Origin of the sequence: Affinundibacterium seohonense (assembly GCF_014284305.1) — a bacterium.
In the GTDB taxonomy this organism is placed as follows: Bacteria; Pseudomonadota; Gammaproteobacteria; order Burkholderiales; family Burkholderiaceae_D; genus Undibacterium; species Undibacterium seohonense.
The window spans coordinates 1-57671 of sequence record NZ_JACOFW010000010.1 but is presented as its reverse complement, the minus strand read 5'-3'; the positions used below and the strand labels follow the sequence as shown (position 1 = coordinate 57671).

The following is a 57671-nucleotide window of genomic DNA, read 5'->3' as shown; positions in this document are numbered from 1 at the left end:
GGCTCTGAAAAGTCATACAACTGCTCACGAACCGGGGTGCGGAAAATCATGTCGATCACGTCCGCTTGTTGATCATGCATGGCGCGTTGAGCCTCAGACCATTGTATGGCATTGAAGTCAACCTTAATTCCAGTCTTGCGCTCCCAAAGCCGCCACAAGTCAACAACGTAGCCCTCAGGGACACCGTTCGCACCGAGGACAACGTAAGGAGGGTAGTTATTGTCAGTGACAACACGTATTGAAGATGGCTCGGCACCGGCAGCAGCAGACAAGAGCAGCAAAAGCCATCGAAACCCATATTTCCAGATCGACTTCAACGCGCCGCTAGCCAAGTTTGCAGTCATTGCAATCTTCCCACGTAAATATAGATAACATCATCAGGTGAAATTCCGACAAAGTCTTGTGCCACTCCGATACAAACATCGAAGAATAGCTTATCACAGTAGCGAATAGCGAGGACGTAGCTGAGCGCTTCATGTGGACAACTGTGGTTGTAGCGGTACAGCTAATCCGCTGTTGTGTATTGAACTTAGTTCAAAGTGTCGAACCGGACTTCCCCTAACTCTTCAGATACTATTACATGTCTACTGAACTAGGAAAAATCCACTGCTGGAGAGAAGTCAAATAACACTCTTTCATACAGATGGTAGTCTTCCTCCAGCAATTAGAGTCAGGCTTCGTCTGTGAGTTACCTATAATGAGCTAGCACTTCCTGTAATGAAGCACTCTCACAAAATCGATCGACATGCATCGTACTCGGCACTTGATTGTGTGGGAAACATCGACGAAAAAACACCTAAGAAACTTGCCGTACTCATGAACTCAGAATTAAGTAAACAAAACGATGAGGAATTCTGAGTTGGCTAATTTTTTTGTTCAAATGTGGCTTGAGCGTTTTAATGTAAGTATTTGATTCGACTAAAATCAGAATTCAAAATCAAAAGAAGATCTACACTATCACTAGCATTCATGTTTTTCCTCAGTTGTGAAAAAAGAGTTGTCGGAAAACTAGGGTAGTTACAATCAAGATTCACGGCATGAGATTGTTTCGAACGAAAATAGTTACACGGATAACGACGCTGAGTCAGAATGGCTGACACTCGATTAACTCGCCCAACCTATAAAAAGCTCTGTGCTATTCAAGCCGAAAAACACCTTTATTTTATTCTCTATCAAAATCATGTCCCAACAAACTGGCTTTAGCAGCGTAGAACGATCCTTTATCCGAGGACAATCAGTCGACGTGACCGATCTCGAAAGCTTAAAAAACTGGTATCCAGTCCTCATCAGCAAGCATCCGGATGAGGTGTTTTGGCGTGATATGGGGCAACAACGCTTCACCGATTCATTTTTTCAGAACTCATTGGATGCACAAGATCGGAACCTCCGACGCGTCTGCAAGACTGGTAAAGCTTCCTTGGCTAGTATCGAGGAATACATCGCTCCCACCGCGTTCGTATTTCATATTTCGCGATGTGGCTCGACCCTACTAACGCAAATGCTGGCCTCATTAGAGCAGTGCATCGTACTCTCCGAACCGCCTGTCGTGGATCAGTTTTTTAGGAACTATTGCAAAGGCAAGGAGATAAACGAGGAGCAAATCACGATTTTTCGTCAATTGATTGCCGTACTGGGACAAAAGCGCTTCGATCGTGAATCCCATTTCATCATCAAATTTGATAGTTGGCACATCGACCGACTCGACTTCATCAGACAAGCCTATCCCGATGTGCCTGTATTGTTTTTGTACCGACAGCCGCAGGAAGTGTTGGCGTCACATCAAAAACAACGCGGCCCACAGATGATTCCGAACTTTATCGACCTAGGCAATATTCAAGTAGATCAACACGATGTCCAAATCAGTGACCTCGATGCTTATTGTTTGCGCGTGTTAGATCAATATCTATTAGCGGCTCTGCAGCATGCCGATAATCGACAATTACACTTGATTAATTATGCCGAATTACCGACTGTGGTTTGGGAGAAATGTTTGCCTGATTTACATATCAAATGCACAGAAGACGAATTACAAAGTCTGCGTCACCGTGCGTCGTTTCACTCAAAACATCCGCAACAAAATTTTGCAGAAAAGTTGGAGGTACGAGCACCGCATCCTTTTTTAGCGCACACGCAAGCTTTATACGCGCAACTGGAAGGCCTGCGTCTTCAACAATCCAGATAGACACCATTTCCCAAAGTCTCGCAAGCCCCACGCATCGCCGCCTTAGCAATTTTTACGGCGATGCGGCTGATGAAAATCGACACTAAACACGCTTTAAAACTGCGGTCAAAACGAAGGAGCTAAGCTATTCACTTTTTAATTCATCACTGACAAAATTAGAACGCGCCATGATCTCGGCCTCATGGGCATCGCGCACAGTTTTCGCCAATGTGAAAGAAGAACTGATCAAGAATAACCAACTCACCACCATATAGTTTTTTTCCCATACCGGAATATTCATACGCCACAAGCCCCAGGCAGTTAGTAATATCGCGGCAGCGAATCCCGTCCACACCGTCATCGTCCAAGATGCCGTATCGACTGCCCCATCGCGATTGTCGCGAATCATTTTAGCGACAGTGAAACAGGCAAATAAACTAAAAAATAAGCCGAGCGCAAGGAATGCGCGATCTAACTCTTGGCCAGGCAATTGAATCACACCAGCACCGCAAGCCGTCACCGCTAAACCAAAAGCAAGCCAAACCTGTAAGCGCCAACCACCACTATCACGCTGCATAATATATTGTGTCGCCATGTGTTTCTCTCCTCAATTAATAATCAGCAAAAGTTCAATCATTTTTACCATGTACAATATAACTCAATTACAGCGCAACTGGGCCTGTAATTACTGCTCTACTTACCTCACGCACTTGCTGTTGCCTGTGTCTATCGACATACTGCTCCGCCTTGTCTAGCTGCTGGCGCATGATCTGATTATTCTGTCCCATCACATCAATCGCCTTGCTACGAAAGTCATCCATCGCATCCATCGCTTTAAAAGTTTGATCGAACATATCCTTCAACTTATCAATTCCTAACATAGGGTTTTGGCTAAATTCGCCGACCTTCTCAGCATGGCTATTTAATTGACGCCCAGTTTCCCCGATCAAGGATTCAATCGTCGCATTGATTCCATTGAGCGCATCCATCACCTTGATCTGATTGCCAGTCGCCCGTGCCAGAGTCTGCGCCACGGCTAAAGCACTCATCCCTGTCGTAGCAACTCGACTGCAGCCGTTCATCATTTCACGCCCAGTTTTTTTCAAGACATCCAGCGTCAAATAACCATTGGTGCAGATCGCTTGCTGTGTCAACATGTCTTGTAAATTTTGCCGAACATAAAACAATACTTCTTGTTCCAGAGCCTTAGCGCGTTGTACATCACTCAGTTTCAGGTGATCAATACGCTGCTGTAAACCTTGGTCTAAGGTCTGCGCAAAATGCATAGCACTTTGGAGCTTCTGCATCGCATCCCATAATTTCACACGTGTAGCTTCGATATCCACGACGTCGCGCTGCATATCATCACGTGCTGCATAGAGCTGTTGCATACTCTTTTGCAGTTGGCTTGATGCGCCCTGATACTTACGAAAATAACTCTGCAACTTATTTCCATAAGGGATGATTCCCAAGAATTTTTGTGCTTGAAATAAATCGCCCTCTTTGCCCGGATTTAAGGTATCGAGATGCCCGCGCATGTCTTGTATTGCTTGAAAAGCGGGACTATTTTCCACGCCAATAAAATTGGCCTGCATCAAACGACCTTGCATCAAACTCGCGGCAATCGAAATTTCCTCACGACCCAAAACAAAGGCACTATCGAGGCGCGTTTTGAACGCTTCACTTTGTACGTCTTCCTGCAGCAAGCTCTGCATAAAACGCTCAACTTGTTCTTCAACTGCCACCTTCAATTCCTGACCTAAAGGCACCGCTGACTGCGCCACCGCTTCACTCACCGGCGTGATGACTTCTGGTGCATGTAGCTCAAAAACACGATTATTTTCCACTTCAATTTGCTCGTTCATCTAAGTCCTCTCCAATTTTTCACGCGATGACAATAAAATTAACACCACCATTGACTGCAGTTCGTTAACCTGAATTGACGAAGTCTTTCGAACTGCAGGCACAATGCCAAGCCTATGTGCAAAATTCCACCTTCACCACAATAGTCGAACAGATTGATAACAAAGGTCGCTCAATTTGATACCATCCGTCTTATCAATTAACGTCGTTCGAGGTCGATCACCAACAATGTAGAATGACCATTACCAACACTTACAAACCAACATGAAACCAGCCAATCAACTTAAACTCAGCTTTGTCATCCTTGGTTTTGTCGTCTTATTTTGGTATCTGGATCGTCCGTTTCCAAATTCCTCTGCGATTTACGAAAGCATCGCCATTCCAACATCAAGCGCCTCGGTTTCCAGTGCGCAATTTACGCTGCCACCGGCGCAAGGCCAAACAATATCTGCCACATCTCTACCCGACTATATTGCTGGTTTCACCGCGCTTCATCCGCAACAAACTGGCGCTTATATTTTAGAGAATGGTTTTGAAGCCCTGCTCGCCCGAGCCTGGTTAGCAGATCACGCGACTCGCAGTATCACTGTGCAATATTTCATCTGGAGTAATGACAACATCGGTATCCTCGCGTCAGAAGCCTTGATTCGTGCAGCTGATCGCGGCGTAAAAGTCCGCGTGATCGTGGATGACTTATTGATCGAAGCAGAAGATCAAACCTTAATCGCTTTAGCCAAACATCCCAACGTAGAAATTCGTATCTACAACCCTAAACACCGTGTCGGCACCAATGTCGGCAAACGCTTGTGGAATATGATTTCTGATTTCAAAGGCGTCAACCAGCGCATGCATGACAAGACTTTTGTGGTCGATGATGTCGTCGCGATTACCGGTGGTCGGAATATGGCGAGTGAGTATTTCAACTTCCATCACGAAGCGAATTTCCGCGACCGAGATGCTTTAATTTTAGGAAAGGCGGTTGCCGCGATCAGCGCCAATTTTGACAATTTTTGGCAACATCCCCTGAGTGTGCCAGTCGAAAACATATTCGCCGAACATCGCTTTTTGCGGTTGTCGCCAGAAATTAGTCTGCAACAAGTACAGCAAGTCTATGCGCAGTTACATGCCTACGCCAAACAGGATGAAAACTTCGACCCGCAACTAAGGCAGGCAATACGAAGCATCCCAGAATCGTTTGAACGACTCGCTAAAGAGATGGTATGGACAGAAGTTGACTTCATCCACGACATACCGGGAAAAAATCGCAGTGAAGGTTTACAAGGTGGCGGCGACAGCTCGCGTGCGCTCGCTAAATTGGTGAGCAATGCGCAGAAAGAAATTCTGATTCAATCCCCCTACCTAGTCTTATCTGACAAAGCCAAATCCTTACTTCAACAGACTTTGCGACGTGGCGTGAAGATCATCGTCAACACCAACTCAATGGCCTCGACCGATAATCTCCAAGCATTTAGCGGGTATAGAAATCAGCGTGAAGAATTACTAAAAATGGGCATACAAATTTTTGAATTTCGCCCCGATGCAGAGAGTCGCGGCAAACTATTAAATTCCCCCGTCATCGATAAATACAAGCCCGCTGTATTTGGCTTACATGCGAAATCCATGGTGGTGGACGGCAAAATTGCCTATATTGGGACTTTCAATTTTGATCCACGATCAGAAAATCTCAATACCGAAGTTGGCGTGATCATCCACAACCAACAATTATCCGAGCAATTGGCGCAGTCTATCCGTCGTGACTCAAGTCCAGGTAATAGCTGGAACGCCCAGCTTGATAATCCAGATCAACATGTTTCGTATTCAAAACGATTTCAGGTTTGGCTAATGCAATTACTCCCGTTGCGTCCCATCTTGTAATAGAAAGCTCAACTCATAAAGAGTGCGGACATTTGCTCGGCTTTCTCAGCCAAGTCCCTATCGCTAATCGTATACACGGGTGCGAAGCCACCACCCGGTGTGCGGAAATTCGTCGTCTGTCCCTGATACAAACGCGCTGCCGTCCACTGCACATGGGCATCATAGGTGTACTGGCGAATATCGAACTTCATCTGAGCTGGCGATTCGGGCGATCCGGAAATTCGCTCCCCAGGCGTTATGATGCTTTGCGCAATGTAATCCCCTGCCAGAATCTCTTCCCAGACGCGCTTGGTCAATTTATCGCCGCGATAAGTTGCACGACCGCCATAGCCTGCTTTGGGCTTAAAGAATAAATGCCGACGGTTGGCCCACAATCGCTCAGCTTGATCGGGTTTCACAATCTCGGAGCGCGGAATATTTTCTAGTAAACATGTTTGCACCTGTGCACTAACACCGAGGGCTTGTAACTGTTCGGGATCTGTCCAGATCGCCAAGTTAGCTTTATCGGCAAACAAAGCATGTACCTGTGGATGCGGTGTTAATACGATGGCGTCGGCCAAATAAGCCTGCCTTAAAGCGTTCGCGTTCGGCTGCTCCAGATAAAAATCAGTGAGTCGGTTGTACACCAAATCGATCATACGATCGCCGTGCCATAAGCCGCCATCACGCCATATCAATTCTTGCGGTGGGGCGATCACTGCCTGAATACCAAAGCGCGCAAACAACTGTTGGAACAATAAAAATTCTGGATACAGGTATTGCTCTGTCGGCGCGTCATCGACAATCGCAATGGTCGCAAGCTCACGCGACAACTTTGTAGGATGCGCACCTTGCGCCAACGTCCACTCATGGCGAAACATCTTAATGATGTCTTGTTCGAATGCCTGCACCGTCGATCTATCATGCACGATGTCATCCATCACTGCACAACAGGCGCGCTGAGAGCGCGCTAACACCGCATTTAGCATGGCGCCACCAGCGTTGGTATTGACCTCAATCAAACCAATCCTTTCGTCGTGCACATGAAAATCATAACCAAAGAAGACCCCCTTTGCTGCCTGATTTCCATGCTGTGCAATTATCGGCGCACTTCGCAGAATCATGTCCCGAAACGCTGGCATCGCCACTACAAACTCTATCGCACTTATCACAGCTGCCATTGCTTGTTGCTGACTCTCGGAGACAAACACCGGCTGGGCGGAAAACACATGCGGGCAACGTTGTTCAATCAATTCAAAAATCTCAGGTGCCGCGAGCTCAACTTTGAGCGCTTGCTTTAAAGCGCCATCTGGCAGACTCAGACAAAAGCATTGGCTATTGAGTTTTTGGATGGTCTTCGCTGCACCGCCTTTCACATCACATACGTGACAGACGTCCGCCGCTAGCTTTTCTGTTGAGCTCATTGAGATGAATTTTAGCTTGTTAGTGAACGCTGATAGGCCATCTTCACATAATGCATAAGGTGCTTGCTTTCAATTTCAGCGATTGTCTCTAATTTAATATGCCGACGAAACTTACCCTTACCTTCCAATACGCCAAATCGATCAGGCAAACTTGCCCCTTCACCAAACTCTAGTGATACGTGATTCGCATACGCAAAGACGCCACAAAACGCCTGCTCCACTGCGAACAAAATGCCACCGTATTTAATTTCTTCCTGAACGGATTCATCGCTCGATTGACTTAAGCCAAGGATTTGCTTGCGTAATGCTTGTACCAATGCATGGGTGGCAGCATTAGTCAGGCTTAAATCCTGTAAATACAGTTCGACACGGGTTTTAGTTTCGCTCATATTCTTGCTCATGATAACTCACTCCAGACTTGACGTAGACCGATTGCATGGACCGCTGCCAGCATCAAACAAATCGCTGAGCTTGTCCACCAAAAAACATCACTGTTCCCAACGAAGAATGGCTTCAACCAAGGAAATGCCAATCCTCGCACCACCAACACAGCAATCAAACCCAGCAGAACTACACGCCGCAAAGGTAAGACCAGAATTAAACCCGCTGCCGATAAGGCATACGCAGAACAAAGCAATAACGCGGTGCCGACAATCGCTGCCATCAATAAAGGTTGGGTATGTCCACGATTAAGCATCGCGACCACGGCGTCACCTGCCCCAAGTAAACGAAATAAAGGCGCGCCCCAAATAATGCAGGCGTAGTGCAGTAAAGCTGCAACGAAGGTAGTAAACGCTGCGGCTACCAGATATTGATTTACAAACTCTCTCATCACTCTTTTCCTAAATTTGATTGAAGGAAATCCTCAGACAGCTCCATTTCACAAACCACTTTGTAGTGCGCGAACATAATCTGCTTTTTGTGAAATCGTGTTGTGTCCTGTTCCTTTTATGACTACCAATTGTGTTTGCCCCTGACGAAAATTTTCCAGCAAAGCACGCGTGCTCGACATCGGGATGATTTCATCGTGCTCCGCAGCAATCAGCAACGTTGGAGCCGACACTTGCTGTGCATATTTCCATGACTCGAACTTATCCCGCAATAACCAGCTAATTGGAAACATCGGGAATTTCTGCTGTGCCAATTCCAAAATGCTATTGTAAGGGGTCACCAACACCAGACGTGACACTGGCCTGACGCTGGCTAGATACGTAGCAACACCACTGCCGAGACTACGACCAACCAGGCTGATGCTGTCATGTTCTTGGCGCAGCTTATCAAAGACCACTTTGGCATCCATCTGCAGAGCCAATTCAGACGGCGAGCCAGAACTGCCGCCATATCCCCGATAATGCACGAGATAAATGGCATGCTCTGGAAATGCCGACACTAAGGTCGGCAGGCTACGATTGACATCTTCGGCATTGCCGCCAAAATAAATGATCGCCTTGGCACCACGTCGTTCTCGCTGTGTGATAACGAGTTCCGCCTGCTCGGTCACCAGACGCATAGTCGTAGTACCAGATGCAGATGAGGCTTTTTGTGGAAAGTAAATGAAGGAGCTTTGAAAAAAATACAGAAGCGCGCACAAGCCTAGACAAACAATGGCGATGGCGACTAAGAATTTACTGAATTTATTGATCATTGCGGTTAGAGTGATTTAACAAGGTTCACTCATTCTACCGAATCAAAAATAATAGGAAAGCAATTTTCTATGTTGAGATTTACGCATGTAGCGACGAAACCTGTAATTCAAGTGCTTGCACTGCTTCTCGACTTTGGTGAATACTTAGCTAGCCTGACTCACCGTCTCACCAGCAACTAGGACCGGTTGCCACAACACTTGCAACTCAGATGGCTGCGTACCATTTTGCAGAGCTAGCAACATCTCTACCATTTTCTTTCCAGCGAGATCAGGATTTGGTTGCTCTATGGTGGTGACATTGTAACCAGCTAGGGAATCCTCCATCTTGCCCCAAACGATAATGGACATCTGCTTACCAATCGTAACGCCAGCGTCAAGTAAGGCACGCATCGCACCAACACCTGCCATGTGATTATCAACAATCACCGCGCTTGGTGGAGTCGGGCTGGCTAGTAACTGTTGCATCGCACTGTAACCACCCCGTCGGTCGTTCGAATTATTTTTGAGGTAATCAGGGTTGGGATTGAGACCAGCACTTTGCATCATATTCAAAAAACTGTCGTAGCGTTGACAGGCAAAATTCATGTCCGTTGGTGCACTCATTAAGGCAATTTTTTGATGACCGTGAACCAGTAAATGTTCCACTGCGAGTTGCATACCGCGTTCATTATCGTAATCAAACCAGGCGTGTGGCTCATTAACGCGAGTCCGACCATGGGCAACGAACGCTAAGCCATGCTTGGCAAGATAGGCGACACGTTCATCATACAATTTGGTGCGGCCAACGATGAGACCGTCGACGCGACGTTCTTTGACCATATGCTCATAGGCTCGCAATTCATTTTCCGGTGATACAGGCGCCATGATCAAATCCATCTGACGACCTTCTAATGCTTCTACCATCCCGCCAACTATCTGCATGAACATAGGATCGGCTAAATCATTGGCGACCAAAGCATGAATAATCCCAATCACATTTGTGCGACCTGATGCCAAACTACGCGCCATGGGATTAGGACGATAACCAAATTGCTCAGCCGCCTCCAGCACGCGCTGACGGGTGCGGGCGCTGACTTCGGGATAGCCATTCAAAGCACGGCTCACCGTGGTTTCGGAAATACCGAGATTTTGTGCGAGGCTTTTGAGGTTCATGGTGCCAATTCTTTGTAATTGCTAAAGGTCGCTATCAAAAAGAAACGAAGTGTAAAGGCATGCAGCGCGTAGGACAAGAATTTTTAGCTATCCAAACCAACATGCGACACTCTGCCGAATTAGTGGCTTGCCATCACCATTTCACACGAATTAAATTTGATGATTTGGAATTTTCACGCAGTTGCGTTGTCAATATTCTGTTAGTCGAATTCCAATCAAACACCAGCGCTTCCGCGTCTTGCATCACCTGCTTAGGAGCGCTCGGCAAATTATGTAGATGCAGAGTGATGTGCTTTGGCGATGCTGATATCTGCTTAGCTTGTTGCCGTTCAATCCGAATTTGCAAATGCGTATTAGGACTCAGATCCTCTTGATAGTCGCTGCTAAATTGATAGAGACGGTACTTACCTTGTAAAAATGCGTTTGCAGTGAGCCCATCGTCTTCATACATCTTACCCTTGCTCTGACGAATACTCGCATCGTGATAGTAATGCAGATCTAATTCTTTCTCGTTATAAAACTGTGTGCTTTGCATAGGCTTCGCCATCGGTACAAATGCACCAGCTCGGACGAATACGGGAATGTGTTCTTCACTCACTTTTACCGTATGACTAGTGCCACCTACATAAACCTGCCCAGTATAAAAATCGATCCAATTTCCTTTGGGAAACAAGACATCCGCTTGCTGCTGTCCTGCTTGCATAATCGGTTGCACTAAGAAATCCTTGCCCCATAAATACGAAGCAGAATGCGCGCGCAATTTTTCATTATCAGGCTCAACGAAAAACAGAGGACGCATCAATGGCAAACCCTGCTGCTGATTTTCAAATGCCAGCGTGTAATTGTATGGCAGTAAACGGTAGCGTAATTCGATTGCTGCTTTGGCTAACTGTTTGGCTTTTGCTGCGCGAAAGATCGGTTCAGAAGCGACATCTTCTTGTGCGTGTGGGCGGAAGACGGGTTGGAATACACCGTACTGCAACCAGCGCGCATACAATTCATCATCCAAATTCGCACCGGCAAACCCGCCTAAATCCGAATGCATATACGCCAAACCTTGCATCCCCATTTGCAGTGCAATCTCAGGCTGCGAACGTAAGCCACCCCATGTGCGATTCACATCGCCAGACCAGGGAATCAAACCAAAGCGTTGCGAACCAGAATAACCTGCACGCATCAAAATGAATGGCCGTTGTGTAGGAAAGTCTTTCTGATAGCCTTGTGCGACGAGCTTCGCCCATTCATGTCCATAGATATTGTGCACTTGATCTGCACCAAGTTGGCCGTTCGCATGACGTAGTTCGCTAGGATGCACTTCTGGTTCGCCAAGATCGCCCCACACGCCAGCAACACCTTGCTGCGCCAGATCTTTATAAATATTCCAAAACCAGTCACGAGCTTTCGGTTGGAACAGGTCAATCAATCCCGTATTACCAAAATAGAAGTCATAGGTGAATGGCTTACCAGCCTGATCGGTTGCCAGAATTTTTTCCTGTACTGCTTCTTGCCAGCGATTCGAGGTCGTCAAAATAAAAGGCTCAGTGATGAGTACGGTTTTGACACCCTGCTGATTAAAATCCGAGATCATGCCTTTCGGATTTTTAAAATTATCTTGATCAAAGGCGAGATTGCCCATCGTGCCTTTCACTTCTTTACCAAACCAATACAGATCAAAAATAATTGCATCGACAGGAATTTGATCTGCACGATATTTCGCAATCACCTGACGTGCTTCGGCCTCTGAGTGATAACCGAAACGGCTGGCAAAATTACCAAACGCCCAGCGCGGTGGCAGCGGCTGGCGCCCCGTTAGCTGGGTGTAGTTGGCGATCACATTCGCCCAAGATTTGCCAGCAATAACTTGATAAGTTTTACGCCCACCGATGGTTTCGTAGCTGAGTGAATTGTCCTTAGTGCTGTCGAGATCGAGCGTACCGATTGCTGCATTGTCAAAATGGATGCCATACATCTTGGATGAATACACCAGCGGTATCGCATAGTTCATTTGACTCGATTGTTCTTCGTAGCCGTAATGTGCTTTATTGTAGAGAGGTAGGCGATGACCACGACGATTCATCCCTAGTGCACGCGCACCTGCGCCGTACAGAGCTTCCTGCGCATCTAAATTAAAGCTGATGCGCTCTTTATTTTTTTCGACCGTATCAATTTTCTCGTAGCCGAGTTTTTCAGAGGTCAGCAATTTACCTTGATAAAAGTAGCTGATCTGGAACGGTGCTTTTTGTATGCGCACCGAGATCCCAGAGCTCACATAATCGATCTGTTGTGCAGTCTCCTGAAACTGCATTTTGACTTTTTGCGGTTTCACCACCACCGCATGCGATTGCTGATCAAATGGCGTAAGCACTTCACCTTTAGGAATAAAGCGGGTTTCAAAAACTTCCGATGAGTACGGCGTAATCTGATATTGCCCATCATTGGTCGTGATGCTTACATGCGATGGGCTATGCTTTACTTGCAATAGCTGACGTTGCGGATTTTGCGCGTAAGCAGATACGCTGAAAGCGAGGGTCAAAGCCGCGCTGATTAAGCTAGCAGATCGAGAATAGCGAGGAAATTGTTTCATGGTTTACCCAAAAGAATAATCGCGTGTTTACCTGGAAGTTCGACTTTGCCGGATTGAACAATCACGCTTTGACCAGAGTAATAATCCTTTACACGCTCACCATCCTGAAATACTGGCGCAACAGTAATCGTATGCGTTTTTGCCAAAGGTAAATCAAGCGCAACGACGACTTGATCACGCACACCATCTTTTTGATAGCTGCGTTTGAAGATATAAGGAGAGGCTGAAAGTTGTTGATGTACACCCATGCCGACAGAGACATGTGCGGCACGGAATTGGCCTAGCTTTTGCCAATGTGTGAGCAAATCGCGATAAGTTGGCGAGTCTTTATATGTGTGCGGCACTTGCTTGGTTTGCAAAGCGAGTGGTCTATCTTTTTGTAGTACAGACCAGTCCATCATCGATCTTAACTTCGCATCACCTTGCGCCTCCGCGATATTTAACAAACGCGCGGTCTCATCACCATAATAAATCTGTACAGAGCCTGGCGTTAACATCAACTTGGTCGCCGATTCAAATGGGCGTTGGCGTGCTGGATCGAAGGGGCTACCATCATCATGCGAGCTGATGTAATTCAATACCGAATAGCCTTTGAGATCGTTCTGCAAGTAATTGGCATAGCGGCTGAACAAAGTTTCGTATTCTAGGTGCGCATCCGATCTAAAGCTGAAATTAATCATACTATCGAAGCCGTTCGCATAGTAATTGATGCGGCTACCGCCATCCATTCTGAACTGTAAACCATCACTGATTGGATAATTGTAAGCTTCTGCGGTCATAAAGAAGGGATCATCACCGAGCTTCTTCTTCGGATTGGCTTTTTTCCATTCTTCAAAAGCCGCACTTGCTTCTTGCTTCAATTCTTTCCAAACCGATGCTTCCACATGCTTAACCGTATCAACACGAAAGCCATCGATGCCATATTTGCGTATCCAGTCAGTGTGCCATTTCATCAAATAATAGCGGGGTGCACGCGGGAAGCCGGTGCGCCAAAAATAGGCATCCAGCTCTTTCACTTCGCGTTCATAGCGCCCTTCTTGTTTCCACTTCTGTACCAATTGCGGTGGTAAGTCGACTGGCTTATCGCTCTCGGTTAAGATGTCCGGCAAATTTTTTACCAGAGTACATTTGATCGCACCATCAGCCGTCTTGTAATCACAAGTCGGTTCCGTGCGAACCCATTCTGCAGGCCAAACCGTGTCGCTTGCAGTCACCGGTCCAATGTGATTCATAACGACATCGAGCAAGATGCGTATGCCATGCTGATGTGCGACTTCGACTAGCTTTTTAAAATCTTTTTCGCTGCCGAGGTTGGCATCAACTTTAGTAAAGTCCTTGGTCCAATAGCCGTGAAAACCATAGGATTTGCCAGTGCCTTCATCCGTTCCCTCATGGATTTGTTCGACCGGTGGGGTGATCCATATCGCATTCACACCCAAGCGACTAAAGTAACCGTCGTGAATTTTAGCAATCACCCCTTGCAAATCGCCCCCCATAAAACCACGCAAAGGCGCAGCATCGGCTTGTCGCCCATACGCCAAATCGTTTTTCTTATCAGCATTATGAAAACGATCCGTAAGCAAGAAATAAACGGTCGCGTTCTCCCATAAAAATGGCTTCTTATTCGCTTTAGCGATCTCTGTCGCAGTAGCGTTTTGAGCTAAGCTCAAACCCAAGAGCGACAAGCAGATCACAGCCTTATTTAAGGTCTTACTTTGCATGAGACGACTTCCTATCAATGAACTAGTACTAGGAGTAATAGGACTTACGCAAAATTGCGCTGGCTAGGCGGGAAGCCGAAGACAGTACGATTGTACGAAAGTACGACAGGGCGAACCAACTACGCTAGCGTCTGTTTTTCGTAAGTCCTAAGTAAATTAGTTTGCTACGACCTTCTCCGCTTCATCTTGTACAAACAGCGTCAAGAGACCGGCTAGTACCATACATGCGCCGCCGAGCATCAAGACCTTGACAGATTGATTGGCAAAAACGTGTTTCAGAATTGCACCCAGCACGACGCCTGCGACAATCTGCGGGATCACCACAAAGAAATTAAACAAGCCCATGTAGTAGCCCATTTTGTTTGCTGGCAAAGCGCCCGCTAAAATCGCGTATGGCATCGTCAACACACTTGCCCACGCAATGCCCACACCGACCATAGGCAGCAATAACATTTCTTTCGTCGTGATCGCAAAAATACTGATCAAGCTCAATCCGCCTATTACCAAACAGAGCAAATGCACAAACTTGCGACTGGTGACTTTCGCCAACATCGGCAATAAGAATGCGGCAATCGCAGAGACGCCACCATACATCGCAAACATAATGCCAACCCAGTTGCCTGCTTCTTGGTAGGCACTTGACTGGGCATCGGTCGAATGAAATACGCCAGACGCGATCGATGGTGTGGTGTAAACCCACATTGAAAACAAGGCAACCCAAGTGAAAAATTGCACGATCGCAAGCTGTATCATGGTCTTAGGCATTTTGAAAAAGCCGCCCAAGATCTCTTTAACTGCATTCATCAAACCTTTATTCGCTGCACGTTCAGCCAAAAATGCATTCATATCAGCAGGCGCATCTTCTTTACTCAACAAAACTGTCCACATCACCGCGAGAAAATACACGCTACCACCGACATAAAACGAATAACGGACTGTATCGGGGATCGCACCATTCACTGGTACGTTGCTCACACCCAGATAATCAGTGAATATCGTCGGCAATAAAGAAGCAATCACACCACCACAACCGATAAAGAATGTTTGCATCGCGAAGCCACCAGTTTGCTGACTGGCATCTAACTTATCACCAACGAAAGCGCGGAAAGGTTCCATCGACACATTAATCGAAGCATCCATCAACCACAACACAAACACTGCCATCCACAAAGCACTGGAATTGGGCATCAAAAACATCGCAATCGACGCCAACACAGAGCCAACAAAAAAGAATGGACGACGACGTCCCCAAGTTGGATGCCAAGTGTTATCACTCAAATAGCCGATTACCGGTTGCACCAACAAACCGGTAATCGGCGCGGCTAGCCATAAAATCGACAAACTATCGATTTCTGCTCCGAGCGTAGAAAAAATACGACTGGTATTGGTATTCTGCAGCGCGAAGCCAAATTGAATACCAAAGAAGCCGAAGCTCATGTGCCAGATCTGCCAGAACGACAGTTTAGGTTTTGCTAGTTGATGCATAGGTGTCCCCTTTTGAATTCGGTAGTTTGTCTATTTTTTAAAAAACCGTGGTGCGATCAAAATTGTTTCGAAACGGCGGCAAATCAGATTAAGAACTGCGTCCTATCAATTCTCGCAATCGCATTAATTTCGGCTGTACCACTGGGACAGTCAACATCGTGCTGGCAACTGCCATCAATAGTAAGGCGGTAAATGTGGCATTACTGATCACGGCTTTATCTAGCAAAATATTGGCAAAGATAATCATGATTAAAGCCTTGGTTTGCAATAACCAAGCGATGACACTAGCCTCGCCTTTTTGCCACTTCAGTACACGTCCCGCAATTTGTATGCCGATTAATTTGCCTGAAACAGATGCCACCAACAGCGCAAACGCGACAATGAAGACACTGGCGCCGCCAAGTGTCCAATTGGTTTTTAAACCTGTACTCAAGAAAAACACCGGCATCATGACCAACAAAACATGATGACGTAAGGCATCCATTTTTTCCTGATTAAACCAAACCGCATCCATCACCGCACCAGCTAAAAATGCGCCCACCATGAAATGCAAGCCCGCCCAATCAGCGGAGAAAGCACAGATCGCCAACCAGATTAGCGCAACATACCAACGATCTTGTTCTGGCAATTTCTTCATGAGCTTTCTAAACAAATACGCCGCGATACTAAACAACAATAGAAATACGACTTGCCGACCAACTCGTGTCCAATCCAGCAAGATCAGCGCTAACACGCCCCAAATCGCGATATCGTCAACGCTGGCATAACGCAAAATTCTTTGCCCTAATGGCTCACGCAAAATCTGCATTTTCTCCATCAGCAAAATCAAAATCGGTAAAGCGGTAACGGCGCACGACATGCCGATGCCAAGTACAAATTGCCAAGGTAAGGCTTTGTCGCCGATCCAACCCGTCATCGTCAACATAACTAGCGCCACCAAACCACCGGCGATCAAAGGAAAGCCCAATGCCATTCCTGCGGTGATACCGGTTTCACGCTTGTGCTCCCAGGCTTGTTTCAAATCAAGCTCTACACCAGCAATCATCACAAAAATCATGACGGCCCAAAGTGCGACTCCGTTTAGGTGTTGAACCACGATGGGATTGAATACAAACTGAAACACCTCGGGGAAAGCATTACCCAACACACCAGGACCAAGCAAAATGCCAGTAATAATTTGCACCACGACCAAGGGTGCAAAATATTCAGTTCTTCCAACACGCCAGATTAAATACGGCACGCTAAAGATCACCAACATCGCAATTAGAAAAATCTCTGTATTCGTCATCATTGCGCTTCCTTTTCAAGAGACATTAATGACGTGGTGCCGCACAATGTTTTGCAATATAAGCCGCGTGGTCCGGCATGACTTTGACACATTTAGCAATCACATCACGCACGCTTTCTAAGTATTCCAAGGTGTCCGCTTCAGTCTGCAAGTTCGCCAAAGAATGGTAGCTTTCCACTGGCATATTCTGTCCTTCAAGAACTTGCAACCAGCCCACTTCGGCAAACAATTCATCATCAACACGCAGCAGACGACCACTAGCGCGATACATTTCCATCTTATGCGTCAAGGAATCCGGTACTGCCATTTCTGCGCAGTTCTTCCAAAATGCAGAGTCTTCACGTTGATTGAGTTTGTAATGCAAGATCACGAAGTCACGGATGCGCTCATACTCAAATTTGCTTTGACGGTTGTACTCGTTGATGTCGACTTGATTCAACACTTTACCTGGGAAGAAGTTGATCAAACGCGCGATCGCTGTCTGTATCAAGTGAATGCTGGTTGATTCTAATGGCTCTAAAAATCCACTGGCCAATCCAATCGCCACCACATTTTTATTCCAGCATTGTTTACGCATGCCGGTCGTGAACTTCAACAAGCGTGGCTCTGCCAAAGGCTTGCCATCGAGATTTGCCAATAGCGTTGCTGCAGCTTCATCTTCACTAGTAAATTGGCTACAAAACACATGACCATTGCCAATCCGGTGCTGCAATGGAATGCGCCATTGCCAACCAGCTTTATGGGCAGTCGAGCGAGTGTAAGGTGTCAATACAGCTGCCGATTCGCAGGGCACCGCTAATGCGCGATCACAAGGTAAGAAATGCGTCCAATCTTCGTAGCCAGTCTTCAATGTTTGTTCGATCAATAAGCCACGGAAGCCTGAGCAATCGATGAATAATTCACCAGCGATCACCTCACCATTTTCCAATACAACCGACTCAATAAAACCATCCGCTTCGCGTTGTTTGACTTGGGTGATTTTTCCTTCGGTACGCACCACGCCTAATTTTTCCGCATACTTGCGCAAAAATTTCGCGTACAAACTTGCATCAAAATGATAGGCATGGGCGATTTGGTTTAATGGCGAATTCTCTACTTCATGATTCGCAGGCATGAATTTATTTGCCTTCGCTGCCATTCTCGTAATTGAATATTCTTCGAGCGGCGCGACCTTGCCTTGCTGATGGAATTTTTGCCAGTATTGATCGAAACGAACGGTATAAGTGTCTTGTCCTATGGTGCCGAAACCATGCATGTAGCGATCGCCGAGCTTGCCCCAATTGACAAATTCGATTCCCAATTTGAAGGTGCCTTGGGTCTCACGCAGAAACTCATTTTCATCGATGCCTAACACATGATTGAAGCGCTGTATCATTGGAATTGTCGCTTCGCCCACACCAACGATACCGATTTCATCGGACTCAATAACACGAATCTTAACTTGTCCTTGTAAGGTTCTAGCCAATGCGGCAGCGGTCATCCATCCTGAAGTACCACCACCAACAATCACCACATCTTGAATTAATGCATTATTCATCTTGAGCTCTCACGCTAAAAAGAATTGATGGAAAATCGCTTTCTTGCAATTTCATAAAAACCCCAGTGTACTGCAGAGTATTCCGCGAAATGCATTGATAAAGCACTTTTTCATCAAGTCTCTTATTCGATTCATGCTGATTATCAGACCAGCAAAACCGAAGGGTAAAAAAAAGACCCCTGCCATGCCGCGCAGGGGTCCTTATTCAGTTCAAATTAGAACTTGTAGTTTGCGCCGAACAAGTAAGTTCTACCGTAAGTCACTTTATTGGTGATCACGTTAGGATCTGTGTTGTACTCTTGGAACGGTGTGTTGTTCCAGTTGTTCGCTTGCACCAAAACAGACAATCCTTTCAACCAGCCAGATTGGAACTCATAGGATGCTTGCAAATCAACCAGCGTTTCACCCTTGACCATCGTCAACTGCATATTGTCTTGATAGTCGCTAACTTGACCTAAGAAATCAGAACGCTTACGTGCTGCCCAAGCAACTTGGAAGCCATTTTTCTCGTAGTACAAACGCAGGTTGCTGACTTTTTTCGACAAACCTGGCAATGGAATATTCAAAGATGTCACTGCAACATTACCGAAACCAAAACCTGGCAAAGTAATTTTGCTAGATGTATCAGAATGATTCAACATCGCGCCAAAACCATCCAAGTAGGAGCTAAACATATTGAACGGAACGTTCACTGCCATTTCAAAACCAGAGATGCTACCGCCTTCGCCATTACGCGGTGAAGTCAACAGACCAACAGTTGAACCTTTATAAGCACCTGTTAAAGGCAACGGTGTTTTCGCGCTGACAAATGGTGCGAAATCGAATGTTGTTGGTGAACGATAGATATAGGTATCTAAAGATTTGTAGAAACCAGCAAAGCTGAAGTAACCCTTGTTACCAAAATATTTTTCATAAGACAAATCCAGGGCTTTTGCCAAGAATGGCTTCAAGTTTGGATTACCACCACTACCAGTCAAAATCGGATTAGTGCCTTGTGTAGTCACGCCAAATGCCTGGCTAGCACGCATATCGTCCATATTGGCACGTGACATAATTTTGCCAGCACCCACGCGGAAGAACTGATCATTACCCAAATTGAACGAAACATTCAAACTTGGCAGAATATTGGAATAGGAGGTTCCACCACCAACAACACTTGATGGGCAAGTTGCGGCTGTAATACCAGTGCAGTTTGCTAAGTCAACTTGATTACCAGTGGAAGACTGATTGGTGTGTACAAATTGCACGCCAACATTACCGCGATAGTTCAAGCCCATCAACTCGCCATCTAAGTCACCCATTGCATAGGCTGTCGTGACCTTCTCGTGTACAGACCAATCTTTTGCCAACACGGAAGCATCAACCCAGCGTGCCAAATCATAAATTGGGCCTAAAGAGCCTTCAGGATCAAATGAAACGATAGGCAGACCAGTCGTACCGGCGATACCTATTTCTGAGCCTGGCACAGTTGCAGTTGCATAACCACTCGTGCCCTTTACGACCAAACGACCTTCTTGACCAGAGCGAATCTTTTCACGATCCGTGCCATTCACGCCAAAACGTGCAGTGACGATAGGGCCAAAATCCACCTCACGACTAGCTGTCAAACGGAAGCTAGTAACTTTATCATCGACTGTAGGCAAAGCAACATAACCAGCTTGCGGTGAATTAACACCACCACCCCAGCCATTCACGTCTGTCAATTTAGCGACATTACGATCACCAAAATTCAAACTTGTTGTGTACTTAACGTCATTAAAATTGCCACCGTTAAAACCCGTGTAGCTGATTGTGGACAAGCCAGTCGCATTGCCTGGTTGGCCTGCTGTAGTTTCGTAGCGTGACGCGTCTTTTTTCGCTTTGGAGTAAGCCAAATCTGCGTTCAAATTCCACTCATCGACTTTCAAATCACTGTTCCAACCGATGGAAGTAAATTTGTCTTTCGCGGATTCTTTGTGATTACGTACAACACCTTTGTAGTTACTGAATGTACCTGAAGTGGCCACGCCATTCGCAATGGTTGCGTTAGACAGGACGCCGTCTGGATCATAGCCGCCTGCAGAGCCAGAAATCGCACCTTCTAAACCGGTTTTCTTCAGACTATTACTACCTGCTGAATAGAATACATCCACAGTAGATTTGAAGTTTTTGTTTGGCTTAAATTGCAAAGTCACCGAAGCACCATCACGATCGCTCTTGCTGGTTTCTGTGTCCGCACCGAAACCACCGATGGTTTTTACTTTGGCACCGTTGTAGTCAACTTCAGGCGACCAACCACCCCAAGTATTGAAACGTTGTTGTGCGCCGCCGTCTTCTTTAAATTTCGTAAAACCTAAAGACAAACCGATAGTACGGTCTGCGAATTGATCCACGTAGGAGAAGGAAACACGGTCGCCGCTACCTTCCGACGATGTTTGCACACCAGTACGTTGCTTACGGTATGCAGCGGATATAACTTGCTTACCGAAGTCGAGTGGTTTTAGCGTATTCAAATCAATCGTCGCGGCTAAGCCTTGACCGATCAAGGATGCATCAGGTGTTTTGTAGATCAATACAGAACCCATCAATTCCGCTGGGAACAAATCGAACTCTGGGGCACGTGCATTGCCTGTTGATGCTTGCTCACGACCATTCAATAAGGAACCATTGAAAGAAGGTGACAAACCACGCACGCTGATATCGGCTGCTTTACCAGAAGAGCGACTACGCTGTGCAGTCACACCCGGCAGGCGGGAAATCGATTCCGCCACGCTGGAATCGGGCAACTTGCCAATATCTTCAGCAGAAATCGCTTCGACGATCGACGTGGAGTTTTTCTTCAATGAAATCGCCGCTTCAATACCACGACGAATACCGGTAACAACCACCGTTTCTGCCGCTTGTTGAGGCTCTGCTTTCGCCGCGTCTTTGGCTGGCTCAGCCTGCTGCGCATAAACAGCGCCTGAACTCAGCGCCAACATCACCGCACAACCAGCGGCGATTGGGGTTAATTTGACCATCGCACGGTTCAGGTTCGAACTCTGCTGGCGCTTACTTAAATTCAGTTCCATTTACATCTCCAAATGTTTTTATCACAGCAATCTAGGGGGGGAGGAAATTACCAATACTTCTTATTTTTCAGCATCGAATTCGAATCATCAAACTTTTGGTCTAAATTCAAATCTTGACGCAAGTTTGTACCAAAACTAAATTTAGTGTCAATCAGAAAAAGCGAAGCTTGAGGAAAGTTTTTATGCTCTCCTATGAGGATATTCACTAGGACGTGGCTTGAAAACCACAATCTCAACCAAAGACTTTATGTAGTCAAACTACATTTTATGAATTTCATTGCAAAGATTTTATCGAAAAATTCAAAGCGCTTTGTATTTTTTCAGTGATAATTTTCAAAGCGCTTTTATTCGCAGCAATTAACGAAAGACTCAATTTAATTAAAAGATAATTTACGTCGTAACCCTCAAAAATCACCAGCCTCACCCACTCACAGTCTAGAACTATTTTTTTTGCTTCGCCCATAAAAAAAACCGCGACAAATCATCGCGGTTTTTTGGATCAATAAAACTGATCCGAAACAGAACTGTACTGTTTTATCCCAACTTAGGACGTCCAGCCTTCAAAGGCGGCAATTCTTCTATCAAAGTTTTGAGCACACTGACTGGGGTCTTCTTTAACAAGACTAGACCAACACGCAACAACTGACTCTTCTTCACTTCAATACCAGCTGAGATACACGCCTTTTTCACTTCACCAAGCACCGCATACTCTGCTTCCGGCATCGTAAAACTATCGCGAACCAATTTTGGCTTTTTAACTTTTTCTTTCGCTGGAGCCGCTGCAGGCTTATTCGAAGCAGCAGGTTTCTTGGCAGAGGCCTTTGCAACGGTAGCGGATTTTGCAGCAAGCTTGACTGGCGCTTTAGCCAACACTTTAGATGCTGGTTTTGCTGGGGTTTTAGCTGGGGTTTTAGCTGCGGCCTTAGGTGCAGCTTTAGCAGCCGGCTTAGGTGCAGCTTTAGCTGCAGACTTAGTTGGGACTTTCGCCGCAGACTCAGTTATCGACTTAATTGCCTTCACTACCGCAACTGGCGCTTTCAAGTCTTCTACTGAACGGATAGCGACCGCTTTTGCCGCTGCATTTGCAATCGTCTTAGCGGGCACAACCGGGGCTTTCGCCTTAACTGGTGCTTTTTTCTTGGCTGTAGTTACCATCGTGAACTCCTTCTCAATTATTACTGACAATATCAATCAAACTAAAAACAACTATTCACTTCAAAATAAAATAAATAATATAAACAATTTACATTAATAATTGGAAGAAAGCAACCTATTCAAAATGGATGTCAGACGCGCGCGCGCACCACGAAGTCAACACCGATCTCACGCCAACATTCAATTTCTTTACGCAACCAAAACGCTACTGTCGGATGCAAGCTAACCCAATCGGGTTTCAATTCCAGCTCAATCTTACTTTTCATCTTGAGACTGAAATCCATGTAATCCAGCTCAACGCGTGAATGCATAAAGCTAACCGCCAGTCTCAACGCCAATACGGCTTTGGCAAAATCCAAATCAGCAAAAGCGTCTCCGACCTTGCGTAAATTCCCTTTCTGACTCAACACCAGCCGACTCATCAGTTTTTGTTCGCGCGTGGTAAAGCCTGGAATATCGGCATTTTCCACCAAGTAGCTCCCATGCTTGTGATAGCCCGTATGCGAAACCACCATACCGACTTCGTGCAACAACGCGCTCCAATACACATAATTACTTAGATCTTCGTTGAGCGGTTTCAGTTGCGTAAACAATGAGCGAGACATGTCTGCCACTAACTTTGCTCTGCCAAGATCGGCGCGAAACAAACTCAAAACATCATGCACAGCCTGCTCACGCCGGTCACGCTTAGTGGAACGCAAATACAAATCCCACATCACACCCATACGCAAACCTGCCTCGATAGGGTGCAATATTTTGATGTTTAACTCTTGAAATAGACCGATCAAAATCGCTAGGCCGCCAATAACCATCGCGACACGCTCAGGTTTAATCCCTTGCAAATTTAATTGATCGATCTGACCGCGCTGTATGCAGTAGCTACGTAAGGCCTGCAACTTTTCTAAAGTGACCTCAGCATCACCAAATCCGTTTTTATACAAGGCATCAGAAATAGCCCTAACCGTCCCCGAAGACCCATAGGCATTACGCCAAAATTCAGGTTGATAGGCTGGCGTCGCATCTTCCAACAAAGACCGCACAGTAAGCACCGCGGCATCAAATCCCTCTTCAGTGATGACGCCTTGCGGAAAGAAATTCGAACTGTGCTTGACCGTCCCCATCGGGAAGGATTCGACCTTCAAAATTTCATGACCACGACCTAAGATAATTTCGGTAGAGCCACCACCAATATCAATCACTAAGCGGCGCTCCGCAGGAATCGCCAACGAGTTCGATACACCTAAATAAATTAAGCGGCCCTCTTCTTCACCGGAAATCACTTCGATCGGCAATCCAATTGCAGCCTCTGCCGCTGGCAAAAAATCAGCTGCATTTTTTGCGATACGGATCGTATTGGTCGCCACCACGCGCACCGAATCAATCGCATAGTCAGCCAATATGTCTTTGAATCGCGCCAAGCAAGCAATTGCCCGCTGCATCGCTTCCGGCGTCAAATTACCATCCAGATCGAGCCCCGCAGCCAAGCGTATTGGATCACGCGCGCTACGGATGACGCGAATCGCCGTGCCCTCATAACTGCCTATATGTAAGCGAAAACTATTGGAGCCAAGATCAACCGCTGCAAACATGAGCATTTTCCTTAATACAGTGAATACGATGAAGTCAGTATTTAACTGACGACGAGATGAAGTCATCATATCTCAGAGCCAGATGCTATCCAGCATCTGGGCAATCGGATAAATGATATTAATGATTAATTGTGACGCGGATGTGACAGTTTCCGCGCTTGCAGTTTACTGACTAGCTCGCTGCCTCTGCTATAGGCAAGAAGAAACGTGGGCGCAAATTATCCAAGCCAGTGGAATTCAGAATCTCGGTCAGACGTTGCGCAGATTTGCTGTTACGACCACCTTTATATTCAGCAATGATCAACTCGTTTTTCATTGAGTGCTCCCAACCGACCAGTTCCGTCACGCGCACCTGATAGCCATGAGATTCTAATTGCAGACAACGCAGGACATTCGTAATTTGGCTGCCAAATTCACGCGTATGTATTGGATGACGCCACATTTCAGAGAGCGGATTGTTTTTGACTGCATCGCCTTTGGTCTTGCGCAACTCCGCCGCGACTTCCGCCTGACAACATGGCACTAAAACCATGAATTTCGCTTTCTTTTTTAAGGCAAAATCAATCGCATCGTCGGTCGCGGTATTGCAGGCATGTAGTGCGGTGACGATGTCAATTTGCTCCGGCAAAGCCGCAGATTTAGTCGATTCAGCGACGGACAAGTTCAAAAACTGCATTCCACCAAACCCAAGTCGCTGCGCCAATTCGGTCGATTTGGCGACCAATTCATCACGCGTCTCGATACCATAAATGCAGGAGGCATTGTCTTTACCCAGAGCCTTAAAAAACAAGTCATACAAGATAAATCCCAAATACGATTTACCCGCACCGTGATCGACCAAACTGACCTGTCCTTTTTGCTCCAAGACTTGCTGCATCAAGGGTTCAATAAATTGGTATAAGTGATAAACCTGCTTGAGCTTACGGCGACTATCCTGATTCATTTTGCCATCACGCGTCAAAATGTGTAATTCTTTCAGCAACTCCAATGATTGCCCCGGACGAATTTCGTGCTTGTCGTTGCTGTCGATGTTTTTTTTCGGGGATGTGGATTTCATGCTGGAACCTTATGCGGCGGAGACTGCGCTGATCTTGCGTAAGCCGCTATTTTACTTGATGCATGTGCCCAAAACAAAAAAGGCGATGAATTCACTTCATCGCCTCGATACATCACCACCAGCAAATTAATTGTCGTTAGCGTTCGATTTTTGCAATTTCACAAACCCAACACTAGCCGCAGCAAACAACAAAAGTATGCCAGCGAGACGGATCACATTCTCTGGATTACCGCCTAGCAGACTACGATAAAACAAAGGCAAGGTAAAAATCTGAATAATCATCGGAATCACAATAAACATATTGAAGATCCCCATATACACGCCAGTACGCTCTTTCGGAATACTGCCTGCCAACATGATGTAAGGATTCCCCATAATACTCGCCCATGCCAGACCAATGCCTAACATAGGCAACCACAGCCATTGTTTGTTCTGAATTTCGGGAATCAATAACATGCCTATACCAGCCAACACCAAGCAAACACTATGCACAATCTTTGGCCCCAGGCGTTTAGCGAATGGTACCAAAGCAAAGGCAGCAATAAAGGCAATGAAATTGTAAAAAGCGCCGAGTTGACCATTCAATAGTCCCGCATCACGAAATCCCTCAGAAGCCGGATCATTGGTGGCGAATATCGTCTTCGCTAGACACAACATAATGTACTGCCAGTAGCAAAACATCGCATACCATTGAAATAACTTCATCCAAGCCAACTGCTTCATGGTCGTCGGCATGTCTTTGATCGCTGAAAAAATCTCACCCAAAGTGTGTTGAAAGCCATGTGGCTGACTGCGAATTACGGCGACTTCCTCTTCCGTCATCGGTAACTCTGGCGTGGTTTTTAGCGTCCACAATACTGAGCCCAAAGAAAACACTGCGCCAATCAAAAAGGCGGCAATCACAATATGCGGAATGTTGCTGGAATTGACGGCATTTTTATTCATACCCGCGAACACCAGTATCGATGGCGTGAGATAAGCCAGTGTTTGCCCCAAACCGGTGAACGCGCTCTGCGTCAAAAATCCTATTGAATGCTGACTCTTATCCAAACGATCACTGACATAAGCACGGTAGGGTTCCATCGTCACATTGTTTGCCGCATCCAAAATCCACAACAAACTCGCCGCCATCCACAGCGTTGGACTAAACGGCATCGCTAACAATCCTAAACTACAAAGAATCGCGCCGATCAAGAAATACGGCGTGCGTCTGCCCCAACGGCTAGTGGTGCGGTCACTCATCGCACCGACAATCGGCTGCACCAGCAAACCCGTCACTGGACCAGCCAGCCACAAGTAAGGCAAGCTTGCTTCATCTGCACCGAGATAACTATAAATCGGGCTCATGCTGCTTTGCTGCAAGCCAAAACTAAATTGGATACCAAAAAATCCAAAATTCATATTCACGATCTGCCAGAAGGACAGATGTGGTTTTTTTATTTGCATTTCTTTGTCTCCAATGATTGTCATTCCGTCGCGCGCTAAATTTAGCTCGCAGAATGCGCCAGAATGTCTTTGTAAAAATCAAGATGCTCAGCAACGGCGCCGCGCACAGTACAAATCGCCGCAGCAAAATGATTTGCCATGGCTAAAGTTTTTTCTATTGGCCAATTACTTTGCCAACCATAGATGAACATCGCAGTAAAAGCATCACCAGCACCTACAGTGTCTACCACCGACACAACAGCTGGCGTTTGTTCAAGGCTATGCAAGCATTCGTCATTCGCATCCAGATAGAAATAGCCTTTCTCACCTAAAGTCACGATCACGGCTTGCATATAAAACTCCGCCATCAGCGCTTCGCATGCTTGTCGTAGACTGACTGGCTCGTGCTCAATTTTCATGTCTGAGACTGCGGGGCAACAATGTTGAATCACGAATTGCAGTTCATCTTCATTCAACTTCACCATATCGCAATAGTTCAGAGAAGAACTGATAGTCTCAACCGTTGCTTGCTCATCTCGCAAATTCAAATCCAAAAACTTACTCGCACCTTCCGTCAAATCTGATTCTAAGATCGTGATCAATGTCTGTTGCGAAACCGCTGTTCTTTGAATTAGAGAACCGTAATAAATCAAATCCGGCGGCGTCTCATTAAAAACCTTGCGCAATACATCTTCAACTAAAGAGGCATCGATATAGTCATAGGCTTGATCTGGCAAAATTTCAAAGCGATGCGAACTATTATTCCCTTGCTCATCCATATGCACGACAACGCGACCAGTTGGATGCTCCTCATCAAGCTGCAAACCATCTAAGAGTAATCCAGTGCGCGCAGCTTCGGCACGGATTAAATCCGCATTAGCATCTTGCCCAAGTCGACTCAACATTAATGGCCGAGCGCCTAACAAGGATAAGCTACGCGCAACATTAAACGGTGCGCCACCGATCACTTTTTTTTGGGGGAATTCGTCAATTAAAGCCTCGCCATAAATTAGCAAGTTGGGCTTTTTGTCTTTTACTGGCTGGTTCATTACCGTTGTCACTTTCATTGGATATGCATAAGTTAATTTGAAATTGGCAAACTAGCGCTTAAGCTGCATAGTCTGCAATCGCAACAGTCTGCCATTATCCCCCAATCACGCGCAACCAACGCTGCGAATACGCAGCCAGATTGATGTGTGATCCCATAACTTCTCCACTCAACACATCCACATATTGGACATCGTTGGATATCGCAAATGGAATTTGTTCAAATACTTCAGCACTTAACAAGGCTTGCGGCAACTCACTAAAGTTCGACAAATAAATGAGATGCTCATCACTACACACATCACCCCGAACAAAACTCAAGACTTGCGCACAATCTGTCGCCAATATTTGACGCGCTGCATTTGCCGCTAAAGCGGGTAATTGTTGTCGCTGCTTGATCAACTCACAAAGTTGTGTAAATACTTGACTCGAATGCCGTGACATTTCCTGCAAATTTGTCTGTGCATCTTGATCGAAATATGGGCGCTGCAACCAGCGACCATCCATGCTGCGAGCAGGATCCGCTAAGTAAGAAGGATCATTGGTCTGCGCAAGTTCATCGCCCATGTAAATCAAAGGAATCCCACCAAAACTCAAGCTCAGGCCATACATCAACAGAACACGGCGGATCGCCAATTGAGCAGAGATAGTATCTTGCCCCTCCGACGAATGTGCGAGGCCGCAGAGCGAGGCAGCCATACCCACAGTGCCATGCACAGCCTCAGGATCACTCGCTTGGAATCGCAAGCCATCGGCATAACTACTACTCTCATCAGAGAAAAAATGGGCGGCATGTTTCAAACGTTGTTTTGCTAACTGTGTGTCGTTATTCAGACCAACCGCCTCGGCGCGTAATACGTTCCACCCGATATCATCATGGCAGCGTACATAATTAAGCCAACTTGTCTGCGCTGGTAAATTTGGTGTCGCGGCAATCACTGCCTCGATTAAATCAACTTTTTGCTCAGCTAATGCAACCCATGACGAAGCCATCAAACTACTGTGGTAAGCGATATGGCACTCTTTAATTCCTTGGGCTTCATTCCCCAGATAAGCGGGTAAGTCAGCGGTTGCAACAATCGCTTCTGCTTTCAGGAGCACGCCTGGCGCTGCAATCTCGATAACATCGCGCAGCGCTTGCAATAAGAGATGCGCTTCGGGTTGATTCATGCAGTTAGTGCCAAGTCGCTTCCACAGAAAAGCGGTCGAATCTAAACGAAAAGCCTCAATCCCCAAATTCGCCATGCGCAACATTGCTAATGCTATCTGTGCAAACACATCGGGATTACTGTAATTCAGATCCCACTGATAAGGGTAAAACGTAGTCCATACCCATTTCTGCAATTCGGGATTGAAGGTAAAGTTACCGGGCGCGGCTTGCGGAAAAATTTGTCCTAGCGTTTGCTCATATTGCTCAGGTAAATCGCGATCGGCAAAGGTGTGGAAATAGGCTTGATAACCGGCATCACCACGCTTCGCAGCGAGTGCCCAAGGATGATCATCTGCAACGTGATTTAGAACGAAATCAGCACAGAGGGAAATCTTTTGTGCACGCAATGCCGAGGTGAGCTCACGCAAGTCATCGATATTTCCCAAATTTTCTTGAATTTCGTCAAAACTAGAAACCGCAAAGCCACCATCGTTTTCACCCTGCCGCGCTTGAAAAAAAGGAAGCAAATGCAGATAGCGCACGCCTAATTTAACCAAATGCGGAATCTGCTTTTTGACTCCTTGCAGGTCTCCAGCGAAACGATCGACATAGGTGCAATAGCCCAGCATATCTTGCTGCAAAAACCAATTCGGGTTTTGTAAACGCTCAGTATCTAGCTCGACTAAATCGGCGCTACGTTGCTGTGCTAATTCACTGATTTCGTCGATCAACTGCGTGATCCACGCGTCGAAGTTTTCGTGTTGTCCATAAACCTGCACCAGCTTTTGACGCAAAGCCGGTGAGAACCGCAGCAAGCGCTGTTGCAACAGTACCGCCTGCGACGCGTTCGACTGGTTTAGGGAAGGTGTAAGACTCATGGCAAAAGACTCAAAGAAAACGCAAAGTTATTGCAAGCAAAGCGAGATGAGCACTTTGCTTGCACTTCAACATAACAACTGAAGAAGAAAATAGTATGAAGTTCGATTAGATCGATTAGGTCAATCAAAAGCTATACGTCAGAGTAGCGCGTACAGATCTGCCATTGACTGATCGAGCTGCGTGACCATCACCTTCCACTTCGGTATAGCCGATCGCGTTGAACAAATTGTTCGCATTCAGAGACGCCTTTAAACGCTCATTGATTTGATAATTAACAAAGGCGTTCACGACCTTAAATCCCGGCATCGTAATCGTGTTGTTATCATCACCCCATGATTTGGACGTACCGATCACACTCGCACCAAGCACCAGATCACCAGCCGTCCATGTTGGCGTCAATTGATAAACCGTACGTGCCTGACGGCGCGGTGTTTTGCCGATTACGGATTTGTCATTGGCATTCACAATTTCAGCATCAGTGAACGTCGCACCACCACTCAAGTTAAATGCGCCCATGCGATAGCTCGCTTCAATTTCAGTGCCCTTCGCATCGTAGCTATTGGCAGTAAATTTCTGTGTGGTTGCTTCGAAATTCGACTCGTCGGTTTTCGCTTGGAAGAATGTGACGAAGCTATTGAATCCACCGGATTTCCATTTAAAGCCAGCCTCAGTCTGCTTCACGATATTTGTGCTGATTGGCACTGAGCCATCGAGCGGATTACCAAACATAATGCGATCTGCATTAAATGCGATGCCCTCACTAGTGCGAGCGAAGAACGCCAAGTTTTTGTCGAAGCTGTAATTCACGCCCGCTGAGTACGATGTGTGATTCACTGAGTAGTCGATCGTCTTAGAATTCTTTTGCTGATAGCTTTGGTTGACCGCTTGATTGTACGTGCCAGAAGCATCTTGACTATCGCGTCGGATGCTAGCGTCCACATTCCAATCGCCGATTTCATATCCTAGTGTTGCATAAGGTGAAGTCGTTTTGTATTGCGCATCAATAGCGCGGTTACAGCAACCACCCCAAACATCCGTACCCTGCGCTAACAAACCCGATGTGCCAGCAATCGTCGCTGCTGAATTTAATAGGGCAGGTTTATCACCACTCGCTTGCAGCAAATAGTGATTAAAATTCCACGTCAATGAAACATTTTGCAAAGAAGTAAACAAGCCGCCAGTGAACGCAAGCTTGCCATCGCCCATTTGGAAGCTATTCGACACACGCAAGTCATTGACTGTACTTCCCAAATCGTCGATCGACGTATTGAAGACCGCAGCTGTCACCGCTGCCCCCGTATATGCTTTACCAGCATTCGGCCCGGTAGCGTAGCTCATGTTCTTTTGCGGATTACCATTATCAGCAGGGAAGATGGAAATGAAACGTCCGCTATTGCTCGACTTACGGAATTTTTCATCCAACTTCCAACCTTGGCCTAAATTCAAAGATGCCTCAGCGCCGAAAGCATTATTCTTTACCTGCAAACCATCATTGATGTTCGTAGCGATACGTTGATTATTTTTGTCGAGGACAATATCTTTGACCCAGTATGGCGAATAAAAACTAGCGGTACGTGGATCGATACCAGGCAATTCTGCGATCACACCATTCGTAGTTTTCACTGGCACTGGCATATTCATCGGTGTTTTATCATCCAGATGTTTGAAGCTCAAACGCACATAACCTTGATCTAATTCATGGGTAATATTCGCACGCAATTGCCCGCCATCTTCTGCGGTCACACCTGCTGGGCGAGAGCTATCACCGACGCGATAATGTCCGCCGATGAAGAAACGGGTTTTCTCAGAGATCGCAGCACCATAGTCGAAGTCATAGCGCGTTTGATTGAAATCTAAACCTTTGGTGAGACCGATGCTTCCACCTTTTTCTTTACCATTACGCGTAATGAAATTGATGATGCCGCCAGGTGCATTTGTCGCCAGAGTCGATGCAGAGCCGCCACGTACAACTTCCAAATGACTCAAGCCACCATCGGCGCGCAAATACATATCAGGCGTGACGAAAGCGATATCGCCAAACTGCAATACTGGCAAGCCATCTTCCTGAAATTGCACATAGCGCGCACCACCAGCCGACACCGGCACACCACGTACGGTCAAGTTTGCGTTTCCCTCCCCCCCGGAAGATTCAGCGCGTACACCTGGAATAGAACGTAAAATTTCTGCGGCGTTGGTTGGTGATGATTGCATGATCTGATCAGACTCGAATGTACTCACGGAAACACTGGCCTTCATTTTGGATTTGCCGATAGGCGTTCCGGTAACCACAACGGTTTCCAGATTCAATCCGTCTTTGTCCTTTACTGGTGCAGCTGTCTGTGCCTGTGCACTTGCCATCGCCATCACTGCCAACGATACGGCAATGGTCATCTGATTCAATTTACTGGTCATTTCTTGTGTTAAAGCACGCATCTTAGTCTCCTTGGTGTTCAATTAAACGCCTTATGCTCAATACATAAAGCGATATTCGTGTCAGTAAGAACTCGTTTGCAAGCACTTTTAATACTTGACCATCCTGCTACGTTAGCACGGGTATGGCATCGTTATTTCAGATCGAGGTGCAATTGAAAGACGATTACAGTTTTTTCTTTACCGATGGTGGCATTATATGTCGCAAAAATAGTTGATGCAATCGATTGCATAAACTATTTATTGTGCGGAGCAGCAAAGGCGTTCAATTGAGCATGGAAAACAACGGCAAGAAAAAAGGATGAGAAAAACGTAGTTTTAATATTTAAAATCATACACATACAGTAGATATCATCATCTTCTGATGATTTCTACTTATGCCAGTATGGTGCTTTGCAACACTAACATGTTGGAAATTGATACCAATCAATGAACTTCAGATAGGATTACTGCAAACGATTGCAAATGAATGCGTAAACTTCAATAAGCTTAACCAAAATAGAGCCAGCTATAGCACAAGGAAAGAGATAAGAAGCTTAAAAAAACTTTTTTAAGATGGGAGTAGGACTATTCTCGATGAACAATCGTCGAAAAACTACAGATTGCCCCACCATCTATCTAGAAAAATCCCAACTTAGATTTACATCGCACTAGATTGGCGAACGACGAGCTCAGTCGACAATAGCACTGGCGGCAGTACTTGACCATCGGCCATCGCTAGAACAGTGGCAACCAATGCCTCACCAGCCGCAACTAAAGGTTGACGTATGGTGCTTAAAGGGGGATGGAAGTATCGCGCCAACTCAATATCGTCGTAACCGACCACGGCGACATCTTGAGGCGTCGTCAAGCCTCGTTCACGGAAGGAATTAATTGCCGTCATCGCTAATAAATCGCTACAGGCAAACAAGGCATCAAAACGCACATCACGTGCCAGCAACTCAGCAACCGCAGCGCGCCCACCCTCTTCCGTAAAAACCGCAGGCAAGACCAAATCTGAATCGAAGGGAATTTGATATTGTTGCAGCGCCTTCTGATAACCTTGAAAACGATCAGCAACCTCAGGCAATTGAGTGTCGCCAAAAAAAGCGATGCGACGACGCTGATTCAGCAAAAGATGTTCGGTCGCTAGAAATCCACCAGCAACATTATCACTACCCACTGTCACATACAGTTGTTGTGGAATTTGCGCACCCCACACGACAATAGGCACACGCCTTACGGCCATTTGATTGAGTTGATCATGGTGCCGCCATTGACCAATCAAAATCACGCCGATCGCCCGCCCAGTATCAAACAATTGTGCTGCGGCATCCAACTCTTCTGCATCGACACGCGTCAATAGCATATCAAAGCCTTTCGCAGTCAAAGCATCGGCAATACTACCTAAGATACTAAGAAAGAAAGGATCGGACAAATGCTGACGGGAAGTGCTATCAAATGGCACCACTACAGCCACCGTACGATTTTGTTTCAAACGCAGATTTTGCGCACCAACATTGATCGAGTAATTTAAGGACCTTGCCAGCTGCTCGATGCGATTTCTCGTTTCTTCGTTGATCAGCGGACTCTTGTTCAATGCACGCGACACGGTCGAAGTCGACACGCCCGCCAATCGCGCAATATCTGCCATTTGCAAACGCTTTTGCTCAGAAGCTGAAACAGTATGGGATGGGGTTGAGGTAATTGAAACCGGCGACTTGCTCATTGACTGAATACTCGAATTAAAGATTCGCCAAAAGTATCACAGAATTGGGCTCAAACGCGAAGAAAAACAAGCGCAACACTACATGACGACGGCAATCATCGGAAACAAAGACGCTACAATAAAAAATAGGCGAAAAAAAAAGACCCAACCTAAGCTGAGTCTTTTTTGTTTTGGTAGGCCGTGCGGGATTCGAACCTGCGACCAACGGATTAAAAGTCCGCTGCTCTACCAGCTGAGCTAACGACCCAAAACTTGCTGCGATTTACCGATATATTTCTAAATTTACTACACGAAATATCCGGTAAATGAAAAGGACTTAGATTTTCACCTAAGTCCTTTACTGTATTCGTGGTAGGCCGTGCGGGATTCGAACCTGCGACCAACGGATTAAAAGTCCGCTGCTCTACCAGCTGAGCTAACGACCCGAAAGAACGAGATTATAGGTCGATTCTTACATCCTGTCAATTACGAGACCGGATTATTTTGTTGACGGCAGGCGACTCTTGGCTGCTTGCGCTGCCTCTGTGCCTGGGAATTTGCTGATTACCGCCTGCAATGTCTTACGACTTTCCTTTTTATCTTTCAACTCTAACTGACAAGCTGCGATGTTTAACATGGCATCCGGCTCCTTCGGATTGCCTGGATAAGTCTTTAGCAGTTTTTCTAGCGCTACGATCGTGCTTTTACAATCGCGCTGCGCATAATGTGAGTTGCCCAACCAATATTGCGCCTGACTGGCAAAAATCGACTCTGGATAATTTAAAGTAAAGCCAGTAAATGCGGAAGCCGCATTGGCATACTGGCCAGCTTTGTACAAACTCATCGCGGCATCGAAACTACGCTGCTCACTTTGCTCAATAGTGACCTCACGCCCTTCGACCGTTAACTTCTTCGGCTCTAAGGCTCGAATACGCTTATCTAAATCAACATAAAAATCTTGTTGACGCTTTTGCAAATTAGCCAAATCGTTCAATAGCACTTCAATTTGTCCACGCAGCGTCGAAATCTCAGCCTTTAATTGCTCGTTTTGGTTATTCAATTCCAAGGCGCTGGTTTTATCGGCTTTATCATCAAGCCTAGCCTCCAGCTTGGCCGTCAGTGCCGTAATCTTTGTGCGCAAATCTAAAATTGCTTTACGCGCTTCTTCATCATCAAATAAACCTGCGGAAGCAATCGCTGGCGTTAACATGCAGACAAATACCAGCGCTTTTATTTTTCTATTTAAACAGGAAACGTTCATTTTTCAACCTCAATCGAAATACCATCAACTACGTTAACACAATAAAAAACGGACTTTGCAGTATGACACTGCAAAGTCCGTTTTTACTTACCTCAATACAAAAATAATTCTAAAAATTATTTCTATATAAATTATTGGTAAACGATGTCAGAACGACGATTTTCTGCCCATGACGCTTCATCGCTACCAGTTGCTTTTGGCTTTTCTTCACCTAAAGAAACTGCTTCAACTTGTGCTTCTGCTACGCCTAACAATGCCAATGCTTTACGCACTGCTTCTGCACGTTTTTGACCCAAAGCGATATTATATTCACGGCCACCGCGCTCATCAGTATTACCTTGAACTAAGATTTTACGGCCTTTGTTTGCAACCAAGTATTTCGCATGGGCTTCAACTGTAGCCTGGAATTCCGCTTTTACGACATAGCTATCATAATCGAAATAGATGCTACGTTTAGCCAATGCACCAACTGTCAATGGATCCACTTCAACAGCGGCAACAGGCTTTACTTCACGCGTGTCTGCTGGCTTCACTGGCTCTGGTTTAGTTTCGACAATTTTGACTGGCTCTGCTGGCGGAACTGGTGTGCTGCAAGCGCTGATTAACGCGATACTTGCCAATAAGACGGCAACGGTTTTAGATGCTGATGTAAAACGCATGAAACTCTCCTGTTAGAAATTTAAAGGCTAAAACAATACAAAACGCGAAATTGTACCCTAAAAAAGGTAAATTTCCACTATTTCATGAAAGGACCCCAAGTTGGCTCACGTATTTCACCGGCTTGTATGGTTAACTTTTGCTTAACCTTAGCGTCAGTAGAAACCATACCTAAAGTACCACGACGCCCCGTCTGTGTCGCATACAGAACATAACGTCCGTTCGGCGCAAAGCTTGGCGACTCGTCGCGATTGGTGTCAGATAATTTTAACTCTTGATTACTGTTCGCTAAATCCATGGCATAAACGAAATCACCGCCATCACGACGGGAAATAAACACCAAGGTATTTCCGTCTGGTGAAACACGAGGTGAAATGTTGTAGCTACCTTTAAAAGTCATCCGCTTCACATCACTACCATCGGCATTCATACGATAAATTTGAGGATTGCCACCGCGATCACTGACGAAATAAATATAACGACCATCGGGCGAATAACGTCCCTCAGTGTCAATCCCATTCGAATTGCTCAAGCGCTGTGCGTCAGAGCCGTCGGCATTGATTGAATAAATTTGCGCAATCGCGCCCTTTGATAAAGTCACTAATAACTTGCTGCCATCGGGTGACCATGACGGCGAAGAATTATTACCTTTAAAATTCGCCACAGTGCTGCGCTGACCGGTCATTAAGTTCTGAATATAAACGATAGGTTTCTTTAATTCCATAGAAACGTAAGCGACTCTAATGCCATCCGGTGACCAGATAGGTGAAATAATCGGCTCCTTTGAAGTCAGCGCAACTTGTACACCTTCTCCATCCGCATCTGAAATTTCCAAACGATATTGATTGCCCGCTTTAGTAACATAAGCGATGCGAGTTGAAAACACGCCTGGAATACCAGTGAGTTTCTCGTAAATATCATCCGCTATTTTATGCGCGGTCAAACGCATTTTTGGGGTCGGTGTATCCATAGAAAAGCCGGATAACATTTCACCCTTCAGGACGTCATATAATTTATAACGCACATCAAAACGCCCCTCGCCTTTTTTTTGTACGCTACCAACTACCATGGCTGTGGCGCCGCGCGTTTTCCAGTTTTCAAAATCAACTGTCGCGCTTTCTGCAATCGCTACACCGACTTCGATCAAGCGAAAATAACCGCTACGGTTCAAATCATCACGAATAATGCTTGTCACCAGTTGAGGAGACAATTCTTCATTCGCGAAAGCAGCGACGGCGATCGGGATTTGGTTTGAACCGACACCCGAAATCTCAACCCGCATCTGCGCCTGCGCCAGACTGCATACCAGACTCGCCACGCCTATCATCAAGGCTTTAATTATCGAAAACTTTTTCATCAAACTTTAATCTTTCATTTTGTGAACTAAATTAAGACTCGCAGGTACTTCACCAGACTTATCACGTGGAAATGGCTGTGATTTCTCAATCGCTTTGGCCACTGCGTCATCAAACGCCAAGATCCCTGAGGATTTGGTCTTCTTAATCGGTCCCCGTAAAGAACCGTCAGGAAATAACTGAATCACGAACTCCACCGTGGGATTGCTCGAGGAATTATCACTCACCACATAAATCGTATTGGCTTTGATTTTAGCGGCAACTTTTGCATTGTAACTAGGATCACCACGATTATTACCGGTCGATTTTAATGCATCTCCTAGCCCGCCTGAACCTGATTTCACCACTTGTCCATTTAGACGGCGCATATTTTCTTCAAAGATTTTATCTTGCGCGGCCTTTTCCTTTGCTAGGCGTTTTTTCTCTTCCGCCTCTTTTTTCTTTGCCAGTTCGAGTTCTGCTTTTTTTTGCTCCGCCTTTTTCAACTCTTCTTGCTTGTCTTTTTCAAGTTGTTTACGTTTTTTCTCTTGTGCGATAGCGATTTCAGGATCTTCCTTTTCTATCGGTTTCTCTATCTCTTTTGGGGGTTCTTCAATTGGTTTAATCTCTTCTTTTGGCAATTCCTGTATCACAGGCAGCGGCGCTGCTTCTCTGGTGGTCATGTCCCAGACCTCAGCTTCGACCGCGACCGTTTCACTGCTTTGCCACTGCACCCCAATCACTAGAAAAGCTAGTAACAGCAAATGCACTAAGCCCGCCAGGCTGAGCGACTGCCACTGCAAGCCGTCCGAGCTTCTCGAGTTCACTGTTCCGTTATAGGTAAATTCATTCATTGATTTTTGACTACAGATCTAGCCACTAATATCCACTCACTTCGTGCGCGTGATTATAAACGGACTTTGTTAAACAAGGACCTTATAACTTATTTAGTTAAAGGAAAAACTATATTTCACATCGACAGAATTATCCGTACCGGATCGGCCGATTAGTCTGACTCGTCGCGACAACTGCCAACTGATCTTCAATGCACCACTGGCGTCTGAGACGCCGCGCTCGACCGACAAAACTAGTCCTGGTCGCAAACGCTTACCAATACTCACCACCTTATCGTTTGAAGATGCTCCTACCGCTGTCGCACCGGCGACGGTTTGACTTGGTAATTTAGAGGAACCACCATTTTCGGCCGGCCCAATCGAAAATTCATCAAAGCCCAAATCTTGTACTAATTCACGCGGAATATTTCGACTGCCATCACCGCCAAAGATCGCACCCGCGGCAGACAGCAGTAGTGAGGCATCGGCAGTACCAACCTGATCGGATTCGCGCCCCAACACTAACCAAGAAATTTTTTCACTATCCGGCACATTAGGCTCAGAGACTAGTCGCACCTGCGGACTGGCCACAGTACCGGTCACATCCACACCGGCTTCAACGGCTAAGCCCTTACGCAGAGCGCGTATATTTAACGCCGGGTTACTAGGTGCACCTTGAAAAATCAAAATGCCCCGTTCAATTTCTAATTGCTGTCCATATCCTTCATACTGCCCACCATTGGCAATGATAGATCCGCTGGCATGTACCGGCGAACCATCATTACTGCGGAGTCGTAGAGTCCCAGTAAGTGCGGTTTGTAAACCTCGTCCGACAAACACAAAACGAGGCCCCATATCGATTTGCAAATCCAATTTTGTCTTGAGACCTTTTTTACTGTCGTCTAAGGCGATGTCTTCATCGATAAGTTTGACACCTTTGGAAACAATCACATCGCTGGACAGGCTCGGTGGCGGCAATTTGGGCAATTTGAAATAGGCGGCATCCGCTCGTAGTTGACCGATTAATGCCCAAACATTATCCACCTGAGTAATATTCGCCTGTCCACTGACCACGAGACAACGATCTTTTCTCTGCAGCAGCGGAAAACTCTTCCAATCGGCTTGTATCTTTCCAGTTTGGGTGCGCCAATTCACTTCACCCGTCGCATTGAAACTACCCTCTCGGCCGCTCCAATCCAAATCCTGCAATTGTTCGACTTTCGGCACGTAGTTCACTTTGTTAGAAAACTTCAGTTGTTCCAATTTAAGAACATCTTGGTTCAATTGTGCCCGCAGTTCGCCATTAGGAAATAACAAACCTTCGGAAGCAAATGCCAACTCTAAACCTCGACCTTCGAGATTCGCTTGATACGTGGGCTTAGAAAATTTTCCACCAAAACTGGCATCCAATTTCAACTGCCCTTTCACCGCCAATTCGGAACTAAATTGTCCGACCAGCCATTGCAACTCGGACGTGTTGGCGAGTAGTGTGCCGGTGAGTGGCGCTTCAGAACTAAATGTCCATTTATCGTTAATTCTTTGAAGTTGCGTTTCTAGGGTCGCTCGCCATTGTCCCAAGCGACTTCCTTGTGCGCTCAATTGCATCTTGACGCGCTCGGCGTCACTCCCGGCAATGACCCCACCTGCTTGCAACTGCAGCGCAAATTCACTTAAACCCAAGGGCATGGTTTGCCCTGTACCATCGGCATCTTGCACCGTCAAATCACCGCTCTGGCGGCGCACTTGTATGTCGCCAGGTAGATTATCTTTTAATTGCAAATCCCACAGCAAACCCAGGCGCAAATCGCCGTGCAAGCGCTCTTGCGGACGAACAAATTTCACCGCTTCCATCACAGGAAAGTCGTCCCATTGTGCTTTGCTACGTAAGGATAGTGGTGTCCAATCGACAGACTCAAGTGCTAATTTCCCAAAGCCGCCTGCGAGGCGAGCACTGCCTATCGTAATTTTTGTTGCACTGAGACTCAGATTCATAGGGCTCAATAAGACCATGTCATCAAGTGGCATATGCGATGCTATTTTTGCGCCAAAGCCACTTAGCTTTAGCTGTTCTACCCTCCCACTCCAACTCTTGCTATCCTCCGTTGTCCCAATACGCTTTGCTCCCGGCATTAAGCTTGATACCAGTCCGCCCTGCGCTTGCAACAAGAGTTGTTGTGACTTTTCAAATTGAGCACTAGCTGCAATGGTGTGATTTTTGAGCGTGCCAACTATCGATAGTTGCAGCTGCTCCAGCAGTGTCCTGCGTTTCTCAATTGGTAAAGTCGACATAGCCTTTTCTGTCGGCGCCAAAGCTATGCTTGCACTCCTCAATTCCTTCGTCTTCACTTGCAACTTCAAAGGATCGTCAGGATTGGTACTGATCTGTAACTCACCATCTAGCTGTTCGATAGCGAAACCACGGGTAGAGCGTAGGTCTTGGGCGTGGACATCCAAGTTCGCTGTCAATGCATCTAACTTACCACTCACAGTCGCCTTCGCACGCGCCACTCCGGTTAAAGAAAAACCAGTCACCGATTCAAATAAGGCAAGGTCGTCTGCCTGTAAATTAATTTGTAAAGGCTCTTGTAAATTACCAAGTACACCGTGCGCTGATAACTGGTTAGCCCCCCATTGCATTTGAACTTGATCAAGCTTCAGCGACTTTGCTTGCTGCCACTCGGCTTGCCCAGTGGCGAATATCTTTTGACCAGACAATTCGCCTGAAAGATTAGGCACTTGTAACTTCACCACTGCATTACCTGACAAGGTCCCAGCCAAATCAATCTCCCCATCAAGCCTGCCATGTGGCATCAAGCTCCAATGCGCGGGATCGAATTGCGTCATTTTCGCCTGTAATTTAAAAGCCTGATTGCCTTCGAAATTAAACTCACCACTACCAACTAATTTGGCCTGTTCAGCCTGCAGTTCAAAACGTTTAAACTGCAACATACCATTCGTACCCGCACGATTTAAAACGAAACTGGCGTCCGCCAATAGACTCGCTCGCGGTTCTGTTAACTGCGCCTGAAAATCGATGCGTTGCTGTTCTTTAGCCTGCAATTGCAAATCGCCTTGAATGCGACTCTGGCGCAAACGACTATCAAGCTGCGCGAGATTAATATCCTTTAGAGATAATTTTGTATCGATCAATGGCAATTTTCCCTGTCTAAATTGCAGCTGACTATCGACAGTAACGCTACCGGCAATCAATTCAATTTTGCCCTTGCTAAACGTAAGCAATCCATCCGCCCAGTCTAACTTCGACACTAAGGTCTTGAAAGGCAATCCTAGTTTGTCTATGGTCTGCGGAGCACGGTTAAGAATATGAATTTCACCAGTCAAAACTTTTAGCTTCTGCGGTGTTTGCTGCTGCGGAGCAGCTTGAGTTGACGAAGTTGACGGTGTTGATTGCGGTTGCAAATTCGCAGAGATTTCTAACATCGCCGACGGCGCATGTTGATTGATCCACTGGGGATTAAGCCTTGAAACCTTCAGTTGTACTTCACGGATAAGATCATTGGAAAATGGTGCAACACGTAATTGCACATCTGCATTCACTTGTTGTGTAGGATCGGCTTGTAGACCATCATTCGATTTATCAACCGATTTTGCCTGCAACAACAAGTCTTGCAGAGAGCCGCTGACGCGACCTTGAATCAACACTTTAGGTAAATCTTGACTCGCCTGTCCGTGGTACGTCAATTCACCAGAAATGGGAAATGGTTGAGCAGTTTTGATCGTACTCTTCAAGCGCAAGCCACCCCAGGCAGAATCAAGCTGCACGGCAAATTGATGCTCACCTGCACTGGTCTGTAGATTTGCGACGACAGACTTCAACTCGATTGGGTTTATTTCCTTTCCATCCGCAGTTAATTCACTGATCACGATACGACCGACGGCAGCTTGTTTGATTGCAAGGTTAAATGGTAGTTGCAAACTAGCAGGCAAGTTGGCTGGTGTTTTGCTGGCGACACTAGCGACTCGCAGTGTAGAAATCGACACAGCAGACACTTCAACACGCCCACGCATCAAGGCCCAGGCTTGCCAATCCAATTGCAAGCCACTGAGACTGATTTTGTGCAAAGGATCACGATAAATCAGTTCATCGATTTGTAAACGATCAGCCAAACGCCCGCTTACATCATGAAAGCTTAAGCGACCACCGCTGACGGCTTCCACGCTATGTAAGAAGAAACGACTTCCGCCCTGTGTTTGAAAGATCCAAAATACCGTGAGTACGCACGCCAGTACGAGCAAGCCGAGACTCAATAAAAATTTGCTCTTCGCTCGCTTCACCACGACAGGCGCGCCGGCAATGTCACCTCCCCCAAGTGATTCAGGCGAACCCTCAACTTGCTGCTGCGTTGACTTATCTTGGTATTGCATGCTCAATGAGGATGAAAATAAAAAAGCTAATGATTAAAAAGCGATCGCGATAGAAAAATCTAGGCGAAATTTTTTGACTTGTTTTCCGTAAGCCAGATCCAAAGCGATTGGACCCGCTGGCGTTTTAATTCGAGCGCCGACACCCACGCCTTGCTTGACCTTAAACTCACGCCAATTTCTTGCCGCATCACCGGCATCAAAAAAAGCTGCCAATCCCAAACTGTCCGTACGCCAGTGAACATATTCAAGACTTGATGCCGCCATCATACGGCCACCAATGACGGCTTTACCATCAACCACGCCCAGACTTTGATAAGCATAACCACGTACCGATGTACTTCCCCCTGTACGGAATAAATAATCCTCTGGAATACCATCAACACTAGAACTAAAAATCTGACCAAATTCTGCACGCAGCAAAATACTGTCACGTTGCGCCACTGGCCACCAATATTGATATTTACCGTACACACGCACAAAGCGTTGATCTGAAATAATCGCCTTATCTGAGAATGCCAAGTCCAATTGCGCTCGTTGCCCTTGTCTTGGCGCAAACACATCATCAACATCGCGCCACGTCCAACCTACGCTGGCAACCAGAGCTCTGCTTTTACGTTCCGCTTCCAAGGCTGTGTTATCGTTTTTCACTACTTTTTCTTGCGTATAATTCAGCCCTAAGCGTTGCTCAACCATTCCATGCGTGATACTACGTTTCACGCCAAATGCAGATCGTGTCTGCAATAGCCCTTCTAAGTTAGAACGGTCAAACAGCACACCCAAAGAATCTAGCCGATTATTATCGTTTGGGGGTAAATAGATATCCGCGTAGGATAACTGGCGCTTTTGCTCCAACCGAACCGCTGATCGTAGATCCCACACTCGTCCAAATACATTACGGTCACGATAACTCATCTCCGTCCTAAATCCGGTGTTGGTGCTATAGCCAGTACCGAATCCTAAATCTCGTGCCTGTCTTTCAACCAACGAAACTTCAACGGGTAAAGCGTCGGCCTTGGTAGCATCGGTATCAATGTTGAATGCGACAGTAGAAAAATAGGCGGAGTTTTGCAGTGCACGTTGAAACTCCAGCAGACGAGAGCTGGTGTACACGTCGCCTTTCCTCGGCGGATTGAAACGATCTATCAGCCACAAAGGATAGCGTTCCAGACCAGTAATCATCAAATCACCGATAAGAAAGGCAGATCCACTGTCGACATCCAATTCCAAATTGGCAGAATGTGTGTCGGCATCAATGTTGGCACGACTATCAACCAAAGTAGCGCCAGCATAGCGATGTGAGCGCAAACTTTCCATCAGCATCGTTTTCGCGCGACTCCATTCGTCCTGACGAAATGCCTGTCCTTGCGACAAGCCCCACGCCTTTACCAGTTGATCGCGGCGCCCTATGGCTTCTTTATCGCCAGCTTCTATGCTCGCGGACAAAGCACCGGTAAAATTAATACTGACAGATTTGATGGTCGTGCGCACACCCGGATCAACCTGCACATTTACACGGCTTCCATCGTCTTTTTTATCAAACTGAATCTGCGCTGAAAAATAGCCCTCGGTAGCCAAAATCTCACTAATATCGCGCTGTAACTTCCGCAGAAAGCCGGGCGTTGGGATCTGCGGTTCCGCATTCCCCGATAACACTGGGACATGTTCCTCCAACAAGTCCGCAAGTGCTCCATCCAATTTATCTAAGTAGTAACGTGCAAAAATTCCCTCCGTTTGAGGAAGCTCTTTGCCAGGCAGTTGTTCTCGTGGTGATTGTTGATGTTGGACAGTTTGCTGAGTTTGCCCCTGTGCAGTCTCACTTACGACAAGCAACATAGCAAACAACACTATGGCAGAAACAAGCTGTTGAATTTCACGCTCAAGGTAATGAATCATGCCAACACACTACTTAGTAGCGAGCCCCACACGTTGTATGCCTAATTTTTTCGCTTCAGAGATCACTTGTATGACTTCATCATATTTAATATCTTTGTCGCCAGACACAAGCACAGATAACTCCGGTTTTGCTTCGTGATATTCGCGTAATTTTTGCAATAACTGCTTACGATCCAAACCTGTCTCTTTCGCTTCTTGTTTGCTATTGCCATTACTACTTCCGCGGCTCGTGATGCTGATTGTCGCCGACGCATCTGGGCTGAGCGCGATCTCGATAAAGTCAGAAGGTGGCTTAGTCGACTGACCTGCGGTCGGTAGATTAATCACATTAGGATTCGTCATCGGTGCTGCCACCATGAAAATCACCAACAACACCAACATCACGTCGATGTAAGGCACTACATTAATTTCTGCTTTAAATTTGCGTTTACGTTCGCCACGAAGAGAACTCATGAATAATCTCTACATCGCCTAGCGTGATTGTCTCTGCAAAATATTGGAAAATTCTTCAATAAACGTTTCGAAGCGAATCGCCAGTCGATCAATATCATGTGAGTAGCGGTTATATGCCAACACAGCGGGAATCGCCGCAAACAAGCCAATCGCGGTCGCAATCAAGGCCTCTGCGATACCTGGAGCCACCGCGCTCAACGTCGCTTGTTGTACATTCGCCAGACCACGGAATGAATTCATAATTCCCCAAACGGTTCCTAACAAACCGATGTATGGAGACACCGAACCCACGGAAGCCAAGAAAGACAAATGAGATTCAAGGTGATCCATTTCCCTTTGATATGACGCTCGCATCGCACGACGAGCACCGTCTAACATCGCACTTGCATCCAAGCTCGCTTTATTCGCCGCCTTCACTTTATGATATTCATTCATACCGGCTTCAAAGATTCTTTCTAAGGCGCCAGTTTTGTCGCGACTACCACGATGATTCGCCGTCGCTTGCTGATAGAGCTCGACTAAATTTCCACCCGCCCAAAACTGTTTCTCAAACTGCTCCGTCTGTGCTCGGGCTTTTTTGATCGAAAACATTTTGCTGAAGATGTAGTTCCAGCTCATGATTGAAACAAGCAAAAGAATTGCCATCACAATTTGCACCAAAGGTGAGGCATTCAATATCAACGCGGAAAAGGATAAATCGTGGGTAACTGTCATGATTATTTTTGGTAAAACACTGCAAATCTAAAAATGCAACCAGCGAATAAAAGTTCACTGGTCACCTGTTTATGTAACTGTCGAATTGTTGGCGCTATTTCTCATTCACAAACAATGCGGGCTGAATCAACTGCAACACTGGTTTAGGAATGGGCATAGAGCGCCATTGTTCCATATCAACACAACAAATCGTCACCTTGGCACTGGTCAACATGCGTTCACCGCACCAAACTTCCTGCAAAAAAACGATCGAAGCTCGTCCAGTCTTTTCTACAACCACCGTGACACGAAGTTCATCATCCAGACGAGCCGATGCATGATACTCGACTGCGGTGGCTTTGACGACAAACACGGCATTAAATTCTGCCAACATCTGTTTTTGATGCACGCCAATCTCACGCAACCACTCCGTTCGCGCCCGCTCAAAAAACTTTAAATAATTCGCATAAAAGACGATCCCACCGGCATCTGTATCTTCGTAATATACGCGCACTGGCCAGTTAAATGTTGCTGTCATTTCTCATTCATTTCTACTTTGAAGTGGACGCTCAAAAGGCGTTAACATGAATTAATTGCGCTGAATCGCCAAAGGACCAAAGCCCTGACACATCGGCATCATTTCAATATAGTTGACATTCACGTGTGGAGGCAAAGTGGCGATCCAATACGCTGTTTCTGCAATATCGTCTGCTGTCAATGGCTGTGTTCCCTGATATACCTTGGCGGCCGCATGATCGTCACCTTTCAAGCGCACATTAGAAAACTCAGTGCCACCACATAAACCAGGTGCAATATTACTTGCCCGCACCCCAGTGCCAATTAAATCCGCACGCAAGTTCAAAGTGAACTGATCAACAAACGCCTTAGTGGCTCCATACACATTACCACCTGGATAGGCGGTAGAACCAGCGATAGAGCCAATATTTACAATGACGCCATTTTTACGTGCTATAAAATGCGGCAATAACGCATGCGTCATGCGCACCAGTCCCTTATTATTGGTATCTATCATGGTTTCCCAATCTTCCAGACTCGCGGCTTGAGCTGGAGCAATACCGAGTGCTAAGCCGGCATTATTAACGAGCACGTCGATATCCCTCCATTCAGCGGGCAGATTTGACAGCATCGACGCGATCGACGCTTTATCGCAAACGTCCAACTCGGCAACGTACAATGCAGTTCCCAATTCCAACTGCAATTGTTGCAGGCGATCAAGGCGGCGCGCGGCAGCAATGACGCGATGACCATGTCGAACGAACTTACGCGCCATCGCTGCGCCAAACCCTGAACTTGCGCCGGTGATCAATATCAGCATGGAAATTTCCTTGTGAGTTTGAATATAAAACGTCATTTTAAAGCTTTTTGATCCGCAGAGTTTTGCCGTAGGACACAACAGAGATATTGAAGATCGATTTTTCTTATACCAAAAGACATTTTCAATGATCTTAAACCCATTTTTATTATCATTTCACTTTTAACAGAATATCATCTCGCCCTAAGTTTGCTGCCGAAGTTTCATGTAGATTGCTGTTCGAATCTCGATTAAAACCGAGGCCAGACCAGCGTCTTAGCGCAATATCACCACAACTAAATGAAAGCAAATCTGAAAACCTTCTCAGAATTTGAAAGCAGTCTTTACCTTTACCTAACTTGCCGAAACACCCCTGTTGACGTAAAATTCGGACACCATTTTGTCTCACGCAACTGGCGAAAATGCAGCAATTTTTTATCCAAAGATTGCTTGCAGAAGATGGAGTTCCATCGTGAAGCGTGAGATTTGCAGAGTCAAAGATGTCGATTCTGGCCGTACGCCTGGGTATCCCGATGGTAAAAGTGATTGAGACTTGTATCCGCAAGTTAGCGCATTTTTACAGATCAGTCCCAATCCAATTTTTCATTTTTTACGCTTTTTTCTACAGGAAACCCATGTTCTCCAAGAATCATACTCTCGCTAATATCGATCCAGAATTGCTCGCCGCGATTCAAGCCGAAAATGTCCGTCAACAAGAACACATCGAGTTGATCGCCTCTGAAAACTATACTTCACCAGCCGTCATGGAAGCACAAGGCTCCCAATTGACTAATAAGTACGCAGAAGGCTATCCAGGCAAGCGCTACTACGGTGGTTGCGAACATGTCGACGTCGTTGAGCAACTAGCGATCGACCGCTTGAAACAAATTTTCGGTGCAGAAGCTGCCAACGTGCAACCGAACTCCGGTTCACAGGCTAATCAAGGCGTGTTCTTCGCAGTTTTGAAACCAGGCGATACGATCATGGGGATGTCCTTGGCTGAAGGTGGTCACTTGACGCATGGTATGCCGTTGAACATGTCGGGCAAATGGTTCAACGTGGTGTCTTATGGTTTGAACGACAAAGAAGAAATTGACTACGAAGCGATGGAACGTCTGGCACGCGAAAGTAAACCAAAATTGATTATCGCTGGAGCCTCCGCCTATTCCTTGCGTATTGATTTTGAACGTTTCTCTAAAATCGCTAAAGAAGTCGGTGCTTATTTTATGGTTGACATGGCGCACTATGCGGGTCTGATCGCCGCTGGTGTCTATCCCAATCCAGTACCATTTGCGGACTTCGTGACATCAACAACACACAAGTCTTTGCGCGGTCCACGTGGTGGCATCATCTTGATGAAAGCAGAACACGAAAAAATCATCAATTCGGCTATCTTCCCAGGCTTGCAGGGTGGTCCATTGATGCACGTGATCGCTGGTAAAGCAGTGGCTTTCAAAGAAGCTTTGAATCCAGAATTTAAAACCTACCAAGAACAAGTTGTGAAAAATGCCGATGCATTAGCTAAAACGTTGATCGAACGAGGCTTACGAATTATTTCTGGTCGCACTGAGTCACACGTTATGTTGGTTGATTTGCGTTCTAAAAACATCACTGGCAAAGCGGCGGAAGCAGTTTTGGGCTCTGCACATATCACTTGCAACAAGAACTCGATCCCGAACGATCCGGAAAAACCATTCGTGACTTCTGGCATTCGCTTAGGTAGCCCCGCCTTGACCACACGTGGCTTCAAAGAAGCAGAAGCAATCAAGATCGGTCATTTGGTAGCAGATGTACTAGATAACCCTAACGATGCTGCAACAATTGAACGCGTAAAAGCAGAAGTCAAAAAATTAACTTCCGCCTTCCCTGTCTACGGGAACTAAGTTAGACCAAAAAGCCACTTGAGAAAGTGGCTTTTTTTACGCCTACCAAAACAAAATCACAACCAAAATGCATTTCATCAAGCATAATTAGCACCGCCATTATTGATAACAAAACGAGCTAGGCCGAACCAAAACCGATAATGAGAATAAAAACCAAGCGAATGTATCAAGAGAATATCAAACACGGCCAACAGAAAAATCATGAAATGTCCATACTGCCATCACGCTGATACCCAAGTGATTGACACGCGAATATCGGAAGAAGGCGACAGCATACGCCGTCGCCGCCGCTGCGCAAGTTGCGATAAGCGCTTCACGACCTATGAACGAATTGAGTTGGCGATGCCAGTCATCGTCAAAAAAAATGGCAGTCGCTCTGAATATGAATCTTCGAAGTTGCGCGCTAGTTTAATGCTCGCACTCAGAAAGCGACCAGTGTCGGCTGAAGCTGTCGATACTGCAATTCAACGGATAGAAGAAAAGCTGTTAGCTAGTGGCGAACGCGAAATAGTCTCGGGGCATCTAGGAGAACTAGTCATGCGAGAACTCAAGCGGCTAGATAAAATTGCCTATATTCGCTTCGCCTCGGTATATAAAAGCTTCGAAGACGTCTCAGAATTTGTTGAAGCGATTCAGGAAGTTAAAAAAAAATAGCGAGCATACTACATTGTACGTCTCGCTATCTCTATGCATTTAAATGCCGTGAAAATCCACTTGCTTACTTAGCCCAACAAGTCTCCGTCGTCATACCATCCTTCAACGATCCAACTGTGCCTTGCTGCCCAAGGCTGTTGATTGTGAGTGTCGCACACGCATCCGTCGCCATACCATTAGTTGGCACTGCTTGAATCGCAAAAGTGGTCACTGACAACGCAGGAACTGCTCGAAAAGAAATATTGTAGTTTACCTTTGATCCAGTTGCCCCACGAGGAGACACCAAATTTGGTAGTACTGGTGGTACTGGGACAGCAGCAGCAGTTTGCAAATAGGAACTATTTTCCGTAAAAAACCTTTCCATAAACTGGGCGTTTTCCAGCAGCAACCCACGCACTTCAGCACGATTACCTCGCCGAACATTGTCACGATAACTAGGGTAGGCGATAGCCGACACAATCGCGAGAATAGTCATAGCGATCAGTACTTCTATCAGTGTAAAACCACGAAACTCATTTCGTTTAAATAAAATCATTTCACTTCCTCTTGTGTTTTATAGTCAACAATTTTAAGGGCGACCAATTAACTGACGCCATAAGCGTGTGACTGGAATAGCGTCAGACATACCCCTCTTGTCATCGATACCGGACTTAATTTTCCCTGTCCTCGCATCTGCCTGCACAACCTTTATCTGACGATTACCAAGACGAATCACTGTGGTACCATGAGTCGCACTAGACTGAACCCCACTAACCATAGTATCGTTGGCATCGATCTTGCCATCTTTGTTCGTATCTATCGTTTTATAACCCAGAGCACTACCAGCCAAAGGGCTAATTTGCAGCGTCGTTGATAAAGCATCAATCACACATAAGTCAGAACTATTACCTGGAATGAGGGTAGTGATAATCACTTGATCTTCCAAAATAATGGGATCTGTTACCACTCGCTCACCATTCTTGATCTTTAAGGTAATGAACCATCCTCGCTTACTACTCCAATTCACCACATTTTTTGACAGTGTATAAAAATTTCCACTTGCAGCTAAAGTTTGTTCCTGCAACTGTGATTGCGTGACACGAGATGGAATTTTTTTGTCCCAAATACCGTAGATGGTTTCTTTATCAACGGTAGCAGCATCGGTATCTTCAAATATCTTTCCGGTAGCAAACACCACGATATAACCACCATCCGGGTGAGGAAACAACTGCGGCTGCGTCGTAATCGGCTGCTTTCGACTAGTATCTACAGCAGTGAACAAAGCTTCACCTGCACCAAATGCCAAGCCTGGGGTAGTCACTAATGAGGGAGATGTTCCAGTGGTAACGAAATCAAATTTCCACATATTACCCTGCAAATCACCGGCATATGCAGCCGCAATGGTTGAATCAGCATTCAACAAAAGTTTAGGTGTCGCAAGACCATTCGGTGCGCCACTCCCTCCAACGCCTGTATCAATTTTTCGAATGATGTCACCAGACTTCAAATCGACCACATACAAAAAGGCCTTTCTGTTGACACTATCAAATCCATTTCCAAAAACACCTACCCAACGACCGTCGCGCATGACACCGATCTGCGCTACGCCAATCGTAAACCCAAGGTCATTATCCAAAGAAGGCGTGGTTGAATTTCGTTCCCAAAGCACTTTCGTTTGATCAAAAGAACTCGGATCAGTGACATCCAATGCGAACACTGATTTTCCACCTGCACCAGTCGTTCCAAGTAATACTGTTTTCCATGGGTTATCAGGATTTGAACCTATAGCAGCATCCGCAATATTAGGTGTTCCATCGACATAAAAACGATGCACATAGTTTGGCTTGGCTAGTTCATGCAAATTTGGCACAACGGCTTTTGGTATAAATGCAAAACGCTCAGTACCACCAGTTCCCGACTGTGTCGCATCAAACGCATGCAACATACCATCATTGCTGCCAACATAAACGGTTGGCACTCGACTTAATCGATTTGTTCGGAAGTAACCGGCATAAGTTGATTTGCCCTTAATGTCGGACGGCAAAAGACTATAGCCGCCGTCTTTTCCTTCTTTCACATACTGCGGATCAGAATTAACTAAATCTCCAAGCAAAACCTTGCGAGTCCGGAATGGTTTCGACTCCTTAGAGCGCTCACCTTTTAGGTATTGCACAATGTCATCGCCAGTAACTGTATAAGTGGGTGCGTATGCCGCCGCGGCAGTCGTTAGGATGCCTTTGTGAGTACTATTTAGATTTGTATAATTAAACTCTGTACCGCTCTTACCATCATCGCTTGCTACCGTAAAAATCTTGCGTGAAGCGGGCAGACCAATTTTAGTATCGGTATCCCAGTCATTGGGACTAACGATGTTTCCCGTATTTTCATCAACAGACTTTTGCTCCAAACGTCCGGACCAATCAGCCGTTTGATAGGTCGAGGTATATAATTTCAACCCCGCTTCCAGTGTACTTTTCGATGTTGCAACGGCTGCAGCATCGCCAGAACGAGCAGCTATCTCATTCAAGGCGACGTTTAAAGCATCTGCGAATGCTTCCGGATTGCCAGCACTAAAAAACTTACCACGTGAATTCAAGGCCGCATGCCAAAGATCATCGATCTGATTCGTTGCAGCAGCGGGCCAATTTTTACTGCCAGATGTTAGCAAAGGTAAATCTGTCGTCGGATCTAAGTTACCTTTCACACCTAGCCCAACAGTATATTGAACCAAGTGTTGCCAAAAAGCTGGATTACTACCATCTCTGGGCAGCGGCACATTTTTCTTGGCTTGCGGCCAATCTGACCTTAAATCAGTCACCCAATAATACATCGCGATGTCCGCTAAGGTATCAGACTCGCCGTCTTTGTACGGTGCGGACGCTGAATATTTATAGGTACTGCCATCTGCAGCTGTTTTGGTCGTACCATTATTACCATCCCAGTTGTACGCACGCCCTCCAAGAGCACCCGTGCCATTCCAATAGCCGTCGGTCATCAAAATATTATAATTTTGACGACAGCTCAACTGATCCACCACGTCGCCTTGGTTATATTTCGTCTGCCATGGGCCAGTTTTTGTTTTATCCATAAAGTACTGACCAATATCATCCACCGCGGTTCGCAAAGGCGTACCTTTCGCTGGGATCTTGCTTTGATAAAGTGTACTCAAAAAAGCCTTTTTATTCGTAACATCAAAATCATCAGACACATGTGAAACTTTGGTACCCGTGGTATTAATGGTGCCAAACCCAACTCGCAAAGTGGCAGCTTGGTTTGCAAAAGCGCGACCGCTACCTGCTCTCGCACTCAGTATCCGAGAGCGATAATATTGAAACCAATTTGCAAAATTAATAATTTCTTCATTGTACGTACAAATCGACCCGCCACAATCGGACCGCGCTGGGGCTTTTGTTGGGAATGTTGTACTCGCTTTGATTTCAATACGCTTAAAACAACTCAGTTGACTGGTCGTACAAGAACCAAGATTACTAGGATTGTATTGGAAATAAGTAGCAGGATAAAAAGTCGTCTTTGATGCACTATTAATTGTCCAAGTCGGCTTATCAGTTATATCATTTGCTGCGTCATTCAACCAATAATTTCCATGCAAGGTTCGTGATTGTTCCACAGTCAAATTCAAAGTCGCCGTACTCATTCCGGAAACGGTCACGGGATTATATTTGGCTGCCACTGGATCCGCATTCGCCATAGGATTACCATAGGGGTCAGCGATCGAGACTGATGCAACATCGACCCATGGTTCATAGCGTATTTTAGGGTCGTAATACATTTTATTGACCTCTGCAGAACGCCAGCGAGCAACCGTAATATTGTCTGAAAAACCCACCACTGCTTCCAATTTTGATTCGTAATTGCCATTCGTACCTGTGTTATAGACGTCGTCAGGATTTGGAAAAGTGCGAACAACCCAACAATTACTGCCACAATAAGTGAACACATCAGTTCTTGAACCATCTGTGCCTGAGATGCCGGTAGGCCTAACCGTATCCGGCATAACCTCAAACATCATCGAGCCAGAATCATCCAATGTATAAAAGACATTCGGTGGCACGTTCGCTTTTACGAGTGGAGGTAGATTTGAAATCGCCGCCAATGTCGGTAATGGCATCAGAATTTGCGCGCAAACCAATGCTTGGACGAGCAAGACTGAAGAAAAAGATTTTCTGTTTAACATAATAAACCTCTATCAATAATTACCACAGCGAATTACGGCTTGTAACCACACCACACCGGTATTGACACTACCGACGCCGCGAGCCGTAATCACCCAAGGATTTGACGTATCGCGATCCGGACGATCTCCAGGTACATCCCAACGCTCTAACATGCATTGAGGCTGGGCTGCTACACCAGGCACACTATCGAGACCCGACAATCGAATAGCACTATTCGGCCCAGGAACATCTTTCCAATTATCCATATTTGCCCATTGCATAGGGAAACCAAGCATGACATCCGTAGCGTTACCTGGCACTTTAGGATCGTTGTCATCACCTACACGCTTTTTACACATTTTGGAATTACCAGGCGTTAAAAACAACATACTTTCACAAAATCTCAAGGCACGTTCTGCGGCTTGAAATGCCAAATCTTGCGCTCTCAGATTAAATGACACTTTCTCATCCAAAGTCGCTTTCTTTATTGATGTCACGGCCAACATGGTCATTACAACCAAAAAAATCATACTCACCGCGAGAACAAACCCAGATTGCTTACGTCGAAAATCAAATCTCATGTTGCCCCCACTGAGCGATTTCGAATCGCAATGGTCGTTGAAAAAACACCACGTAGTCGTCGATCCGGCGCCAAAACCTGCTGATCGTCACAATTACGGTAGGTTTGAGGCCTAGTCGCTACAAAATCATTTGCGGTACGCATGACGATACATATTCGAAGCGACACCACTCGATCCCACGGATGAACGCCACCAGCGGCAAATGTATTTGGCATAGCGTTAATGAAATCCGCAGTGACAAACTGGTCTACTACTTGAAGCGGAGCGGGAACGATGGACGATATACCATAACGGATTTTCATCATCTCGACATTTTCAGCAATTGGTTGTGCCGGATTAGCAAAGGAGGCACCAGTGAGAGTATTTCCATTTCCTTGACAATACAGTTCTGGATTACCAGTCACGGGATTGACACGAACAAAAAATCGATTTTCTATCCGAAAATAGGGGCCCACCCCGCCTCGCTCTTTTCCGGTTGGAGGAATTGGCGGCGACAATACCACAGCAGCGCCTAAACAATCAGTATTGAGAGCACCTCCAGTAGCGATTTGGGTACTTCTTTGATCAACATCTCGGCGAACCAAAAAAGCGTCAGAAGTTGAGCCTGCGGCACACGCTATAGAATTGATGTCTGCTGCCGGATCAGCGAACCCATTTGCACATCCACGAATTGCATTATTTGGCTGAGGTGGCGCACCGGGTACTGGTGGGACGGTATAACTCGAATGCGAAACTGGCATTCTAGCCATATACGATGCTGGATCTTGACTTGAAACTCCCTCATCGGAACTCAGTAAAGTACCATAACCTGCCATACGAACTTGAGTCGCCATAATGTTAAGCGCTAGTCGCCCCTCTTCATCCAGTCGAGTCTTATCGTCATTCGCGCGAAACAATTGTCGATTGCCTATAAAGAGCGAGCTGATGGCAACCAAGATTACCATACCTATCGTGAGAGCAATCATGATTTCTACGATCGTACGCCCTTGCATACGGTCCAATCTATATATTGAAGAAGTCATCATATTCAAATTGTATAGTTAAGATTATAGCAACGAACACCTACTGGCGCTTTTGCAACTGGGGGACAGGTCGCATCAAGTCCGTTAAAAGAGGGCTCTTTCCACATGACGGTAATGATAAAAGTCGGATAGGTCGTACCTGGAACAGGTACCACAATGCCGGTCCCCCCGACTAAGCGACGTTGCAAATCTCTCAACCACTCTTGAATATCGTTCGCGGCAATTTGCGGTTGCTGACAGGATGAGGTTTTACAATTATTTGGAGGGGTATGATTTGCAACTGAACTAATATTGTATTCTTCTTGAAATGTATAACTAAGAATATTGCCAGCTTTAATATTATCGGCTTGCATCGGATCCGGTGGTTGACTAATTTTAACTATACCAGCCCAATTGCTTCGCATACGATCACCCAAATCCGCTGCTGCTTGCGTTGCCTCAGATCGCTGACTAGATGATTTTTGGAACCTCATCGCGTTAGTCTGCAAACTTGCTAGCCCTAGAAGTCCGATTGCCATTACAACAATCGCAATCATAATTTCAATGAGTGTGGCACCAATTTGCTTATGTTTCATTTTTCAAAGTCCTCAAATTAAGAACAATTTGGCATTTTACCGACTCGGGCACGGCCACCTATTGCGACGCAAACTGCTCGCTCTGAGGTTGCAAAACCAGATGGTGCACTAATTTCAAAATTTACAGCTGTAAATGTTTGACCGGTGCTTCCGAAGCTAATGCATTGAATCCCGTTACTTGGAACCACCGCCCCCTCTCTTGAAGATGCCAACAAGGAATTCTGCGCTCTAATCAAATCTTCGCCCGCATCAATAACACAATTCGCATTTCCATCAACAAACATTAGCCAACCGCTTCCCCAACCGACATTAGTTCCTGCAGTACTGGGAGAGTTGTCACAAACAGCAATACCATCACCAGGATTGGCACTTTTACAAATTGTAACGGTTGTCCCTCGCTTCAATGCTTCAGAACGAGCCAATAACAGGTTTCCGTGAAATTCCGAGGCAACTCTTGATACTCTATTCGAGACTGTCATAGTCTGATATGAGGGAATAGCAATGCTCGCAAGAAGCGCTGTAAGTCCAATAACCACGAGCAACTCGACCAAAGTGAACCCGCATTGTTTTTCCGCTGACTTTCGATACATGAACATTTTTGACTCCTATCATGTTCATGAGTATACAGAAGTCATTCTCCTCTGCAATTTATTTCAGACAAGCGGCAATTAGACTTCGATATGAGGTCAAGGAAGAAACTTCGTTTGTTGGAAAATTGCGATTTGATGTCTCCGAAAACTTATTTCGCATTGCAAATTTTGCGATCTACTCTTGCCCTACCACCTGACGCGATACAGATATATCGGTTATTTTCGATATCAGCTTGAGAGTGAACTTGACCAATTGCAAACTGTATATAGGTACCATAGACCTGACCAAGAGAATTAAATCTTATCAATTTTCGGTTTGGGCTCGGCAAAATAGCACCTTGATCTGGACGTGAAAATAGTTTTCCTTGGACGCGTAGAATTGTGTCGTCTTCGGAAACTTTGGCATCTGCGTCACGGTCATGGAAAATTATCCAGCCATCACCCCAGCCTGAGTTTGTAAGTGGATCACTTGGAGCACCCTCACAAGTTGGCGTTGGTGTTTGTGAATTTATACTCCGACAAATGATCACATTTCCACCATATTTAAGCGCCTCTGATCGAGAATACAGAAGCCCAGAATGCAACTCACTTGTCGCGACAAAAATTCGCATTCTTTTGACGAGATTCGAATAGGAAGCCATCGCCAATGTTGAAAGCACAGCAATCATTGTCAATGTAATTAGTATTTCTATCAGCGTCATTCCAGAATGATTTAACCTTATTTTGGTCTGCATCTTGTGCACCCCCAAATCAACTAAATTGTCAAATAAAAATATAATTAAGATAAATTATATTATCACTTAGTTTCATCATAAATCAATGCCCAAATTTATCAGCACGGAAAAATTTGTCGTTTTATTACCATAAATTTAGTTAACATTGATTTCGATTTGGGTCGCTACTAATTAAATAAGTTAGAAAGTACGTATTGATCAATACGCTCAAATAGCTATCACCTGAGAAGGCGGAATAAGCTTCCAATGACCGAGTAGATTAAAAAGGTTGAATGTGGGATTGTGTCGACAAGTGAGGAAACAGGAACAAAGGGGATGTGGAATAGCAAAAGCCCCGTACTCTGTTAAGAATACGGGGCTATGCGGAATAAAAGCCTGACGATGACCTACTTTCACACTGGTTGCAGCACTATCATCGGCGCAAAGTCGTTTCACGGTCCTGTTCGGGATGGGAAGGGGTGGTACCAACTTGC

At 45.9% G+C, this 57671-nt stretch carries 44 protein-coding genes, 2 tRNA genes, 1 rRNA gene and 1 riboswitch (1 of these 48 running past the window's edge); of the genes, 5 read left to right on the top strand and 42 right to left on the bottom strand.

Features of this window, described 5'->3' with window-relative positions; genetic code table 11:
• Positions 1-344: the beginning of an EAL domain-containing protein gene (locus H8K52_RS10620; protein ID WP_186922874.1), read on the bottom strand. It extends 2656 nt beyond the left edge of the window; the window shows 344 of its 3000 coding nt (coding positions 1-344); the start codon lies at positions 342-344; its stop codon lies beyond the left edge, outside the window.
• Between the two features lie 836 nt (positions 345-1180).
• On the opposite strand from H8K52_RS10620, the gene H8K52_RS10615 reads away from it, so the two are divergent.
• Positions 1181-2182, top strand: a complete 1002-nt coding sequence (locus tag H8K52_RS10615) for a sulfotransferase (protein WP_186922873.1) — start codon at positions 1181-1183, stop codon at positions 2180-2182.
• Positions 2183-2306: 124 nt separating this feature from the next.
• Here the strand turns inward: H8K52_RS10615 and H8K52_RS10610 are convergent, their stop codons facing one another.
• Both H8K52_RS10610 and H8K52_RS10605 read right to left on the bottom strand, forming a co-directional pair.
• Positions 2307-2756, bottom strand: a complete 450-nt coding sequence (locus H8K52_RS10610) for a YiaA/YiaB family inner membrane protein (protein WP_186922872.1) — start codon at positions 2754-2756, stop codon at positions 2307-2309.
• 67 nt (positions 2757-2823) lie between these two features.
• Positions 2824-4026: a toxic anion resistance protein gene (locus H8K52_RS10605; RefSeq protein ID WP_186922871.1), complete on the bottom strand. Its 1203-nt coding sequence runs from the start codon at positions 4024-4026 to the stop codon at positions 2824-2826.
• A gap of 262 nt (positions 4027-4288) precedes the next feature.
• Between H8K52_RS10605 and H8K52_RS10600 the strand changes: the two genes are divergently transcribed.
• A complete protein-coding gene (locus tag H8K52_RS10600) occupies positions 4289-5899 on the top strand; it encodes a phospholipase D family protein (protein WP_186922870.1) in 1611 nt (536 codons plus the stop codon).
• Positions 5900-5907: 8 nt separating this feature from the next.
• On the opposite strand, the gene H8K52_RS10595 is transcribed toward H8K52_RS10600, so the two are convergent.
• The 14 genes from H8K52_RS10595 to H8K52_RS10530 all read right to left on the bottom strand — a co-directional run bounded on the left by H8K52_RS10595 (position 5908) and on the right by H8K52_RS10530 (position 25565).
• Complete coding sequence (locus H8K52_RS10595; protein ID WP_186922869.1) at positions 5908-7302, bottom strand: hypothetical protein; 1395 nt, start codon at positions 7300-7302, stop codon at positions 5908-5910.
• 11 nt (positions 7303-7313) lie between these two features.
• Positions 7314-7703 carry a DUF1801 domain-containing protein gene (locus H8K52_RS10590; protein ID WP_246464442.1) on the bottom strand — a complete coding sequence of 130 codons (390 nt, stop codon included), beginning with the start codon at positions 7701-7703 and terminating at the stop codon, positions 7314-7316.
• Positions 7700-8134: a hypothetical protein gene (locus H8K52_RS10585; RefSeq protein ID WP_186922868.1), complete on the bottom strand. Its 435-nt coding sequence runs from the start codon at positions 8132-8134 to the stop codon at positions 7700-7702. The genes H8K52_RS10590 and H8K52_RS10585 overlap by 4 nt, the downstream gene beginning before the upstream one ends.
• A 48-nt stretch (positions 8135-8182) precedes the next feature.
• Entirely contained in the window at positions 8183-8947 is a 765-nt protein-coding gene (locus tag H8K52_RS10580; protein WP_186922867.1) for an alpha/beta hydrolase, read from the bottom strand.
• 144 nt (positions 8948-9091) lie between these two features.
• Entirely contained in the window at positions 9092-10099 is a 1008-nt protein-coding gene (locus tag H8K52_RS10575) for a substrate-binding domain-containing protein (protein WP_186922866.1), read from the bottom strand.
• A gap of 133 nt (positions 10100-10232) precedes the next feature.
• Positions 10233-12683 carry a glycoside hydrolase family 31 protein gene (locus H8K52_RS10570; RefSeq protein ID WP_186922865.1) on the bottom strand — a complete coding sequence of 817 codons (2451 nt, stop codon included), beginning with the start codon at positions 12681-12683 and terminating at the stop codon, positions 10233-10235.
• Positions 12680-14404, bottom strand: a complete 1725-nt coding sequence (locus H8K52_RS10565) for an alpha-amylase family glycosyl hydrolase (RefSeq protein ID WP_186922864.1) — start codon at positions 14402-14404, stop codon at positions 12680-12682. Before H8K52_RS10565 ends, H8K52_RS10570 begins: the two co-directional genes overlap by 4 nt.
• 156 nt (positions 14405-14560) lie before the next feature.
• Positions 14561-15889 (bottom strand): MFS transporter, encoded by a 1329-nt coding sequence (locus tag H8K52_RS10560; RefSeq protein WP_246464440.1) that lies wholly within the window; start codon positions 15887-15889, stop codon positions 14561-14563.
• 88 nt (positions 15890-15977) lie between these two features.
• Entirely contained in the window at positions 15978-17177 is a 1200-nt protein-coding gene (locus H8K52_RS10555; RefSeq protein WP_186922951.1) for a cation:proton antiporter, read from the bottom strand.
• A gap of 25 nt (positions 17178-17202) precedes the next feature.
• On the bottom strand, positions 17203-18714 hold the full coding sequence (locus tag H8K52_RS10550; RefSeq protein WP_186922863.1) for a tryptophan halogenase family protein: 1512 nt from the start codon (positions 18712-18714) through the stop codon (positions 17203-17205).
• Positions 18715-18929: 215 nt separating this feature from the next.
• Positions 18930-21764, bottom strand: coding sequence for a TonB-dependent receptor (locus H8K52_RS10545; protein WP_186922862.1), 2835 nt, complete (start codon positions 21762-21764; stop codon positions 18930-18932).
• A 534-nt stretch (positions 21765-22298) separates the two neighbouring features.
• Entirely contained in the window at positions 22299-22919 is a 621-nt protein-coding gene (locus tag H8K52_RS10540) for a hypothetical protein (RefSeq protein WP_222613753.1), read from the bottom strand.
• Between the two features lie 131 nt (positions 22920-23050).
• A complete protein-coding gene (locus tag H8K52_RS10535; protein ID WP_186922949.1) occupies positions 23051-24508 on the bottom strand; it encodes a Ppx/GppA phosphatase family protein in 1458 nt (485 codons plus the stop codon).
• A 172-nt stretch (positions 24509-24680) separates the two neighbouring features.
• On the bottom strand, positions 24681-25565 hold the full coding sequence (locus H8K52_RS10530; protein WP_186922861.1) for a class I SAM-dependent methyltransferase: 885 nt from the start codon (positions 25563-25565) through the stop codon (positions 24681-24683).
• Here H8K52_RS10530 and H8K52_RS21600 point away from each other — a divergent pair.
• Positions 25564-25695: a hypothetical protein gene (locus tag H8K52_RS21600; RefSeq protein WP_281387950.1), complete on the top strand. Its 132-nt coding sequence runs from the start codon at positions 25564-25566 to the stop codon at positions 25693-25695. The two genes, H8K52_RS10530 and H8K52_RS21600, sit on opposite strands and share 2 nt — an antisense overlap.
• Here the strand turns inward: H8K52_RS21600 and H8K52_RS10525 are convergent.
• The 17 genes from H8K52_RS10525 to H8K52_RS10445 all read right to left on the bottom strand — a co-directional run bounded on the left by H8K52_RS10525 (position 25692) and on the right by H8K52_RS10445 (position 47029).
• Positions 25692-27011, bottom strand: coding sequence for an MFS transporter (locus H8K52_RS10525; RefSeq protein ID WP_186922860.1), 1320 nt, complete (start codon positions 27009-27011; stop codon positions 25692-25694). The two genes, H8K52_RS21600 and H8K52_RS10525, sit on opposite strands and share 4 nt — an antisense overlap.
• 41 nt (positions 27012-27052) lie before the next feature.
• On the bottom strand, positions 27053-28039 hold the full coding sequence (locus H8K52_RS10520) for a PfkB family carbohydrate kinase (RefSeq protein WP_186922859.1): 987 nt from the start codon (positions 28037-28039) through the stop codon (positions 27053-27055).
• Between the two features lie 94 nt (positions 28040-28133).
• On the bottom strand, positions 28134-30065 hold the full coding sequence (locus H8K52_RS10515; protein ID WP_186922858.1) for an alpha-amylase family protein: 1932 nt from the start codon (positions 30063-30065) through the stop codon (positions 28134-28136).
• Positions 30066-30189: 124 nt separating this feature from the next.
• The gene (locus tag H8K52_RS10510) at positions 30190-32499 is read right to left on the bottom strand and encodes a TonB-dependent siderophore receptor (RefSeq protein WP_186922857.1); all 2310 of its coding nucleotides are present in this window, start codon (positions 32497-32499) and stop codon (positions 30190-30192) included.
• 637 nt (positions 32500-33136) lie between these two features.
• A complete protein-coding gene (locus H8K52_RS10505) occupies positions 33137-34204 on the bottom strand; it encodes a LacI family DNA-binding transcriptional regulator (RefSeq protein WP_246464439.1) in 1068 nt (355 codons plus the stop codon).
• 171 nt (positions 34205-34375) lie between these two features.
• A tRNA-Lys gene (locus H8K52_RS10500) sits at positions 34376-34451 on the bottom strand.
• Between the two features lie 102 nt (positions 34452-34553).
• Positions 34554-34629: transfer RNA gene (locus H8K52_RS10495), tRNA-Lys, on the bottom strand.
• Between the two features lie 53 nt (positions 34630-34682).
• Complete coding sequence (ybgF, locus tag H8K52_RS10490) at positions 34683-35444, bottom strand: tol-pal system protein YbgF (protein ID WP_186922856.1); 762 nt, start codon at positions 35442-35444, stop codon at positions 34683-34685.
• Positions 35445-35575: 131 nt separating this feature from the next.
• A complete protein-coding gene (pal, locus tag H8K52_RS10485) occupies positions 35576-36103 on the bottom strand; it encodes a peptidoglycan-associated lipoprotein Pal (RefSeq protein ID WP_186922855.1) in 528 nt (175 codons plus the stop codon).
• 77 nt (positions 36104-36180) lie between these two features.
• Positions 36181-37458, bottom strand: a complete 1278-nt coding sequence (tolB, locus tag H8K52_RS10480; protein ID WP_186922854.1) for a Tol-Pal system beta propeller repeat protein TolB — start codon at positions 37456-37458, stop codon at positions 36181-36183.
• 6 nt (positions 37459-37464) lie between these two features.
• Complete coding sequence (gene tolA / locus H8K52_RS10475) at positions 37465-38289, bottom strand: cell envelope integrity protein TolA (protein WP_186922853.1); 825 nt, start codon at positions 38287-38289, stop codon at positions 37465-37467.
• 93 nt (positions 38290-38382) lie between these two features.
• Positions 38383-42654, bottom strand: a complete 4272-nt coding sequence (locus H8K52_RS10470; protein WP_186922852.1) for a translocation/assembly module TamB domain-containing protein — start codon at positions 42652-42654, stop codon at positions 38383-38385.
• Positions 42655-42687: 33 nt separating this feature from the next.
• On the bottom strand, positions 42688-44547 hold the full coding sequence (locus H8K52_RS10465) for an autotransporter assembly complex protein TamA (protein ID WP_186922851.1): 1860 nt from the start codon (positions 44545-44547) through the stop codon (positions 42688-42690).
• A gap of 9 nt (positions 44548-44556) precedes the next feature.
• A complete protein-coding gene (locus H8K52_RS10460; protein WP_186922850.1) occupies positions 44557-45000 on the bottom strand; it encodes an ExbD/TolR family protein in 444 nt (147 codons plus the stop codon).
• Positions 45001-45018: 18 nt separating this feature from the next.
• Positions 45019-45714, bottom strand: a complete 696-nt coding sequence (tolQ, locus tag H8K52_RS10455) for a protein TolQ (protein ID WP_186922849.1) — start codon at positions 45712-45714, stop codon at positions 45019-45021.
• Positions 45715-45808: 94 nt separating this feature from the next.
• Complete coding sequence (gene ybgC / locus H8K52_RS10450; protein WP_186922848.1) at positions 45809-46231, bottom strand: tol-pal system-associated acyl-CoA thioesterase; 423 nt, start codon at positions 46229-46231, stop codon at positions 45809-45811.
• A gap of 51 nt (positions 46232-46282) precedes the next feature.
• Positions 46283-47029, bottom strand: a complete 747-nt coding sequence (locus tag H8K52_RS10445) for an SDR family NAD(P)-dependent oxidoreductase (protein ID WP_186922847.1) — start codon at positions 47027-47029, stop codon at positions 46283-46285.
• 375 nt (positions 47030-47404) lie between these two features.
• A riboswitch (ZMP/ZTP riboswitch) is annotated at positions 47405-47539 on the top strand.
• 101 nt (positions 47540-47640) lie between these two features.
• Here H8K52_RS10445 and glyA point away from each other — a divergent pair.
• Entirely contained in the window at positions 47641-48888 is a 1248-nt protein-coding gene (gene glyA, locus H8K52_RS10440) for a serine hydroxymethyltransferase (RefSeq protein ID WP_186922846.1), read from the top strand.
• Between the two features lie 201 nt (positions 48889-49089).
• Positions 49090-49542 carry a transcriptional regulator NrdR gene (gene nrdR, locus H8K52_RS10435; RefSeq protein ID WP_186922845.1) on the top strand — a complete coding sequence of 151 codons (453 nt, stop codon included), beginning with the start codon at positions 49090-49092 and terminating at the stop codon, positions 49540-49542.
• 64 nt (positions 49543-49606) lie between these two features.
• Here nrdR and H8K52_RS10430 read toward each other — a convergent pair whose 3' ends face one another.
• The 8 genes from H8K52_RS10430 to rrf all read right to left on the bottom strand — a co-directional run.
• A complete protein-coding gene (locus H8K52_RS10430; RefSeq protein WP_186922844.1) occupies positions 49607-50077 on the bottom strand; it encodes a type IV pilin protein in 471 nt (156 codons plus the stop codon).
• A gap of 33 nt (positions 50078-50110) precedes the next feature.
• The gene (locus tag H8K52_RS10425; RefSeq protein ID WP_186922843.1) at positions 50111-53716 is read right to left on the bottom strand and encodes a pilus assembly protein; all 3606 of its coding nucleotides are present in this window, start codon (positions 53714-53716) and stop codon (positions 50111-50113) included.
• A 12-nt stretch (positions 53717-53728) separates the two neighbouring features.
• Positions 53729-54277 carry a pilus assembly PilX family protein gene (locus H8K52_RS10420; RefSeq protein ID WP_186922842.1) on the bottom strand — a complete coding sequence of 183 codons (549 nt, stop codon included), beginning with the start codon at positions 54275-54277 and terminating at the stop codon, positions 53729-53731.
• Positions 54274-55299 carry a PilW family protein gene (locus tag H8K52_RS10415; RefSeq protein ID WP_186922841.1) on the bottom strand — a complete coding sequence of 342 codons (1026 nt, stop codon included), beginning with the start codon at positions 55297-55299 and terminating at the stop codon, positions 54274-54276. The genes H8K52_RS10420 and H8K52_RS10415 overlap by 4 nt, the downstream gene beginning before the upstream one ends.
• A 5-nt stretch (positions 55300-55304) precedes the next feature.
• Positions 55305-55874, bottom strand: a complete 570-nt coding sequence (gene pilV / locus H8K52_RS10410) for a type IV pilus modification protein PilV (RefSeq protein ID WP_186922840.1) — start codon at positions 55872-55874, stop codon at positions 55305-55307.
• Positions 55875-55891: 17 nt separating this feature from the next.
• Positions 55892-56470, bottom strand: a complete 579-nt coding sequence (locus tag H8K52_RS10405; RefSeq protein WP_186922839.1) for a GspH/FimT family pseudopilin — start codon at positions 56468-56470, stop codon at positions 55892-55894.
• A 143-nt stretch (positions 56471-56613) separates the two neighbouring features.
• A complete protein-coding gene (locus tag H8K52_RS10400; protein WP_186922838.1) occupies positions 56614-57198 on the bottom strand; it encodes a GspH/FimT family pseudopilin in 585 nt (194 codons plus the stop codon).
• Positions 57199-57571: 373 nt separating this feature from the next.
• Positions 57572-57671 (bottom strand): 5S ribosomal RNA (gene rrf / locus H8K52_RS10395); the annotation flags it as partial.

Bases quoted from the DNA above. Each gene is read 5' to 3' on its own strand.
- H8K52_RS10470 (WP_186922852.1), bottom strand. From the start codon at position 42,654: ATGCAATACCAAGATAAGTCAACGCAGCAGCAAGTTGAGGGTTCGCCT.
- H8K52_RS10580 (WP_186922867.1), bottom strand. From the start codon at position 8,947: ATGATCAATAAATTCAGTAAATTCTTAGTCGCCATCGCCATTGTTTGT.
- H8K52_RS10540 (WP_222613753.1), bottom strand. From the start codon at position 22,919: ATGGTAACTACAGCCAAGAAAAAAGCACCAGTTAAGGCGAAAGCCCCG.
- H8K52_RS10595 (WP_186922869.1), bottom strand. From the start codon at position 7,302: ATGAGCTCAACAGAAAAGCTAGCGGCGGACGTCTGTCACGTATGTGAT.
- tolB (WP_186922854.1), bottom strand. From the start codon at position 37,458: ATGAAAAAGTTTTCGATAATTAAAGCCTTGATGATAGGCGTGGCGAGT.
- pilV (WP_186922840.1), bottom strand. From the start codon at position 55,874: ATGAAACATAAGCAAATTGGTGCCACACTCATTGAAATTATGATTGCG.
- H8K52_RS10605 (WP_186922871.1), bottom strand. From the start codon at position 4,026: ATGAACGAGCAAATTGAAGTGGAAAATAATCGTGTTTTTGAGCTACAT.
- H8K52_RS10530 (WP_186922861.1), bottom strand. From the start codon at position 25,565: ATGAAATCCACATCCCCGAAAAAAAACATCGACAGCAACGACAAGCAC.
- tolA (WP_186922853.1), bottom strand. From the start codon at position 38,289: ATGAATGAATTTACCTATAACGGAACAGTGAACTCGAGAAGCTCGGAC.
- H8K52_RS10560 (WP_246464440.1), bottom strand. From the start codon at position 15,889: ATGCATCAACTAGCAAAACCTAAACTGTCGTTCTGGCAGATCTGGCAC.
- H8K52_RS21600 (WP_281387950.1), top strand. From the start codon at position 25,564: ATGCTGGAACCTTATGCGGCGGAGACTGCGCTGATCTTGCGTAAGCCG.
- H8K52_RS10545 (WP_186922862.1), bottom strand. From the start codon at position 21,764: ATGGAACTGAATTTAAGTAAGCGCCAGCAGAGTTCGAACCTGAACCGT.
- H8K52_RS10400 (WP_186922838.1), bottom strand. From the start codon at position 57,198: ATGCAGACCAAAATAAGGTTAAATCATTCTGGAATGACGCTGATAGAA.
- H8K52_RS10535 (WP_186922949.1), bottom strand. From the start codon at position 24,508: ATGTTTGCAGCGGTTGATCTTGGCTCCAATAGTTTTCGCTTACATATA.
- H8K52_RS10600 (WP_186922870.1), top strand. From the start codon at position 4,289: ATGAAACCAGCCAATCAACTTAAACTCAGCTTTGTCATCCTTGGTTTT.
- nrdR (WP_186922845.1), top strand. From the start codon at position 49,090: ATGAAATGTCCATACTGCCATCACGCTGATACCCAAGTGATTGACACG.
- H8K52_RS10570 (WP_186922865.1), bottom strand. From the start codon at position 12,683: ATGAAACAATTTCCTCGCTATTCTCGATCTGCTAGCTTAATCAGCGCG.
- H8K52_RS10430 (WP_186922844.1), bottom strand. From the start codon at position 50,077: ATGATTTTATTTAAACGAAATGAGTTTCGTGGTTTTACACTGATAGAA.
- H8K52_RS10615 (WP_186922873.1), top strand. From the start codon at position 1,181: ATGTCCCAACAAACTGGCTTTAGCAGCGTAGAACGATCCTTTATCCGA.
- tolQ (WP_186922849.1), bottom strand. From the start codon at position 45,714: ATGACAGTTACCCACGATTTATCCTTTTCCGCGTTGATATTGAATGCC.
- H8K52_RS10520 (WP_186922859.1), bottom strand. From the start codon at position 28,039: ATGAACCAGCCAGTAAAAGACAAAAAGCCCAACTTGCTAATTTATGGC.
- H8K52_RS10505 (WP_246464439.1), bottom strand. From the start codon at position 34,204: ATGAGCAAGTCGCCGGTTTCAATTACCTCAACCCCATCCCATACTGTT.
- H8K52_RS10515 (WP_186922858.1), bottom strand. From the start codon at position 30,065: ATGAGTCTTACACCTTCCCTAAACCAGTCGAACGCGTCGCAGGCGGTA.
- H8K52_RS10445 (WP_186922847.1), bottom strand. From the start codon at position 47,029: ATGCTGATATTGATCACCGGCGCAAGTTCAGGGTTTGGCGCAGCGATG.
- ybgF (WP_186922856.1), bottom strand. From the start codon at position 35,444: ATGAACGTTTCCTGTTTAAATAGAAAAATAAAAGCGCTGGTATTTGTC.
- H8K52_RS10460 (WP_186922850.1), bottom strand. From the start codon at position 45,000: ATGAGTTCTCTTCGTGGCGAACGTAAACGCAAATTTAAAGCAGAAATT.
- glyA (WP_186922846.1), top strand. From the start codon at position 47,641: ATGTTCTCCAAGAATCATACTCTCGCTAATATCGATCCAGAATTGCTC.
- H8K52_RS10525 (WP_186922860.1), bottom strand. From the start codon at position 27,011: ATGCAAATAAAAAAACCACATCTGTCCTTCTGGCAGATCGTGAATATG.
- H8K52_RS10415 (WP_186922841.1), bottom strand. From the start codon at position 55,299: ATGACTTCTTCAATATATAGATTGGACCGTATGCAAGGGCGTACGATC.
- H8K52_RS10585 (WP_186922868.1), bottom strand. From the start codon at position 8,134: ATGAGAGAGTTTGTAAATCAATATCTGGTAGCCGCAGCGTTTACTACC.
- H8K52_RS10565 (WP_186922864.1), bottom strand. From the start codon at position 14,404: ATGCAAAGTAAGACCTTAAATAAGGCTGTGATCTGCTTGTCGCTCTTG.
- H8K52_RS10610 (WP_186922872.1), bottom strand. From the start codon at position 2,756: ATGGCGACACAATATATTATGCAGCGTGATAGTGGTGGTTGGCGCTTA.
- pal (WP_186922855.1), bottom strand. From the start codon at position 36,103: ATGCGTTTTACATCAGCATCTAAAACCGTTGCCGTCTTATTGGCAAGT.
- H8K52_RS10420 (WP_186922842.1), bottom strand. From the start codon at position 54,277: ATGAGATTTGATTTTCGACGTAAGCAATCTGGGTTTGTTCTCGCGGTG.
- H8K52_RS10425 (WP_186922843.1), bottom strand. From the start codon at position 53,716: ATGTTAAACAGAAAATCTTTTTCTTCAGTCTTGCTCGTCCAAGCATTG.
- H8K52_RS10405 (WP_186922839.1), bottom strand. From the start codon at position 56,470: ATGTTCATGTATCGAAAGTCAGCGGAAAAACAATGCGGGTTCACTTTG.
- H8K52_RS10465 (WP_186922851.1), bottom strand. From the start codon at position 44,547: ATGATTCATTACCTTGAGCGTGAAATTCAACAGCTTGTTTCTGCCATA.
- H8K52_RS10510 (WP_186922857.1), bottom strand. From the start codon at position 32,499: ATGCGTGCTTTAACACAAGAAATGACCAGTAAATTGAATCAGATGACC.
- H8K52_RS10555 (WP_186922951.1), bottom strand. From the start codon at position 17,177: ATGACGAATACAGAGATTTTTCTAATTGCGATGTTGGTGATCTTTAGC.
- ybgC (WP_186922848.1), bottom strand. From the start codon at position 46,231: ATGACAGCAACATTTAACTGGCCAGTGCGCGTATATTACGAAGATACA.
- H8K52_RS10590 (WP_246464442.1), bottom strand. From the start codon at position 7,703: ATGAGCAAGAATATGAGCGAAACTAAAACCCGTGTCGAACTGTATTTA.
- H8K52_RS10550 (WP_186922863.1), bottom strand. From the start codon at position 18,714: ATGAATAATGCATTAATTCAAGATGTGGTGATTGTTGGTGGTGGTACT.
- H8K52_RS10575 (WP_186922866.1), bottom strand. From the start codon at position 10,099: ATGAACCTCAAAAGCCTCGCACAAAATCTCGGTATTTCCGAAACCACG.